We start from the raw sequence: 54,793 nt of genomic DNA, 5'->3' as shown, positions 1-54,793 counted from the left end.
CGAGGTGGTGGAACCGCACCCGGGCCGGGCGTCGCTGATCGCCCGCATCCGGGGCACCGACCCCACCGCGCCGTCGCTGGCCCTCGTCGGGCACACCGACGTGGTTCCGGTTGACCCGGATGGCTGGAGCCGCGACCCGTTCGCCGCCGAGCTCATCGACGGGGAGATCTGGGGCCGCGGCGCCCTCGACATGCTCTACCTCACGGCGAGCTACGCCGTCGTGATCCGCGACCTCGCGATGGGCCCGTTCCGGCCGCGCGGCGACCTGATCTTCGCGGCCGTCGCCGACGAGGAGAGCGGCAGCCTGTACGGGGTGGGCTGGCTCACCGAGCACAGGCTCGACCTGATCGACGCCGACTTCGTGCTCACCGAATCCGGCGGCGCCCCGGTGGGGGTGCGGCCGTCGATCACCACCACGGTGGGGGAGAAGGGCATCGCCGGCCGCCGCCTGGTCGTGCACGGCACCCCCGGCCACGGCTCGGCGCCCTGGGGCACCCGGAACGCCGCCGTGATCGCCGCCGAGGCGGTGAGCCGGCTGGCCCGGTTCGACCCTCCGGTGCAGATCACCGCCGACTGGCGGCACTACGTGGAGGTGTTGGGGCTGCCCGCGGAGCTGGCCGAGCGGCTCACCGACCCGGCCCGCATCGACGGTGCCGTGCACGAGCTGGGCACCCTGGCCGGCTTCGCGCACGCCTCCACGCACACCACCATCTCGCCCAACATCGTGCGCGCCGGCAACAAGGAGAACGTCATCCCGTCTCTGGCCACGGTGGACCTGGACATCCGGGTGCTGCCCGGCACCGACGCCGGTCACGTGGACGGTTACCTGCGGCACGCGCTCGGCGAGCTGATGGTGGACATCGACATCGTGGGTGACAGGTTCGAGGCCGCCACCCGCTCGCCCGTGGACACCCCGCTGTTCGCCGCGCTCAGCTCGGCCGTGGCCCGTGCCTACCCGAACGCCGACCTGCTGCCGGTGCTCAGCGTCGGCGGGTCGGACGCCAGGTTCTACCGGCGCCGCGGCGTTCCCGCCTACGGGTTCGGCCTGCTCAGCCCGCGCTGGGACTACGGCACCTTCCGCATGCTGTTCCACGGCAACGACGAACGCATCGATGTCGCGTCGATCGCCCTCACCGTGGCCGCGCTCGACTTCACGGTGCGTGAGGTGCTCGGATGACCACCCGCGTCGACACCCTGGTGATCGGCGGCGGCGCCATGGGCTCCGCCGCCGCGTGGGAGCTCGCCCGCCGGGGCCGGGAGGTGACCCTGCTCGAGCGGTTCGCGCCGGGCCACACCAACGGCGCCTCGCACGGGGCCTCCCGCAACTTCAACCTCAGCTACTCCGACCCCACCTACGTGGCCATGCTGGTGGAGGCGCTGCGGCTCTGGCGGGAACTCGAGGACGACACCGACACCCGGTTGCTCGAGCAGGTGGGCCTGGTCAACCACGGCCAGGGTCAGCCGTTCGCGGCGGTTTATGCGGCCCTGGCCGGGGTGGGTTTCGACCCCGAGATGCTCACCGTCGACGCCGCGCAGGAACGCTGGCCGGGCATCCGTTTTGATACCGAGGTGCTCTACACACCCGAGGCCGGCCGACTGAACGCGAACGCGTCGGTGACCGCGCTGCAGCAGGCCGCGGCCGCCCACGGTGCGCGCATCGAGCACGGCATGCCGGCCACCGCCCTCACGGTGCTGGGCGACGACAGCGTGCTGGTGGCCACCGACACAGAGGAGTTCAGGGCGAAACGCGTGATCGTCACCCTCGGCGCCTGGACCAACGGCCTGCTCGGCGGCCTGCTGCCGTTGCCGCGCCTGGTGGTCACCCAGGAGCAGCCGGCGCACTTCGCCGTGCTCGACACCAGCTTCACCTGGCCGGGCTTCAACCACGGCTACCGGCCGGGTGCCCCCGGCTACGAGTACTGGCGCTCCCCGGTCTACGGCATGCACACTCCCGGCGAGGGCATCAAGGCCGGCTGGCACGGGGTGGGCCCTGTCGTCGACCCCGACCACCGCGACTTCACCGCCGAGCCCGACCAGTTGCTGGCCCTGCGCCGGTACGCCCGCGAGTGGCTGCCCGGCGCCGACCCCGACAGCTTCGCCGCGATCAGCTGCACCTACACGACCACGCCAGACACCAACTTCGTGCTCGACCGGCGCGGCCCCGTGATCGTGGGCGCCGGCTTCTCCGGCCACGGCTTCAAGTTCACCCCCACCGTCGGCCGCATCCTCGCCGACCTCACCGTCGACATCCCCGCCCCGCCCCTGTTCGCGCTCGATCGCTAGTCGAGCTCTCGCGGAAGGCGGGCTCGCGAGATGCCACTTCGGGCCAGTTGAGGCGCGCCCCACTGGCCTCAACTGTCCTCTCGCGGGAGGCGGGGCTCGCGAGAAGTCACTTCGGGCCAGTTGAGGCGCGCCCCACTGGACCCAATTGTCCTCTCGCGGGAAGTGGGTCTTGCGAGATGTCGCGGGCGGGGCGCCGAGGCGACCTAGAACCGGCCGCCGCCGCCGCGTCGGCCGCGGGTGCCGCTGCCGCCGAAGCTGCCGGGCCGGAAGCCACCGCCGCCGAACCCGCCACCGCTGCTGCGCCGGCCGCCGCCGCCGCCCATCCCGCCGAAGCCGCCGCCACCGCCCCCGCCGCCGAACAGGCCGCCACCGCCCCCGCCGAGAACCTGGCCGATCAGGATGCCGCCGAGCACCGCGCCCATCGACCCGTTGCTGCCGCCCCGGCGGCTGCCACCACCACCGCCGAAGAAGTCGCCGAAGTCGTCGTCGTTCGAGAAGCTGTCCACATCGCGCCGGGCCATCGCCGTCGCCTCGGCGGCCAGCGAACCGGCCCGCTGCGACACGGCCAAGGCGGCGGCCGGGTCGGCCGCCACGAGTGACTCGGCCTGCGCGGTGAGCCGGCCCGCCTCGGCCAGCCGGGTGCGCGCCTCGGCGCCGACCGCCCCGCGCCGGGCGGTGATGAAGTCCTCCGCCGCCGACACCTGGCTGCGCGCGGCCTGCAGGCTCTGCGCCAGGGCCGCCTGCAGACGCTGCGCCTGCACCTGCGCGTTCCGCACCCCCTGCAGCGCGGCATCCATGGTGGCGTTCGTGGCTTCGAGGGTCTGCAGCAGTTCGAGAGGGTTGACCGGTGGCGCCGCCAGGCGTGCGCGCACCTCGGCCAGCGTCTGTTCGGTGCGACCGATCACCCCGGGCACCGCGGCCGATGCCTCGCCCGCCGCGGGGAGCGCGCGGGCGGTGACCAGGTCGGTGTCGAGGTCGGCGAGCATCGCGGGGATGCCGGCCTCCGCCCGCTGCAGGTCGGCGGCCAGTCTGTCGACGGCGTCCACCAGCAGCTTCGCCTGGTCGATGGCCTCCTCCGCCGCCCGGATGCCCATGGCCGCGGCGCTCGGTTCGCCGGCAGCGAGCTTGCTGCGCGCTTCGGCCAGCGCATTGGTGGCGAAGGTGAGCCGCTCGGCGGCCTGGTCGGGGTTGTCGGCCACGGTGTCGATCGCGGCGGCGGTGAACCGCCCGCTCAGCTCGGCCACCCGGGCCTCGGCCTGGTCGAGGCGGGCGTCGATCGCGGCCAGCTCGGTGTCCAGTTCGGCGGCGGCGGCCGGCGCGTTGGCCTCCAGCTGGCGCAACTCGTCGAAGCTCGCGGCCTGCTCGTCGAGCGCGTGGTTGGCCTCGCCACACAGCGCGATGATCTGCCGGTACCAGGCCCGCACCTGCTCCTCGGTATCGGGTTCGGCATCGTCCAGGCGCTGCTGCAGCGCGAACGCCTGGCTCAGCTTGCCCGCCGCGCTGCTCACGGCCGCCTGGAACGGTTCGGCGGCCGCAGCGCCATATTGGGCGAGTGCGAAGCCCACCTCCTGGCCGCTGGTCTTGATGGCGTCGTCGGTCTCGATCAGGGCGCTCGACGCCTCCCGTTTCAGCTCGGCCGTCGGCACCTCGGCGCCGGGTTGACCTGGCCCGGCTTGACCCGGGCCGGCCAGGGGCGCCGTGCCCCGCCGGCGCACCACCAGCACCACCACGACGATCACCCCCACGACCACGGCGAGCACCAGCAGCACCGCGATCCAAAGCGGGAATCCGCCACCGGAGCTCGGGCTGGCGTCTCCCGGCGTGATGACCGGATCCGACAACGGCTCGCCGGCCACGCTCTGTTGCATAGCGGTGGCCCCGTTGATCGCGGCCCCGGCCCAGTCGTTCTCCCGCAGCGACGGTTCGATGGCGGTGCTCTGCACCGCGGCGAGCTGGGCCTCGTCGAGCACGAAGTCGGTGGCGACCGACAACTGATACTGCCGGTCATCCGTGGCCACCGCCAACAGCACGTCGTTGTCACCGAAGCCGTTGTTGATCGCGGTCTGGTCGGCCCAAGTCGACACGTCGTCCACCCCGTCGAAGCTCGACACGTAGGCCGCGAACAGGTCGATCTGGGTGCCGGCGAACAGCGCGTCGAGCGCGGCGACGACCTCGGGTTCCCTGTCGCCGAGGGCTCCCACGGTGTCGACGATGTGGCTTTCTTCGAAGGTCACCGGGTCATCCGCCCTGGCCGGCAGGGCCGTGCCCAGCCCGGTCCCGATCAGCACCAGGGCGACCATCGCGACCAGCGCTGCCGCGCGGGCGGCAAGCCCGCAGATCGTCGGTCGGATGTGCGGGCGGCCTGGCTGCATGGGGTCCATTTCCTCGAAAGCTGTCTGGTGCGGCAGATTTCCATCGAGCATAGAACCCCTCGCTCTGTTGCGCTCTGTTACCGCCGCCCGGGAGCCGACCGGCGGCCTCGGGCACACTGGAACCCGCAGCATCCGCAGCCCAGCCACCGATCCCGTCACGAGAGGCGAGTCATGACCACACCCACGCTCGCCACCATGACCCCCCTGCCGGTGCGCCCCACCCTCGCCGTGATCGAGGTCACCCGCAAGCGGCCTGACCGCCCCGCGTATCACGCCAAGGTGCAGACCCTCAATGCCACCGTCGTGGATGCCGGCACCGACGGCGGCTGGACCGTCGTGCGCCTGGCCGCTGCCGACCTCGACCCCGCGGCGCTGCTTGACCTCACCGACTCGGCCGACGCCGTCGTGATCGTCGGCGGCGAAGACATCGACCCCCGCTTCTACGGCGCCGAGGCCGGCTATGAGGGCGAGACCGTGCACTTCGCCGACGCCGACGAGGGCCAGATCGCCCTCGTGCAGCGCGCCGCCGACCGCGGCACCCCGGTGCTCGGCATCTGCCGCGGCCTGCAGATCATCAACGTCGCCCTCGGCGGTGACCTCGTGCAGCACATCGACGACGGCATCCACCGCAACATCGGCGTGCCCATCGACGACATCCTCTCCACCCACGCCGTGGTCCTGCGCTCCACGAGCACGCTCGCTGCCGCGCTCGGCGACACCCGGGTCTCGGTGCAGAGCGCGCATCACCAGAGCGTCGGCCGGCTCGGCGCCGGCCTCACCCCGGTGGCCACCGCCCCCGACGGCCTGGTCGAGGCCGTGGAGCACCAGGCGCTGCCGATCACCGGCGTGCAGTGGCACCCCGAGGCTCCGGATGCGCCCGCCACCCAGCTGCCGCTCCTGCTGGCGTCGCTCTACCGTGCGGTGGCCGCTCAGACTGAGGTCGCCGAGGTCGCCCAGGCCGCCTAGCCCTTCGGGGGCCGCGGGCTCACCCGGGCCAGGAACGCCGGCACGTCGAGCTCGTGCTCGAAGGGCTCGCCGATCGTGGTGGCGTCGTAGTAGAGGCCGTCGGCCAGCAGCATCGTCGCACGGGCGAGATCGGGGTCGTGCAGATCGTCGTTCAGGATGCCGAAGTACCGTCGGCGCATCTCGATGATCACGGCGCGGGCCCGCGGGTTGCGCCGGGCCAGTGAGCCGCCGGACAGGGTGGCCCGGTCCAGCGGGCTGTTCACGTATTCCGCCAGGCTCACGTAGTACGCGGCGGCACCGTGCGGCGCGGCGCGCATCCGCTCGTATTCGGCGTCGGCCAGGGTTTCGAGCCGGTCGATGAGCGCCGTCTCCAGGCCGTCGCGCGAGCCGAAATGGTAGAGCAGCCCGCCCTTGGTGACGCCGGCCGCCCGGGCGACGGCGTCCAGTGAGACGCCGGTTCCGCTGGTGTCGATGAGCAGTTCCTGGAACGCGGTGAGGATGCTCTCGCGGGCGCTGTCGCGGTGTTGGGCCATGACCGCCACTTTACTGTACTTGGTGGTATAGTCTATTTCTGCTGTACCCGATGGTGCAGTAAAACTTGCCGTTCTCGCAGAACCCCAATCCCAGCCAGGTAGACATGAGCACCACAGACAGCATCCGCACCCACTCCGCGGCCACCACCACCAGCGCGCCCCGCGCCGGCCGCCGAGAATGGCTGGGCCTGGTGCTGCTGATGCTGCCCGTGCTGCTGATCTCGGTAGACAACACCGTGCTCAGCTTCGCGCTGCCGGCGATCAGCCTCGACCTGCGGCCGAGCAGCACCACCCTGCTCTGGATCGTGGACATCTACCCGCTGGTGCTGGCCGGCCTGCTGGTGGCCATGGGCACCCTCGGCGACCGGGTGGGCCGCCGCCGCCTGCTGCTGATCGGCGCCACCGGTTTCGGCGTGGTCTCGGCCGCCGCCGCGTTCGCGCCCACAGCCGAGCTGCTCATCGCGGCCCGCGCCGTGATGGGCTTCTTCGGCGCCATGATCATGCCGTCCACCCTGTCGTTGCTGCGCAGCCTGTTCCTGGATGCCCGCCAGCGCACCCTGGCCATCGCGGTGTGGGCAGGCGCCTTCGCGGCCGGCTCGAGCCTGGGCCCCATCGTGGGCGGCGTCGTGCTCCAGCACTTCCACTGGGGCGCGGTGTTCCTCATCGCGGTGCCGTTCCTGCTGCCGCTCGTGGCCCTCGCGCGTGTGCTCATTCCCGAGTCGAAGGACCCGGCGCCGCTGCGCATCGACGTGCTCAGCGTGGCGCTGTCACTGCTCACCCTCGCCCCGCTGGTGTTCGCGATCAAGACCCTCACCCACGACGGCGTCGGTGTGCTCGGTGTCGGCGCACTGGTGCTGGGGCTGGTGGCTGGGGCGCTCTTCCTGCGCCGCCAGCTGCGGATCGACAACCCGCTGCTCGACCTGGCCCTGTTCCGCAACGCCCCCTTCGCCGGGTCGGTGCTGGCCAACTTCCTCGCCGTGTTCAGCCTGGTCGGCTTCCTGTTCTTCGTCTCGCAGCACCTGCAGCTGGTGCTCGGCCTCGACCCGCTGGCGGCCGGCCTGCTGCTCTTGCCCGGCGCCGTGCTGTCGGTGCTGGCCGGGCTCGCCGCGGCCTATGTGGTGCGGCGGGTGCCGCCGCGCCTGGTGATCGTCAGCGGCATCCTGCTCTCGAGCGCGGGCTTCGGCCTGATCGTGCTGTTGCGGGAGAACCTCACCGCGGGTGTCGTGATGTTGGCCTTCGGCATCCTCTCGGTGGGCGTCGGTGCGGCGGAGACCATCTCCAACGACACCATTCTCAGCTCGGTACCGCCGGACAAGGCCGGCGCCGCGGCGGGGGTGTCCGAGACCGCCTACGAGCTCGGTGCGGTGCTGGGCACCGCCGTGCTCGGCGCCATCCTCGCGGCCTCCTATCGGGCCAGTGTGGTGCTGCCGCTCGGCCTCGGCCCTGGCGCTTCCGCCCAGGCCGGCGAGACCCTCGGCGGCGCGCTCGGCGTGGCCGGCGAGCTGCCCGCGGCCCAGGCGGCCGCGCTCACCGAGTCCGCCAGGGCGGCCTTCGACAGCGGGGTGGGGGTCACCTCGATCATCGCCGTGGTGCTGATGCTGGTTGCCGCGGTGGCCGTGCAACTGAGCATGCGTCCCCGCCGCTAGGGGCGCCGCACCCCCGCACGCGAGCCACCCCGCACCGAATTGCCGCAAAAGTACCTCTTCGGTGCCCGCCAAGGGGCACTATGCCGCGATTCGCCGCCAGTCGGGTTCGCGAGATGCGCCAAAAGGCCCCATGGAGCGGGCGGTTTCTAGCGGTCGTTGCAACACCTGATGGTTTAGGTGCTTTGAAGTAGATCACGTAAGCGCTCGGCTGGGGTATCCCAGTCGAGCGTTTTGCGTGGGCGGGCGTTGAGTTCTTGGGCGACGTGTTCGAGGTCTTCGGGGCCGTAGGCGGTGAGGTCGGTGCCTTTGGGGAAGTACTGGCGTAAGAGCCCGTTGGTGTTCTCGTTCGTTCCGCGCTGCCAGGGGCTGGCCGGGTCGCAGAAATAGACGTCGATGTCGGTGGCGATCTTGAACGATTTGTGGGCGGCCATTTCGGCGCCTTGGTCCCAGGTCAGTGACCCGCGCAGGTGTTCGGGTAGGGCGCCCATCGTGGTCACCAGTGCGTCTCGGACGGACTCGGCGGTGTGGTCGTGGGGCAGGTGCAGCAGCATCACGTAGCGGGTGGTGCGTTCGACCAGGGTCCCGATCGCGCTCTGGTTGAGCGTGCCGGTGATCAGGTCGCCTTCCCAGTGGCCTGGCACCGCCCGGTCGTCGACTTCAGCAGGACGGTCGGAGATCATGACCATCTCGTCGGCGAAGCGAGGCCGGCGGGCTTCGCCAGTGTTCTGGGGTTTTCGGCGGGCCCGGCCGGTGCGCAGCGTCGCGGCCACTTCTCGGCGCAGCCCGCCACGGCCCTGGAGATACAGGGCCTGGTAGATCGTCTCGTGGGTCACGCGCATCTCCTGATCGTCAGGATAAGTCTTGACCAGAGTGTGACTGATTTGTTCCGGTGACCAGCGAATCCGCAACTTGCTCGTCACGTAAGCGCGCAATCGCGGGGTGGTTTGCAGCTTGCGGTCCTTGGGCCGGGGCCGCCGGGCCGCCGCGGCGCGATGCGCCGCATACGGCAGATAACCATGGACCGGGACGGTGTTGCGGGCGACCTCCCGACTGATTGTCGACGGTGCCCGGCGCAACGCGGAGCTGATGGCCCGCAGCGACGAGCCGGCGGCAATCATTTCCGGATCGTTTCCCGGTCTGCCAAAGACAGGTAGCGGTCGCTGATCGGTTGCTCCAGTGCCGCCGGCACCGCAGGAAGAAGGGTGGTCATTCCACTTGTGTAGTCGATCACGCGCCCATCAGGGCGGATGCGCTTATTACTAACGTGTCGGATTCCGAGGTCCCAGTCCTGGGCGGTGCGAACATTCACGCCGATCCGCCGCGCGGCCTCGAGCCGGTGAACGCCGGCGGATCGCAGCCGTGAGTATTCGTCCCGGCCCGGGTGGGGCGACCGCCCACCCACACCTTTCACGCGGCCCCACCGGGCCGCCGTGCGCGGATTGAACCCCAGCTCGGCAGCCGCAGCCGCCTTCGATCCCAACCGCTCGACTGCCAAGAAGAACGCATCAACATCCTGCTGCGTATACGTTCTCTTGACCCTTTCCCTACCCGAAGACGGGTTTCCACTCGCTAACGAAGACACGGTCGTTGCAACTCCCAGAAAGACGGGGTGTTGCAACGACCGCTAGAACCCAAGGCGCATCCATGGGGCCGTATGGCGCACGTCGCGCAGGCGCGGCTAACCCGCGCTGGAGGCGAACTGCCGCAGGCGCAGGCTGTTGCTCACCACGAACACCGACGACAGCGCCATCGCCGCCCCCGCGATCAACGGGTTGAGCAGGCCGAGCGCGGCGAGCGGAATCGCGGCCACGTTGTAGGCGAACGCCCAGAACAGGTTGGCCTTGATGGTGCCGAGGGTGCGCCGCGACAGCCGGATGGCGTCGACGACGGCGAGCAGGTCGGCCCGCACCAGGGTGATGTCGCTGGCCTCGATGGCCACGTCGGTGCCGGTGCCCATCGCGATGCCGAGGTCCGCGGCAGCCAGCGCCGCCGCGTCGTTCACGCCGTCACCCACCATCGCCACCACATGGCCGGCGGCCTGCAGGGCACGCACCCGCTCCACCTTGTCGGCGGGCAGCACGCCGGCGAAGACCTCGCCGATGCCCACCTGGTCGGCCACCGACCGCGCCGCGGTGGGGTTGTCGCCGGTGAGCAGCACCGGGGTGAGCCCCAGGGCCACCAGCTGGGCCACGGCCGCCGCGCTGGACGGCTTGACCTCGTCGGCCACGGCCACAATGCCCCTGGCCACGCCGTCCCAGGCCACGGCCACGGCGGTCTGGCCGGCGCCCTCGACCTCGTCGAGCACCGCGCGCAGGTCAGCGGGCAGGGTCACCTGCCACTCGTCGGCGAGCCAGCCCGGCCGCCCCACCAGCACGAGGTGGCCGTCGACGACGGCCTGCACGCCGAAGCCCTGCGCCGACGCGAAACCGGTGGCGGCCGGCAGCGCACCCACCCTGTCGGCGGCCCCGTTCGCCACGGCGACGCCGATCGGATGCTCGGAGCCGGCCTCGGCCGCGCCGGCCAGCCGGAGCAGCTCACCCTCGGCAGCACCCGAGCTGTGCACCCGCAGCAGCGTCATGCGCCCGGTCGTCACGGTGCCGGTCTTGTCGAGCACGATGGTGTCCACCCGGCGGGTGGACTCCAGGATCTGCGGTCCACGGATGAGGATACCCAGCTGGGCGCCGCGACCGGTGCCCACCAGCAGGGCGGTGGGGGTGGCCAGGCCCAGCGCGCACGGGCAGGCGATGATGAGGGTGGCCACCGCGGCGGTGAAGGCCTGCTCCGCGCCGGCGCCGAGCACCAGCCAGGTGGCGAGCGTGCCGAACGCGATGATGAAGACGATGGGAACGAACACCGCGGAGACTCGGTCGGCCAGCCGCTGCACCGGGGCCTTGCCGGTCTGGGCCTGCTCCACCAGGCGGCCGATGCGCGCCAGCTCGGTGTCGGCGCCCACCCGGGTGGCCCGCACGGTGAGCCGGCCGCCGGCGTTGACGGTGGCGCCCACCACGGCGTCGCCGGCGCCGACCTCCACGGGCACGGTCTCGCCGGTGAGCAGGCTGGTGTCGACGGCCGAGGCGCCATCGACGACGACCCCGTCCGTGGCCACCTTCTCGCCGGGGCGCACCACGAAGACGTCGCCCACGGCCAGCTCGGCGATCGGGATGCGCCGCTCCACCTGCGGCTGCCCCGCGGCGCCGCGGAGCACCGCGACGTCTTTGGCGCCCAGGTTCACCAGCGCCGTGAGCGCCGCGCCGGAGCGGGTCTTGGCACGCGCCTCGAAGTAGCGCCCGGCGAGGATGAACACCGTCACGGCGGCGGCGACCTCGAGGTAGATCTCGGTGGACCCGCCGCCGGTCATGCTGAAGCTGAGCTGCATGGTCATGCCCGCCATGCCGGCGTCGCCGAGGAACAACGCGTAGAGCGACCAGCCGAACGCGGCGAGCACGCCGACACTGATCAGGGTGTCCATGCTGGCGGCGCCGTGGCGGGCGTTCAGCCAGGCGGCGCGGTGGAACGGCCAGGCGCCCCAGACGGCCACCGGAGCGGCCAGGGTGAGGGCCAGCCACTGCCAGTTGGTGAACTGCAGGGCCGGCACCATCGACAGCAGGGTGACCGGAATCGCCAACAGGGTCGAGACCAGCAGCCGCTGGCGGAGGGCGAGGGTGTCGGCATCCAGCTCGACGGCCTCGGCGACCTCGGTGACCACGGCGACCGGCGGGGCGGGTAGCCGCGCGGTATAGCCGGTGGCCACGATGGTGGCGATGGCGTCGTCGATGCTGGTGCCCTCCGGCAGGCGCACCGTGGCCTTGTCGGTGGCGTAGTTCACGGTGGCCTCGACCCCGGGCAGCCGGTTGAGCTTCTTCTCGATGCGGGCGGCGCAGGAGGCGCAGGTCATGCCGCCGACCACGAGGTCGACGGGCTCGCTCACGCGGCGGCGTCCTCGAGCACGTAGCCGGCTTCGTCGATGGCGGCGCGGATGTCGCTCCGGTCCGGCTCCGTCTCGCTAGCCACGTGCACGGTGCTGGTGGCGCCGGCGACGAGGTCGACGGTCACGGCGCTGACCCCTGGCACCAGGGACACCTCTTCGATCACGCTCGCGACGCAGTGGCCGCAGGTCATGCCGGTGACGAGGTAGTCGGTGCTGGTGCTGGTGGAAGCCATGGTGCGAACCTTCTCTGCGGGAGCGACGTGGGACAGGGGATACCCCCTCCGGGTACTCTAGCGCACATTCGTGGTACCGTGAGGGGGTATACGGTCAGCCGATAGCCAGGAGCACCCCATGACGACTGCAGACCACACCCACGACGGCCCGCACGGCTACATTTCCAACAAAGACGACTACCTCAAGCGTCTGCGCCGCATCGAGGGCCAGGCTCGGGGCCTTCAGGGCATGGTCACCGACGACAAGTACTGCATCGACATCCTCACGCAGGTCTCCGCCATGACCAGCGCCCTGCAATCGGTGGCGCTCGGACTGCTCAACGACCACCTCAGCCACTGCGTCGTCGACGCCGTCGCCACGGGCGGCGACGAGGCCCAGCAGAAGCTCAAGGAAGCCGGCGACGCGATCGCCAGATTGGTGCGGTCCTAGCCGCCGCAGTTGCCTAGGCTGTGCGCATGAGCAACGCGGACGGCTTGAGAATGCACCGGCGGATGACCGCCCGCGACACCGGCGAGGCGCACCGGGTGGCGAGCCCGCTCGAGCTGCTCTTCGACCTCACCTTCGTGGTGGCCGTGGCGCAGCTCGTGGTGCAACTCGCCCACGGCATCGAGGGCGGTCACGCCGCCGAGAAGATCGGCCCGTTCCTGATGGTGTTCTTCGCCATCTGGTGGGCCTGGATGAACTTCACCTGGTTCGCGTCGTCCTACGACACCGACGACGTGCCGTACCGCCTGCTCACCATGGTGCAGATGGGCGGGGTGCTCGTGCTCGCCGCCGGGGTGCCGGCCGCGTTCGGCGACCAGGACTACCGCGCGGTCACGGTGGGCTATCTGATCATGCGGGTGGGCCTGGTGGCCCAATGGCTGCGGGCCGGCTTCGAACATCCGCACGGCCGCGCGACGGCCTGGCGGTATGCGGCCGGCGTGAGCGTCGTGCAGATCGGCTGGCTGATCCGGCTGGCCCTGCCCGAGCAACTGGGTGTGGCCTCGTTCCTGGTGCTCGTGGTGCTCGAACTCGCCGTGCCGCCGTGGGCCGAGCGCACGGGCAGCACCTTCTGGCATCCGCACCACATCAGCGAACGTTATGGGCTGTTCACCATCATCCTGCTCGGCGAGGGCGTGTTGGCCGCCACCTATGGCGTGCAGGATGCCCTCGACGCCCGGGGGGTCAGCGGCGACCTGGTGCTCGTGTCCGCGGCGGCGTTCGTCACCGCGTTCGCGCTCTGGTGGCTGTACTTCCTCGAGCCGGCGGGGGAGGGCCTCTCCGTCAACCGCAGCCGCTCCTACCTGTGGGGCTACGGCCATTACGGCGTGTTCGTCGCGCTGGCCGCCCTCGGTGCGGGGCTCGAAGTGGCGGTGGCCGACGCCGGCCATCACGTGGAGGCCGACGCGATGATCCTCGCCTACGCCGTCGCGCTGCCGGTGGGAGCCTTCCTCGTACTGCTGTGGGCCGTGCACGCCGTGCTGGCCTCCAGGTCGCAGATCCGGCCCGTCGTGATCCTGCCGGCGGCGGCGCTGGTGCTGCTCGTGCCGCTGCTCGCCGAGACGGTGGGCGTGACCGTTGCCGTGGTGCTGATCGCCTTCCTCTGCGTGCTCGTCGTGGCCGTGACTCTGGCCGACCAGGCCCGCCGCGCCCGGCTCGCAGCCGAGGTTCAGCCCTCGGGCACCCAGTAACCCACCCGGCCCAGCAGCCGGGTCTCGCGGTCGGCGTCGTCGGGCACCGCCACCTCCGGCGGGAACACGCCCATCTCTCGGAACCCATCGATCTGCGGGCCGACGATCTCCTCGAGAAGATCCAGCAGCGGTGCCGGCAACGCGTAATCCCAGCCGAGCAGCCGGGCGATGGACCAGGCCTGGAAGGCCCGGTAGATGCTGACGTGCTCGAGGTACTCGCGAATCGTGAAGTCGCCGTAGCTGAGGTGCACGACCTTGTCGGGGTTCAGGTTCTCGTTCACGGCACCGGTGGCCAGGTCGTTCAGGCGGTCGTAGGCGGCGATCGGGTCGTCGCCGAGCAGGTCGCCGTCGTACGTGCCGCCGGCGTCCTCGATGGTGCGGCCGAGCAGCACGTCCGGAACCCAGGCCTCGTCGCGGGCGTGCGCGGCCAGAACGTCGCGCACTGTGGGGTTCGGCGTCACCGCCCACTCGGCCGGAGCGGGCAGGCCCAGCTGATCGGGGGTGATCCGGTCGATGACGGAGCGCAACGCGGCATCCGCCTGGAGGAAGAGCTCTTTCTGCTTCATGCGGGCACGCTAACACCTGCCCCGGTGGTGAGCACAGCCCCACTCGAATTGTCGCTGGGGCCGCACTGAAATAGGGTCTGGTTGTGCCCGTCCCGTTTATACCCACCGAAGTCACCGATGCGATCGTGCCCTTTCTCGATCCGGTTGCCCGCAAGAACCTCGGCATCGCCGTCGCGCTGGCCGGCACGGTCTTCCTGGCGCTCGGCGCACAACTGCAGCACCGCGGCGTGGGTAAGGCCTCGCAGATGCGCCCGGGCGATCAGCAGAAGATGAGCCTCGGCCAGCTGTTGGCGCTGCTGCGGCGGCCATCCTGGCTGCTCGGCACCCTGCTGCTCGGCTTCGCCATCGTGCTGCAGCTCACCAGTCTGGGCCTCGCTCCGCTGCTCGTGGTGCAGCCGCTCGGGGTTGCCGCCCTGGTGCTCTCCACGGTGGTGGACTCCCGCCTGGCGCACACCAGGCTGGACGGCACCGTGCTGCGCTCGGTGGCCCTGTCGGTGGGCGGCATCGTCGTCTTCGTCTCGATCGCCGCGGTCTACGCCACCGACCGGCCCATCCAGCCGCCCCAGGTGGTGATCATCCTGATCCTGCTCGGCGTGGTGCTGATCGCCTGCGGCCTGATCTTCACGCTCCTGCACGCCCGCCTCACGGCGGTGGCCTACGTGCTCGGTGCCGGGGTGCTGTACGCCTTCGTCGCCACCCTGGCCAAGCTCACCATCACCCAGCTGGTGGCCGGTGACCTGTCGCTGCTCACCCTGCTCTGTGTGGCGGGCATTCTCACCGCGGCGATCGTGGGCGGCGTGTTCGTTCAGATCGCCTATTCAACGGGGCCGCCCAATCTCGTGATCGCCGGTCTCACGGTGGTGGACCCGCTCGTGGCCGTCGGCATCGGCATTGTCGTGCTCGGTGAGGCGTCCGAGGCTCCGCTCTACGCGCTGATCGCGTTCGTCGTCGCCGGCGCGATCGCGGCCTGGGGTGTCGTGGGGCTGTCCAGGCACCAGCCGCAGTCCACGCTGGCAATCGCCTCCGAAAGCGCGCCCTAAACACGGAGGGCCCCCAGGCAACGTCGGTAGCATCGTGCTGATGTCATCCGTTCACTCCAAAACCAAGGTCGCCGGCCGGTGCGTCGTCGTCGCCGGATTCCTGGCGCTCGTCCTCACCGGATGCGGAGCCTCCGGCGTGGCGCAGACCAGTGCCGTGACGCCGTCAGAGGGCGACTCCGCCGAGGCCGTACCCGACTCCGCCGCCGATTCCAGCGCCGAACCCGCCGTCACCGAACCGGCCGGGTGCCCGGCCACGCCCGAGACGATGCCGGCCGGCGCGGTCAGCGCCGAGATCGCCGACGTGGACGGCGATGGCGAGAACGACACCGAGTGGTACGACGAGGCCACCGCACCCTTCACCTTCGGCATCACCACGGCGTCTGGGGCCACCGTCAGCATGGCCGACGACCTGGCCGGCCCCGGCGGGCACAGCGGCTGGACGGCGGCGCTGCACAACGGTGTCGTGGTGAGCGTGCTCGACGACGGCCGCCGGGCCACTCTGCACGCCCTGGTGGATTGCGGCTTCGTCACACCCATCGGCGTGGATGCCCGGCCGTACACCTTCGACATGCAGAACACGCACGACAACGGCACCGGGGTGGGCTGCCTCGAGGTGGATGGCGGCCTCGAATTGAACGGACTGCAAGTCACCCAGAACCGCGACGACAGCTTCTCCCTCATGGCCACCGGCATCACCGTCGCGGCGGATGGCCTCAGCGCCATCAACGGCTACACTGCCGTGTCTGCGTCCCTGCCCGAGGACGACCCCCGGGTGCACGAGGCGCAGACCTCCTCGTGCGCCGACGCGCCAGTGGTCAGCACCAGCGGACGCTGACCGCCTCGTCGTACTGTAGATACCGGGGGACCGGACAATCGCTGGCCGGTGCACGAGCGGGGGAGAGCGCGATCATGCATCGCTACGAGAGTGCCGGCCGGTCCATCGATGACCGCGTCGACGCGTCCGCGTCGGGGGCGGCCGTGCTGGTTCAGCTCCTGCCCGACTACGCCGGCACCGTGCTCTGGTGCCCGCAGCCCATCCCCTACGCCGCAAGCCATCTTGACCCGGCCCTGGTCACCGACCTGATCCGCTGGGAGATCGACTACTACGACGCGCTCACCGACGACTTCGGCTGGCGCAGTCCCGAGTTGGCCGCCGCGTTCACGGCCACGGGCATCGGCCTGGCCCTGCGGCTCGCCGTGCAGCTGGGCTGCGGGTTCGACATCGAGTTCGCGTCCTACGAGGCCGGGGTCGCCACCCGCCGGTTCCGCAGCGAATGCCCGGCAGACAACCCCCGCGCCACGGCCGCGTTCTCACCGCTGCTGCGCTGACGCGTCCCCCTCCGTGAGCCGGCCGCCGGCGTCCAGGCTGAGCCAGTGGGTGATGCCGAGCCGGCCGAGGAAAGCGTGGTCGTGGCTGACCACCAGCAGGCCGCCCCGGTAGGAGGCGAGCGCACCGACCAGCTGGTCGACGCTGGCGCGGTCGAGATTGTTGGTCGGTTCGTCGAGCACGATCAACTGCGCGGGCGGATCGGCCAGCAGCAGCCGGGCCAGCGACACCCGGAACCGTTCGCCGCCGGAGAGGCTGTGCACGGGCCGGCTCACGGCGTCCCCGCGCAGCAGGAACCGGGCCAATCGGTTGCGCAGTTCTCCCGGCGGCACCGCCGGGGCCGCCGCCGCCAGGTTCTCGAGGGCGCTGGCGTCGTCGTCGAGACCATCCAGGCGCTGGCTGAGGTAGCCGATCCGCCGGGTGTGGGCGATCGCCGTGGCGTGCCAGGGCCGGGCGGTCTCCGGGTGCACCAACGCCTCGAGCAGGCTGGTCTTGCCCACCCCGTTCGGGCCGGTCAACGCCACCCGTGCCGCACCGTGCAGCAGAAACCCGCGGTCGCTGCCGTGCAGCTCGGCCAGCCGTTTGCCGCTGGGCACCTGCGGGTCGGGCAGGTCGACGTGAATCGTGTCGTGTGAGCGCACCAGGGCGGATGCGTCGGCGGCCGCCGCGCGCGCATCCTGCACCTTGCCGTCGAACTCGCTGCGCAGCTTGCCCGCAGACACCTGCGCCGCCGACTTCCGCAGCCCCATCACGATCTTCGGCACTCGTTTGTTCTCGAACTCGCTGCGCGCGAACCGGCTGCGGTGCGCGAGCTTGGTTTCGGCCTCGATGCGCTGCTGCTTCTCTTTCTTCAGTGCCTGATCGGCAGAGCGCTGGGCCTGTTGCGCGGCGGCCTGCTGCCTGTCGAGGTGCTCGAGGAACGCGCTGTACGGCCCGCCGAACACGGTGAGGGCGCCGGCGTGCAATTCGGCGGTGTCGTCCATGAGTTCGAGCAGGGTGCTGTCGTGGCTCACCACGATGAGGGCGCCAGGCCACGACCGCACCAGGTCGGCCAGCCGGTGGCGGGCGGCGCCGTCGAGATTGTTGGTGGGTTCGTCGAGCACGGTGATCGGCGCGGCGCCGAGCCGGAGCCCCGCGATGGCGACCAGGATCGCTTCGCCGCCGGACATCTGCCCGACCGGCCTCTCGAGGTCGGCCTCGTCGAGCCCGGCCGACCGCAGCGCCGCACCGGCCGTGGTGGTGATGTCCCAGTCGTCGCCGAGCACGTCGAAGTGCCGTTCGGCCACGTCGCCGGCCTCGATGGCTCGCAACGCGTCGAGCTTGGCGCGCACCCCGAGCAGGTCGGCCGCGGTGGCGGAGACGCCCAGCGTGAGGGTCTGTGGCAGGTAGCCGACCTCGCCCGAGCGCACGACGCTGCCCGAGGAGGGCCGCAGCTCACCGGTGATGAGCCGCAGCAGGGTGGACTTGCCCGAGCCGTTGGCGCCGACCAGACCGGTGCGGCCGCGGCCGAAGGCGGCGCTGATGCCGGTCAGGGCGGTGGATCCGTCGGGCCAGACAAGGCCGACATCCGTCAGAAGAATAGTTGAACTGTGGGCCGTAGCCATGGAACTCCCTGTGTCAGTGCGGGCACTGACTCCGGAAGCCGCGGGCGCGGCCGATCGACGGATGTCAGCGCGTGAGCGCGAAACCGACGAGGATCTTCACTGGCTGAACCTGACTCTGAGGGGATGGGACGGGATGGGACCCGTCCAGTGTTGCACGTTCAATCGACGACAAACAAGCGGGCCCCGGTCGCGGTGCTCGAGCGGTGCGCCTCCATGTCGGTGGAGACGGCATAGCTCTCGCCGGTGGCGAGCAGGATGACCCGGCCGTCGTCGAGCTCGGTGCGCAGCGACCCCTCGAGCACAAGCAGCACGTGGCCGCGCGAGCACCAGTGGTCGGCGAGATATCCGGCGCTGTACTGGACCATGCGGGTGCGGGTGTCGCCGATCATGACGGTGCGCCAGGTGGCCTCGCCGGTGATGCCGGGGTGCACGGTGGCCTCCACCTCGCTCCAGGTGGTGACCGTGAACGGGAGCGCGGGGTTCAGGGGCATGGGTCCGATCCTAACCAGCCCGCGACTCTCCCGGCACAGCGCGGTAACCTGAGCGCCAAAGGGAGAGATTGCGGGGCACGGGTTGTTGGAATCGTTCTGGGCGTGGGTCGTCATCATCGCGATCGCTCTCGTTTTTTCCGTCGCCATCGGATTCGCCACCCGCTCGCTGCTCGGTACCACCGTGGGCTGGTTGCGCACCTTCCTGGTGGGATTCCTGGTCTTCGTGGGGTGCTGGCCGTTCGCCTATTTCGTCTCGACGCAGGCCCGCGTGATCGACGCCGACGGTTCGCCCACGGTGCCCCTGCTGGTCGTGCTGCTCTTCGTGGCGCTCGCGTTCGGCTGGGTCTTCGCGTTCGGCATGGCCGTGCTGGTGGGCACCGAGGCGCTCTGGCCCACCACCGCGGCCAACCCGATAGACGCGTTCCGGGCGGCGCTGCACCGGCGCCGGCGCACCAAGCGCTACCTGCAGATTCTCACCCTGCTCTCCAAACACGGCATCGGCTGGATCCTCAGCGAGAGGCCGGGCGCCCCCCGCGAGGTGAAACGGGGTCGCCGCACCCCGGATGCCCTGGTCTCGGCGATCAACGAGGCCGGCGTCACCTTCGTCAAGCTGGGCCAGCTGCTCTCCACCCGGCGGGACCTCCTGCCGGCCAGTTACACGCAGGCCCTCGCCTCGTTGCAGTCCGGTGCGACGACGCTGCCGTGGCCCGCTATCCGCACCGTGATCGAGACCGAGATCGGCGGCCCTCTGCACACAGTGTTCGCCCACGTCGACGAGCAGCCGCTCGCGGCGGCATCCGTCGCCCAGGTGCACGCCGGCACACTGCTGGACGGCACCAGGGTGGTGCTCAAGGTGCAACGGCCGGCCGCCGCGGCCCAGGTCGCCGCCGACATCGACATCATCGTGCGCCTCGCCCAGCGCATCGAGAACCAGACCAGCTGGGGACGGGACTTCGGCGTGGTGTCGCTGGCCGAGGGGTTCGGTCGGTCGCTGCGAGATGAGCTGGACTACCGCATCGAGTTCAGCAGCACCCAGCAGATCGGCAGCGTGGTGGAGGCATCGGCCGAGAAGGAGGTGCTCGTGGTGCCGCGGGTGTACGCCGAGGCCAGCTCCCGCCGGCTGCTCACCATGGACCTCATCGACGGTCTCCCGCTGAACGCGTCGGGGGAGCGGCTGGGCCGGATGGACCCCGAAGACCGGGCGGCGCTGGCCTCCGCCCTGCTGGACGCGGTGCTCGAACAGGTGGTCGTGACGGGCATCTTCCACGCCGACCTGCACCCGGGCAACCTCATGCTGCAGCCGGACGGCCGGCTGGGCATGATCGACTTCGGCAACGTCGGTGTGCTGGAGCGCAGCATGCGGGAGGGCCTGGTGACGCTGCTGCTCGCGGCGGCGAACGACGACGACATCGCCACGACGGATGCGCTGCTCCTGCTGGTCGAGGCGCCGCCGGATGCCGACATCCTCTCGTTGCAACGCGACCTGGGCCGCGTGCTCACCCTGAACCGGCACAGCGCGGACGGTTCGATCTTCGCCGCCATGCTCGACACGATCCGCGATCACCACCTGGCCGTGCCGACCTCGCTGGGACTGGCGCTGCGCTCGCTGATCACCCTGGAACGCTGCCTGGACATCCTCGACCCGGACTTCGACATGGTGGAGACGGCACTGGAGAGGGTGCCGCATTTCCTGCGGCGGCTGATCACCCCCAGGTCGTTCCTCGGGTCGGTTCAGGCGCAGGCCGCGGTGCTGCAGGCCACGGCCCGCCGGCTGCCCCGTCGGTTGGAGGCGATCAGCTCGTCCCTGGCCAAGGGCACCTTCAACCTGCGGATCCGCGCCTTCGCCGAGCCTGACGACAGATGGTGGATCGGCTCCGTGGTCACTGAGGCCGTTGGCACCCTGATCGGCATCACCGCCGTCTCCCTGGGCATCGTGCTGGTGGTCTCCGACACCGGCCCCGACCTGGTCTCCGGCGTGCGGCTGTTCTCCTTCCTCGGCGCCGCCATCGGGCTGGTCGGTTTCATCCTGCTCATCCGTGCCCTGCGCCAGCTGTTCCTGCGCGGCCCGAACTGACGCTCTCGCCGGCGGCCCGCTGACGGAAGGCGATGGTGTTCATCCGGTTGCCGCAGCGCACGCTGCAGAACCGCTTCGACCCGTTGCGGGAGAGATCCATCAGGATGCCGGCGCAGTCCGGTGCCGCACAGGTGCGCAACCGGCCGGTCTCGTCGGTGCGGATCACGTCGACCAGGGCCAGGGCCACCTCCACCCGGATGCGCTCGGCGAGCGGCGCTTCCGGGTCGGTGGCGTGCAGGTGCCAGTCGAGGTTGTCGTGGCGCATCAGCCGGGGCCGGGCCAGCGCCGAGAGCAGCATGGTGTTCACCTCGAGCGCCGCCTCGTCGCGGGGCAGGGTCCAGATGCGGCGCAGCAGGTCTCGGGTATCACGCACCTCGACCAGTTCGGCCTCGGTCCGATCCAGGCGGCCGGAGAAGCTGTGGGTCACAAAAAGCGCCGTCAGCTCGGCGGGCGTGCCGAGCTCGTCGAGCCCGCTCTTCGTCGCGCCGGCGACGGTGTTCGCGAGATCGACCGTGAAGGCCAGACTCGCCTCGGTGTCAGGGGCAAAATGCAAATTGACTCCTTACTCAAGACCACACTATCTTCGTGATCAGATCACCCACAAGCCCGCCGAACAGCCCGTCCGCCTGGAGTCTCATGACCCGCTCATCCACCTCGCTCGGCCTGGTCATCGCGGTCATCGCCGCGGCCACATTCGGTCTGTCCGGAGCGCTCGCCAAGCCCGTGCTCGAAAGCGGCTGGAGCCCCGCCGCTGCCGTGACGGTGCGGGTGCTGATCGGCGGCGTGGCGCTGGCCCCGGTGGCCGTCATGTCGCTCCGCGGCCGGTGGGCCGCGCTCTGGCGGGCCCGCTGGCGGGTGCTCGCGATGGCGCTGATCGGCGTGGCCGGCACCCAGCTGGCCTACTTCGCGGCGATCGAGCGCATCCCGGTGGGCACAGCGGTGCTCATCGAATACATGGCGCCGCTGCTGCTCGTCGGCCTGGCCTGGGCGCGCACCAGGAGAAGCCCCAAGGTCGTGGTGCTGATCGGCTCGGTAGTGGCCCTGGGCGGACTGGTGCTCGTCGTGTCACCGGGCGGCTCCGCCGGCTTCGACCTCTTCGGTTACGCGTTGGCCCTGACGGCCATGGTGGGCTGCGCGATCTACTATCTGGTCGCGGCGCAGCCCGGCGACGGACTCCCGGCCGTGGCGCTGGCCGGGTTCGGCCTGCTGCTCGGCGGGCTGGCGCTCGGCCTGGTCGGGCTGAGCGGCCTGGTGCCCTTCGAAACCTCCACCGCCGACGTGGCGATGTTCGGCACCGAGCTGCCCTGGGGGCTGCCGCTGCTGCTGATCGGCATCGTCGCCACCGCCATCGCCTACTCCACCAGCATCGCCGCCAGCGAGATGCTCGGCTCCCGGCTGGCCTCGTTCGTGGGCCTGCTCGAAGTGGTGGCGGCCACCTTCTACGCCTGGCTGCTGCTCGGTGAGCAGCTCACCGTTCCGCAACTTCTCGGTGGCCTGCTCATTCTCATCGGCATCGCTTTCGTGCGCTCCGAGAAGACCGACGCCGCCATCGAACCGGCCTCCGTGCCGCCCCTCGACCTCGACCGGCGGGCTCAGGGCTAGTGGGCAACCACCGGCTCGGCGTCGGCGGCGAGGTGCGCGTTCGCCAGCGACAGCCCGTGGCCCATCCGGCGGAACAGCAACGCGGCGATGACGGCGCCGACGGCGAAGAACCCGGCGCCCCACCAGTAGGCGGTGGCGTAACTGGTGACCGCGGCCTGCGCGGCTACCTCGGCGGTGGCGGGCAGGTGCGCGGCCACGTAGTCGGCGGCCGCGGTGGCGGCCAGGGTGTTCAGCAGGGCCGTGCCGATCGAGCCGCCGACCTGCTGGCTGGTGTTCACCATGGCCGACGCCACCCCGGCGAATTGCCGGTCCACGCCCAAGGTGGCGGTCTGCATCGACGCTGGCATGATCGAGCCCATGGCGAAGCCGAGGATCATCAGCGGCGGCAGCACATTGGCGGCGTAGCTGCTGTCGAGGTTGAGGTTGGTGAGCAGCACCATGCCGATCGCGCCGAGCGTCATGCCGAAGGGAACCATGATCTTCGGGCCGAACCGCGGCACGAAGATGTTGGTGGAGAGCTGCGCCGCGAGCACCAGCATCGCGATCATCGGCAGGAATGAGAAGCCGGTCTGCATCGGCGTGAAGCCGAGCGAAGCCTGCAGGTAGTAGGTGACGAACAGGAAGATGCCGAACATGCCCGCTCCGGCGATCATCACCGAGATGTAGGCGGCGCCGCGGTTGCGGTCGAGCACGATCGCCAGCGGCAGCAGCGGATGCGCCGCCCGGCGCTGCCAGAGCACAAACGCCACGAGCAGCACCACGGCGCCCGCGAGCATGCCCCAGGTCAGCGGCGAGTCCCAGCCATCCGTCTCGGCGTTGGAGAAGCCGTAGACCAGACCGAACAGGGCTGCGGAGACCAGGAGCGTGCCGGGGATGTCGAGCTTGGGCCGCGGGCCGGTGCGCTTGAGGGTGTCGACGAAGATGGTGGCGCCGATGACCGCGACGATGGCGATGACGACGTTGATGTAGAGGTTCCAGCGCCAGTCGAAGTACTCGGTGAGGAAGCCGCCGAGCAACAGGCCCACGGCGCCGCCGGCACCGGCGATCGCACCGAAGACGCCGAAGGCACGGGCCCGCTCCTTGGGGATCGTGAACGTGGTGGTGAGCACGGCCAGGGCGGTGGGGGCCAGCAGGGCACCGAACGCGCCCTGCAGGGCCCGGGCGGCGACGAGCCAGCCGAACGTGCCGGCCGCGCCGCCGAGGGCGGAGGCGATGGCGAAGCCGATCAGGCCGATGATGAAGGTGCGCTTGCGGCCGATCAGGTCGGAGAGCCGGCCGCCGAGGAGCAGGAGGCTGGCGAAGGCGAGGGAGTACGCGGTCACGATCCACTGGCGGTCGCCGTTGGAGAAGCCGAGGTCGGCCTGGGCGGAGGGGAGGGCGATGTTCACGACCGTGGAGTCGAGCACGACCATGAGCTGGGCGAGGGCGACCACGCTGAGGGTCCACCACCGGCGGGAGTGTGGCACGGGGATCGGTTTAGACATAAACGCGACTATATACGATACTCTGGAGTTCCGGATCTTAACGGTTCCTGAATTTACGCCCCGGTAACATGTGGGGGCACACAGAATTGATCCGCAACGCAGAAATGGAGATCGACGCAATGACGCAGCTCGAACCCAGCGCGGTCGAACCTGCCGTGGAAACCAAGCTGGGCCGCAAGCGTGACCTCACCCGCGACCCGGAGATCCTGGCCGCCGCGCTCGAGGTGCTCGCCGAGACCGGCTTCGACGGCATGACCATCGACATGGTCGCCGCCAGGGCCAAGGCCGGCAAGGCCACGCTGTACCGTCGCTGGCCCTCGAAGAACGAGCTCGTGATCGACGCCGTCGCCTGCATGAAGCAGGGCGACCTGGAGCAGTCCCGGCTGCCGGACACCGGCACGCTGCGAGGCGACCTCGTGGCGATGATCAAGCCGCGCTCCATCGAGGAGGGCGAGAAGAAGATGCAGATCATGGCCGGGCTGATGTCGATGCTCTCGGCCGCGCCGGAGCTCGCCGAGGCCGCCAACGCGGCCCTCGTCAAGCCGCGTGCAGAGGCGAACCGGTTCCTCATTCAACGCGCCGTCGACCGCGGTGAGATCTCGCCGGCCTGCGACATCGAAACGCTCTGCCTGGTCACTCCTTCCATGGCGGCCTTCCGCACGTTGATCGAGCGAAAGCCCGTGGACCGGGACTTTCTCATCTCGCTCATCGACGGTGTGCTGCTGCCCGCGGTGGGCCTGGCGCCCGGGGACCCCGGCCCGGCGCGGTAAGGTTGCGGCACCGGCCTCGTAGCCGGCGGAGTTCCATCTCGACGAAGAGAGCGTGTCATGTCCGGCAAGTATGAATTGACTGCAGACCGATCCGGTGGGTACGTCTTCAAGCTCAAGGCCCACAACGGCGAGGTCCTGATGACCTCGGAGAGCTACCAGACCAAGGCGGCCGCGCTGAAGGGCATCGAGGTCGTCAAGGCCGATGCCAAGGGCAGGGTCGTCGACCTCACCGAGCCGAAGTAGCGGCCCGACCTACAGCTCGGCGTCGGCGGCGGCGAACGTGTCGCAGGCCCCGGCCCCGTTCGTGTACCCGGTCTGGAACCACTTCTGCCGCTGCTCGCTCGACCCGTGCGTCCAGGTCTCCGGGCTCACCTGGCCCTGGGTCTTCTCCTGGATGCGGTCGTCGCCGATGGCGGACGCCGCGTTGAGCGCGTCCGCGATCTGGGCGTCGGTGATCGGTTCGAGCAGGCGCGTGCCGTCGGCATCCGTGGTCTCGGTCGCTGAGGCGAGCCACGCGCCGGCGTAGCAGTCCGCCTGCACCTCGACGCGCACGGCGTCGGAGGTGGGGCCGGTCTGCGAGGTGTCGGCGGTGCCGAACGTGCCCGCCAGGTTCTGGATGTGGTGGCCCCACTCGTGACCCACCACGTAGAGCTGCGAGAGCGGCCCTGCGGTGGCGTCGAACTGGGTGCGCAGCGTGTCGTAGAACGCGGTGTCCAGGTAGATCTGCTGGTCGGCCGGGCAGTAGAACGGCCCCACGGCGCTCGTGGCCGATCCGCAACCGGTGTCGACCCCGTCGACGAACAGGTGGATGTTGGGGGAGACGTAGGAGATGCCCAGGGCCGGCGCCTGCTCGGCCCAGTAGTCCTCGAGCGAGTCGCGAGTGAGGCCCACCCGGCACTCCACATCAGCGTTGGCCTCTACGCCTGTTTCGCAACCGGTGAGCGCGGTGGTTTCGCTCTGGCTGCCGCCGCCGCTCGTGCCGCCGCCGAGCAGGCCGGATAGGTCGACCCCGAGCAGCTGGGAGAGCAGCACGATGGCAACGAGGCCCAGGCCTCCACCGCCCACGGCGAGGCCGGTGCGGCGGCCGGATTTGCGCACGCCCTTGCCGGAGTACTTGGCGTCGTCGTTGAAAGTCATTCCTAGACAATAAATGATTGCCGCCGGTGGCGCCCGCCTGCCACACTTCGGTCATGAGAATCTCGGGGCTCCTTGTGCTCGCCGGCGTCTCCGTCGGCCTGCTCGCCCTGGGCGGATGTGCCGGCAGTTATGCGCCGGGAGCCGGCTCTGCGGCCAACCCGGGCTCGTTTCCCCGCCCCGCCGCCGCCGGTGAGGTCCTCGCGCAGGCCACGGTGCTGCAAAAAGACGGCGAGCAGCCCCAGCTCTGCCTGGGCGGAGTCGCAGAGTCATACCCGCCGCAGTGCGGCGGACCGCCCATCCTCGGCTGGGACTGGGCGACGGTAGACCAGTCCGAGACGGCATCCGGCGTCACCTGGGGCAGCTACGCCATCACCGGAACCTGGGACGCCGCCGCGTTCACGGTGACCCAACCGCCCGTCCCGCTGTCGCTCTACGACCCGCTCGCGCAGGTGGATCCCCGGCTCGACGAGGCCACCCCTGGCCCGAGTGAGGAGAGCACCCTGCTGCGCCTTCAGGATGAGCTGCACGCCGCCGAGTACAGCCCGACCACATTCTCGGACTGGTCCGAGGCGCCGATCCTGTCCGATTGGACTCAGAACGGCTACCTCTGGGTCTCGGTCATCTACGACGACGGATCGATCCAACGCTTCTTCGACCAGCAATGGGGCGAGGGCGTCATCATCGTGCAATCTGCCCTCTTGACTGCTAAGTAGGCCAAGAACGACTCTCAGCCGTCCATGTGCTCCCCTAACTGGGGCAAGTGATTCGGACCCCGCGCTGACACTGTTGCTAAGTGGGGCCGGCCGAAATTCATCGGCGGTGGGGGTGCGGCATGAGAGTGCTCGCCAGAATCGAAGACGACAAATGACAGTAGCAATAACAGGCTTGAATAGCTCGCCGGTGAACGAGTTGGCGATGTGTACTTTCGACGACCTTCGTAAGGCAATTCTTGCCAAGCAAGAGGCTGCGAGAACGGACGGGGCTAGCTGGACTCAGCTGCTGGAGGTCGTCAATGAGTTGTCGGCTCTTCCTGCTTCCGCGGAACTCGAGCTAGTGACAGGGCAGAAATGGTCACTAGTGCAAGTGACAATCGCCAATTTTCGCGGAATCACCGGACAGCTCGATCTTGAGTTTGACCCGCGGCCGGGGATTACTGTACTCCACGGTCCGAACGGCGCGGGCAAGTCGAGCATCAGCGATGCAATTGACTTTGCTCTGAGCGGCCTTCTTCCAGTGGCAGCAGGTGGCACGGCAGGCAATGCTGCGCTTTGGGAACCCATACCCCTTTCTCGAAATGCGACCAGTTCCAAAGTCTCGCTCACTCTCGCATCCGGTGGCCGGAGGCTCCGTCTTCAATGCTCTATAAGTTCTGCTGGACAAGCGGAAGCCCACTCAGCGGAGCTAGATGAGGGCGCAGGCTGGATACCGATTGTGCTTGACCCATCTTGGCGGGCCGCGATAGCCAGTCATCAGCCGGTGTTTGCGTACGCGTCATTGGAGCGCCGCGTGCAACTGAATAAGCACCTAAGAGACTATTTTGAGCAGCTGCTTGCGCTGGGTGGCTGTTTCACCGCGCTCAAGGAGACCATCGAGGATCGCAATCGGGTGTCGTCGTATTCGCTTGCTCAGTGGAAAGCCGCTAGAGACTCCGCGATGAAAGACGTTGTGCTCGTCGAAGCGCAGTGGACCGAAGCGGATGCACCAGCTGTACGATCAGCTACTTCACCGTCGATAAATGAAAACATCGACGAGTGGCTTGCGAAAAACTGTCTCGACGAGAGTGGTGCGCGAGCCGAGTCCATTCCCCCAGAGGCGCGTTCTAGTCTCTCGCATGTCGCGGACAGGTTATCAAAGGCGATTGCCATGCTTCAGGACGCGAGCGAGACCACTCATCAGGGACTTGCGCAGTCTCTGGCTTCGTTGGAAGCGGACGCCGTCCGTCTTCACTTGGATGAGCCGCAGTGCCCGGTCTGCGGTTCACATGACGCTGCGTGGCTCGCATCATTGCAGGCCACAGTCGCAGAGCTCAAGAGCCATAGCGTGCTGCGAGGCGAAGTTCAGACTGCGTGCGGGCTGTTGATGGATTCCGTACAGGAGTATCTGCGCCCGTCGCTCGCCGTCCGACTATTCGATCTACCGACCAACAAATACCACGCGACTCGAAAGGAAGGCCAGGCTGCGCTGTCTAGCTTCGAGGTGAGCACGAGATCGCAGGGGATTAGCGCGCATTATTCAGTCCTAGCCTCGGCGAAGATCCTATGTGACTGGATTCTCTCGACCTCAGGATTGAGCATGATTGACGAGGCCGTCGCGCAAACCGACCGCTTGAAGCAGTTGGCGCTGGAGCGGACCCGCGCCGTGAACGACTTCGTTCGAGTCTGGCGGACAGAACAAGATTCGGGCTCAAGCGCGTTGTTGTGGGCAGCCACTGCCAAGCGAGTCGAGGAGCTTCGGGGGCAGCTGAGGAAGGAGCGTACAGCGGCTTTGGCGAGCAAGGCCAGTGCTCGCGTGCAATCTCTGTTGGGCGACGTTGGTATGCGTATCGACGGACTCACGGTGCAGTCGCAAAAGGCCAGCCTCAATTTGGTGGATTCTGCCGGCAACGTTCTCGAGCTTGGCATGCTCAGTGCAGGGCAGCGAAATGCCGTGCTCCTTGCTCCACTCCTCGCCTCCGTCGACGCTGGACCGTTCAATTTCCTTGTATTGGACGATCCCGTGCACGCATTCGATGAGTTGCGGATCGATCGTTTAGCCGAAGCTCTCGCGGTCATGGCGCAATCCCGACGGGTGATTGTGTTGACACACGACGAGCGGCTTCGAGAGCACGTTATGGCGCGGCCGATTCAATGTGATGCGCGACTTGTCAGTCGGTCGATCGGCGGCGGCACTGTGACTGTTGAGGACAGCAGTCATTTCTGGGAGCAGCTGCTGAAGGATGCTGCCGTGGTGCTACAGATGAGTACAAATACCGTTGTCGATGGCTTGACTACCACTGACACGGTGAGGGGACTCTGCCGCCAGAGCGTCGACAACGCGCTCCGCTCATTTGTCGTTCTTAATGCGGTCACCAATTCGCGCGACACTGAAGCAGATGTCATCCAGCTGGACGAAGTGGACAAGACCAGCGACCGTCTGGCAGTCGCTGAGCAACTTTGGGTTGCCGCCGCCGGGCAGAGCAATCCCGTGACGCGAGCTCGCCAAGCCTGCAAGGACTATCTCCTGGATTGGAATAAGGCCGTCCATGGAAATGTCCCCGTCACGGTGGTCTCCCGGGTGGAGATCGATGCCGCACGTTCTGCATGCCAAAGCCTGAGCGCCCGTATGGAGAAAGACTCGATCAAATGAGCGGCCTTTCTGTCAGCACTGTGAGTCGAGTTCGCGTACTGGACATTAGACAACGCCTGGAAAGCGTTGCAGTCAACGCCTTCGATGACGCTTGTAGACCAGGAAAGGCTGGGAAACAGAACCAAATTTCAAACCGGCTCGCCTTTATCCTCGTCACCCGCCAGGAAACCACGCCGTTAGAGGAGCTCTACGGTCTGCTGGGGCTCGCGCGGCACGCCTACGCAAAGACGTCCGATGTTCTACATGGCCGTGGCGGAATGGTCAACGTTCCACCAGTGATGATTGACGAATGGGAAGCGACTGTGAGGCGGCTTGAAGCGATAGAGGAACAGTCCTCGAGATCAGTGTCGGTTGGGGACGCGGCTTGATCGATATGTCCGTAGCGCCCTTCAAGTTGATGCAATTCAAGCCCCCGGAGCGGAGTCCATCTCGCCTCCGAATTGCCCATTCGGAGACCGTGGCATTGGCCCAGCTCTAGGATCGGTGGCATGGCCCTCCTTCACAAAGCAGACATCACTCCGACGAAGATCGAACTGCTCACCACCTGGGTGCCCACCCAGCCGTGGTTCGCCGGCGAGGCAGGAGTGAGCGTCACGAACGTCGCTGCCTACCGCTTCGACGACCCCGACGGCGAGGTCGGTATCGAGACGATTCTCGTGCGGGCGGGCGACGGCCCCCTGCTGCAGGTGCCCGTCACCTACCGGGATGGCCCGCTCGCCGGCGCTGAGGCCGCACTGATCACCACCATGCAGCACACCGTGCTCGGCAAGCGTTGGGTCTATGACGCCACCGGCGACCCGGTCTACCTCGCCGCCGTCGCGACGGCCGCACTCACCGGCGGGCACCAGGCCGAGTTGACCATCGAGCTAGACGGCCAGATGGTCGTGCGCGAACCCACCGCGGTCGTGGCCGGCAGCGGCGCGCCAGGCGGCCCGGCGGTGACCGCGCCCGCGGTGGCCGACATCACCATCCGTCACGAGGCTGGCGTGACCACCGTGGCTGCCGGTTCACTGCGGCTGGTCGTGGCGCGGGTGCTCGGCGACGACGACGTGCTGGCACACCGGGCCGACGGCTCAACCAGCCACGAACTGCTGGCCGGAACCTGGCCGGAGCAGCCCGCCCTGCGCGCGCTCGTGCTGGTCGAGCAGCTCGCGGACGCTCGCGACTGACTCCACTCGGCCCTAGATTGTCCCTGGGGGAGAAACACATGACGAGATACCTGACGCGAACACTGCACGCAGCTCTGCTGACCGGCGTGGCAGCGCTGCTGCTCAGCGGATGCTCACCCGCGGCCGGCAACACGCCCGCCGCGTCGGCATCCGCGACGCCGACGCCCACGGCAACCGCGACGCCCACGGCAACGGCGACACCCACGGCAACGGCGACACCCACCGCGACGCCGGACGCGCCGGTCCTGGAGGACCTGCATCAGGCCTACGTGGCCGCGGGGCTGCCCTGCGAGTGGAGCGTGACCGAGAACCTGATGACCGGGTCGACCCAGTCCGGCGGGTGCCGAGACAGCGAGAACAACATCAGCATTTTCGCCACTCAGGCGGACGTCGACGCTCTGCTCCAGTTGAACACCGACAGCATCGAACCCGGTCTCTTCCTCGTCGGTGACCGGTGGGTCGTGGGCAGCGAGCACCCCGAAGACCTGATCACCGCGCAAACCGTCATGGGCGGCGCCCTCTGGCCGGGCGACTCACCGTTCTATGGTTGACCTCGACGAGCCGGGCCCGCCGTGTCCGGCCTGCGGCACCGAGATGGCCCCGGATGGTGTGGACACCGCGGAGGGCCTCGAGTCCTGCCACCGGTGTCCGCGGTGCAAGCTCGTCATCGTCTGAGGGAGGCCCCGTGACCGACAGCACCGAGTATCCGCCCGAGCCCTGGTATCTCGGCGGGTCGCTGAACGTGTCGGTGTTCCTGGTGCCGGCAGCCAGCCTGCCCGCCGGCTTCGAGTTGCCGAATGGACGGCGTGCGCTGCGGCTGGGCTCCAAGGTCGTCGTGGGGGTCGCCTCGGTGCGCTACCTGCCCGGCGGGGTACTCGACTACGACGAGTTGCTGGTGGCGGTGCCGAGCCTCGGGCGCGGTGGCCTGCGGGTGACGATCCCACAGATCTGGGTCGACAGCCCCACCTCCGTGCGCGGCGGCCGCGAGCTCTGGGGCATCCCCAAACACCTCGCTGTCTTTCGCCAGCGTGACCGCAGGGGGGTCACGAGCATGACCATGTCGGTCGACGGTGCCGCTGTCGCAGCCCTCCGCGCGCGCCGCGGGCTGCCCCTGCTGCCCGGGATGCGTCAGCTCGCGCTGCCGATTCTGCAGAACCTCGACGGCAGGGTGACGCTCTCGCACAACCGGGTCGTCGGCCGGATCGCGGGCCTCCGCGCGGCCTGGCATTTCGCCGCAAACGGCCCGCTGGGCTACCTGAGCGGGCGGCGGCCGGTGCTGAACATCGCCGTGCACAACGCGGCAATCATCTTCGGCATGGATGTGACCCGGTCATGACCGCAGGCCCGATCGCGGTCATCACGGGCGCGGCCGGGGGGATCGGCCGCCAGGTTGCCGCCGACCTGCTTGCCCGCGGCTACCAGGTGGTGATCGGCGACCTCGACCTGGAGGCCACCCGGCGCACCGCTGGCGAACTCGGCGGGGCGGTGACCGCTGTGCGCCTGGACATCACCGATCGTGCCCTCGTGGCCGAGACCATCGAGGTCGTGGAGAGCAGCATCGGTCCGATCGCCGTGTGGGTGAACAACGCCGGCATCATGCCCACCGGCGCGTTCGCCGGCCAGGAGGTCTCCCTGGCGCGCGCCGTGATCGACGTCGACTACGCCGCCCTCGTGGAGGTGACCGCGGCCATCCTGCCCCGGTTTCTGGCCCGCAATGCCGGCACCCTGATCAACCTGGGCAGCGCCACCGGGCTGAAGCCGCTGGCCGGCCTTGCCGTGTACTCCGGGGCGAAGGCCGCCGTGATCGGCTTCAGCGACGCCCTGCGCCGGGAGCTGCGCGGCACGGGGGTGCGGGTGCGGGTCATTCTGCCCAACCTGGTGACCACCCCGATGGGCGCGGGCATCACCCCGCCGCGGTTGTCACCGGCGGTCAGCCCGGAGCAGGTGAGCCGGGCGGTTGTGCGGGCGATCGACCGCGGACCGTTCGCCGTAACCGTGCCGAGGGTGCTCGGCCCGGTTCTTCGGGTGTCCCGCCTGCTGCCCACACCGGTGCAGGACTGGCTGGACGACCGGATCGGAACGGACCGCATCGGTCTGGGCGGTGATCCGGCCGCTCGCGCCGCCTACCAGTCGGGCCTGTAGGTCACGCCTGTGCCGCGGCCTGCGCTGCCTTCTGCTCCGCCACCTGGCGGTGCACATCGGTCATGTCCAGCGCCTTGACCGCGGTGACGACCTGCTCGAGGGCCGCGGGCGGCAGGGCTCCGGGCTGGGAGAACACGAGCACGCCCTCACGGAAGGCCATCAGCGTGGGGATGGACTGGATGCCGGCGGCCGCGGAGAGCTGCTGCTCGGCCTCGGTGTCGACCTTGGCGAACACCACGTCCTGGTGCTGCTCGGACGACGCCGCATAGGTGGGCGCGAACTGCTTGCACGGGCCGCACCAGTCGGCCCAGAAGTCCACCAGAACAATGTCGTTGGCGGACAGGGTCTCGCCGAAGGTGGTCTCGGTCACGTCAATGGTGCTCATAGGGCTCTCCTTGCTGAAGCTGTCGGGGACGAACTCGTAACAACGGTAGCCGCCGCCCGGGTATTCCACGAGGCATGGCGGGCAACACAAAAGGTGGGCAGAGAATGTCTCTGCCCACCTTCTGGCGTGCGGGGTGGTGCGGTGGCGTGTTACTTGGCGGTGACCGTGAGCAGTGCGTCTCCGACAGACACGTGGCCGGTTGCGGCCTGGTCGATGGAGCCGAACTTCTTCGGGTTCGTCACGAGCACCGGGGTGACCAGCGAGTAGCCGGCTTCCTCGATGATCGCGCGGTCGAAGGTCACCAGCGGGGTACCCGCCTCGACCCTGTCGCCGGCCTTGACCTTGACGTCAAAGCCCTTGCCGGCCAGGTTCACGGTGTCGATACCCACGTGAATGAGCATCTCGATGCCACCGTCGAGCATCAGACCGAAGGCGTGGCCGGTCGGCTGAGCGACCAGGACCTTGCCGGCAGCGGGAGCGTAGACGGTGTCTTCGGTGGGGTCCACGCCGACGCCGAGTCCGACGATGCCCTTGCTGAACACGGGGTCAGGCACATCGACGAGCGGCACGACGATTCCGGCGACCGGCGAACCGATCGTGGCCAGAACGGTGGCGACCATGGTGGCCGTGCCGCCGGCGGCGGGTGCCGTAGCGGCATCCGTGCTGGTGGCAGCGGCAACGGGAGCCGCGACGGGAGCGTGCTTGGCTTCTTCCATGGCGGTGTCCTCGGCGAGCTGAGCGGCCGCTTCGGCCTTCTGCTCGGGCGAGAGGTAGCCGGAGAGGATCACGAGGATCATCGCGGTGAAGAACGACGCGGCAACGGCGATCGCGTACAACGGGATGTTGTTGAACGCGGGGATGGTCAGCAGCGAGGTGAACACGAACGCGTTGGTCGTGACGCCACCGCCGAGGCCGATGATGACACCACCGACGAGGCAACCGACGAGCATGCGCGGGTAGATGCGCTTGAACCGCAGGTGGATGCCGTACAGCGACGGTTCGGAGATACCACCGAGCAGGCCGGCGGCAAGTGCACCGGTTGCGGTCTGCTTCATCTGGCTGTTCTTGGCGCGAATGGCGAGGAAGAGAACGCCGGCGGTGGCACCGAAGCAGGCGAAGTTCCAGGCGCCCATCGGGCCCTGGATGAAGTCATAGCCGAGGGACTGGATGTTCAGCAGCATGACGGCGTTCAGCGGCCAGTGCAGGCCCAGCGGAACCATGAACGGGTAGGCCAGCGGGATGACGATCGCGAAGATGAGCGGAGAGAAGTCGTTGATGGACTTGAGGAACTCGCCGATGGCCGCTCCGCCGAAGACGCCGATCGGGCCGATGAGGAAGGCCGTGACGGGGATCATGACGAGCATGGAGAGGAACGGCACGAAGATCAGCTGCACGCTGGCCGGGATGACCTTCTTCAGGCCCTTGGTGAGGAGACCCAGAACTGCCGCCATCAACAGCGGCGGGAAGACCTGCGAGCTGTAGTCGGTGACCGTCAGCGGCAGGCCGAAGATCGACACGATCGCGGCCTTGCCGTCGAAGACGGTCTGGGCGTTGTCGGAGGCGGCCAGGGCGGAGAAGCCCGGCAGCATGACGACGGCCATGATGCCGAAGCCCACCCACGGGTCGGCGCCGAGGCGCTTGGAGGCGTTGTACGCGACCATGAGCGGCAGGAAGACGAACACGCCCTGCCACATCAGGTTGATGAAGGCCCAGCCGGGTTCGAGCTCGACGCCCGGGGCGTTCCAGGCGGGGATGACGCCGAGGGTGGCCATCAGCGCCATGAAGGTGATGAAGAGCGAGGCGCCCAGCAGTGCGCCCAGGATCGGGCGGAAGGAGTCGGACAGCACCTCGAAGAAGGTGTCGAGCCCGGCGAACTTGCCGCGGGGGCCCTTGGCCCGCTCGGCGGCCTTGATGTCGTCGGCGCTTTCGCCGGTGCCGATCTTCTTCATCTCCGGCAGAGCCAGGATTTCGTTGTAGACGGTCTCGACGGCTCCGCCGATGACGACCTGGAAGCGGTCGCCGGACTGCGGGACAGCGCCCAGGACCGCGGGAATGGCTTCCACGGTTCCCTGGTCGATGACCGATGCGTCCTTGAGCGTGAAGCGCAGCCGGGTCGCACAGTGAGTGAGCGCGACGACGTTACCGGCTCCTCCGATGCTTTGAATGATGTCTTTAGCGGGCGAGGACGCCACGTGGATCTCCTTACGGGTGCGGGTGCCAAGCGCGTGGTTCCCGCTTGGCACAGCTCAGCGCATACCGGGTTGGTCGGCTGAGAATGTGCTGTCAAATTTCGCACACCAGACGAATTTACACGGTTGGTGCCGAGCCCGCTGGGCCGTAGGTCCCACTACGGGGAGATAGCTTCGCGCGCGGGCAACGCGATTCGGCTCAGTGCCGGGCGTTTGCCTCGGGGCGCAGCCGGATGAGTCGCTGCGAGCCGTCCTCGGCCAATTCGGCCAGATCGCTGCGCGAGGAGAGGAAGTCCGTGAAGGAACGGAAGCCGAGCGGCTTCTCGTTGAAGGACGGATCCATCCGCCGCATCTGGTTCTTCACAGTGCCCGTGTTCAACCATTCGTCGTCGTCGCCCTTGGCATGGCCGATCTGCAGGGCGCGCACCAGGAGCTCGGTTGCGAGCGACTGCGGGTCGATGTCCTCGGCCTGCTCCGGCTCGTCGTAGGGGGAGTCGTCGGTGTGCGAGAACATCGGGATCGTGGTGAGCTTGCGGGCCGTGGCGGCCGGCGGTGCGGGTTCCACCTCCACCGGTTCGACAGCCCGGCGGCCGCCCTTGGACTTGTCGGCCCGGGGCGTCTCGGCGTCCGCGGTCGCGGCGACCTTCACGATGCCCGGCAGCGAGTCGTAGTCCTCGAATTCGTCGCACGCGGCGGCCAACGAGGTGCTGGTGGATCCGGCGACGCCGATGCCGACGACGAAGCGGCCCAGCCGCTTGGACTTCTGGGCGAGGGCGATGTAGTCGGAGTCGCCGGCGATGATGATCACGTGGGTGAGGTCGGGCAGTCGAAAGAGGTCTTCGACCACGTCGACGGCCAGCCGGATGTCGGCGCCGTTCTTCGTGCCCCGGGTGGTGGTGGTGAACAGCTGGGTGAGGTCTACCGCGCGGCTCATCAGCTGGCGCTGGTAGCTCGCGTTCACAGGCACAGACCAGTCGGCGTAGGCACGGTTGACGACCAGGGTGCCGAACGAGGCGGCGAAGTCGATGATGGCGTTGAAGTCGACCGTCGCCGCGGCCAGCCGTGCCGCGATCTCGGGGTCGGCATCCCGGCTCGTCTTGTCGAAGTTTCGGATGCCGTCACGCTGGAAAGCGTTGCGGCCGTGCAGCTGCTGGTAACGCGAGATGACGATGTTGTCGAAGTCGATGTAGAGGCCGACGCGTGCGTCGTTAGGTTCGGTCATGGTGAGCTCCTTAGTCGCCAACGGAAAACTCAGTCGCGATCCGGTACTTCCAGTCTGGTGCGCGGGGTGCGGCGAGAGCAACTTTGCGCCCTCGTTTTGCTCCCCGGTCGGTCAACTGAGCTGCACCGTGGTGACACAGGTGGGGTCGTCCGTGCCGGTGCCGATGGGCACCTCGGCGGTGTTCTCGCCGTCGTCGATACGCATGGTGAGGTCGCGTCCGGCCGGAAGCCACACGTCGAAGAAGCCGTTCTCGAAGGTGGTGACGGTGTCGTCGAGAAACACCTCACCGTTTGTGTCGTCGGTGATCGTCACCTGGAGCTCTTCGCCGCCGAGCTCGCCGACACACGTCGTGAGGGAGTGGAAGAAGCAGTCGTGAGTGTCGACCAGGTACGGTGCCACAGAGAGATGGAAGTCGTCGGTCGGAAGCGGAAGGCTCACCTCGTCGTCTCCGGCGGAGAGCAGGAGCTCGTCAACACGGACTGAGGCCATCAACCCGTCCGGGCGCTCCGCGAGCGGCAGTGCCTGGAGCTGCTCGATGAGGCCGTGCACGTCAGCGGGCGCCGGGACGTCGAACTCGGCGAGCATCGCCTCGGCATCCGCCCCGATGCCGGGTGAAGCGCTCGCAGCGGTTGGCGCGGAGTCGGTCGCACCCACTCCGGCACAGGCGGTGAGGGAGACAAGCAGGACCAGCGCGCCGAGGCTCGCCGCACATCGTGAACGGAGCATGTCTCCAGCGTGCAGTCGTGTCGCCGACGGCTCCAGTGACCAAGGTCCCGGGAGTTGGGATGCTCAGCCTTCTCACAACTCAGCCTTCACCGCTCAGGTCTTGTCGAACCACTCGTGGAGAACCGATGGTTCGGCGGATCCCAGCAACGAGAGCCTGATTCCTTCGAGCCGGAACCCGTTCTCACCCGAGGGTGCGTCGGATCCGAACAATACGACAGTGCCGGTGAGTTCCCCGTGGACAATGGCGTTCTCGGGGCCGTCGACTCGGTCGAAGTGCGCTCAGCTTACAAAACACGGCCGGTCAGAGGGTACGCAGCACTCGCGCCGGTGAGCCTGCGACGACCGTGTCGGCCGGCACATCTTTGGTGACAACGGAGGCTGCGGCAATCACGGCGTTGTCCCCAACGGTGACACCCGGCAGCACTATCGCGTTCGACCCGATCCACACGTTCCGACCGATGACGATGGGCGCCGGGTGCATGTCGGCTCGTCGGCTCGGGCGAAGATCGTGGTTGAGCGTTGCCAGGACCACGTTGTGCCCGACCAGGGTTCCGTCGCCGATGCTGACGCCGCCCTGGTCTTGGAACTTGCAGCCCGAATTGATGAATATCCCGGTGCCCAGGGTGATGTTCTTTCCGAAGTCGGAGGAGAACGGCGGGAACAGCGTCACCGACTCGTCGACCGTGGTGCCGGTGAGCTCCGACAACAGTTGCCGCAGCCGCTGCGGGGTCTGATATCCGCTGTTCATCTCGGCCGAGATCCTCAGCGCCTCTTGGCTGGTGTCGTGCATCACGCTGTGGAGGGGCGAGCCGCCTTCGATGGTGGTGCCGGCGTTCAGGGCTGCGAGCAAATCGTTGAGGTCCATGGGGAGTTCCTTCCAATCGGTGAGGCGGGCGTCTCTAGAAGGTGAGGAGCACCTTGGTGGCGCGGCGTTCGTGCATGGCCTTGTAGCCTTCGGCGGCGTCTTCGACCGGGAGGGTGAGGTCGAAGACCTTACCGGGGTTGATCGTGCGCGCCCAGATGAGATCGATGAGCTCAGGGAGGTATTGGCGAACCGGGGCGGGTCCACCGTGCAGGTGCACGCTGGTGAAGAACAGGTCCAGGCCGTCGAGGTTCACACCGTGCGAGACACCGACATAGCCCACGTATCCGCCCGGGCGGGTGGCGTTGATGGCTTGCCACATCGACTCCTGGGTCCCGACGGCCTCCACGGTGCCGTGTGCCCCATATCCGCCGGTGAGCTCCTTCAGCTTCGCCGCGCCTTCATCACCGCGTTCTTCGATGATGTCCGTCGCACCGAACTCGCGCGCCAACGCCTGGCGGTCGGGGTGGCGGCTGAACATGATGATCCGTTCCGCGCCGAGCTGCTTGGCGGCGAGCACCGCCGACAGGCCAACGGCACCGTCACCGACGACCGCGATGGTCTTGCCCGGCGCGGCTTCGGCGGCGACGGCGCCGTACCAGCCGGTGCCGAGCACGTCGGAGGCGGCCATCAGCGACGGGAGCAGATCAGCATCGGGCTGCCCGGGGGTGGCCACGAGGGTACCGTCGGCGAGCGGGATGCGCGCGAGTTCTGCCTGGGTGCCGATGGCGCCCATCATCACGTTGTGGATGCAGCGGGACTGGTATCCGGCCTGGCAGATCTCACAGGTGTTGTCGGAGGCCACGAAGGACCCGACGACAAAATCACCGACCACCACGTTCTTCACATCCGCGCCGATCTGCTCGACGATGCCCACGTATTCGTGACCCATCGGCTGGGGCGTCGTGAAGAGGGGCTCGGCGCCACGGTACGGCCACAGGTCGGAGCCGCAAATGCACGTTGCGGACAGGCGGATGATCGCATCCGTCGGTTCGATGATCACCGGTGCGTCTCGCTCCTCGACCCGCACATCGCCGGGTCCGTACATCATTACTCCACGCATCTGGCGCTCCTTCGTCTACTTGGTGTTGATCCAGTAAAGGCCTCCGATCGCGCACGGGGGAGTCCCTGCCGAGAGGTGTACCAGCAGGGAACCCCAGAGCGGAGCCGCGGGACGTATTCTCGTCGGCATGGACAATCAATCCGAGGTGCGCGAGTTTCTGATGTCGAGGCGGTCGAGGCTCACCCCAGAGCAGGCCGGACTCTCGGCTGGCCCCAACCGGCGGGTGGCGGGGCTCCGGCGCACCGAGGTCGCGACCCTTGCCGGCGTCAGCGTCGAGTACTACGCCAAGCTCGAGCGCGGCAATATCGGGGGAGCATCCTCGTCAGTGCTCGAGGCCGTCGCCCGTGCATTGCAGCTCGACGACACCGAGCGGTCGCACCTGTTCGACCTGGCTCGTGCGGCGGATGGCATTCCGCACTCAGGTCGGCCCCGGGGCCGCGCCAGCAAATCCGCGGCGAGCCGGCCGAGCCTGCAGTGGATGTTGTCGACGATCACCGGCGGCATCGCCATAGTCTGCAACCAGCATCAGGATGTCGTGGCCACGAACGAACTGGGCCGCGCCTTCTACTCCCCGATCATCGGTGACGGCGGACGCACCCCGAACCTTGCTCGATTCCAGTTTCTCGATCCCGCCTCCCGCGACTTCTATCCCGACTGGGATCTGTTCGCGCAAATGTGTGTGGCGATCATGCGCACCAGAGCCGGCCGTGATCCCGGCAACAAGCAGTTGCAGGATCTCGTCGGTGAGCTGTCGACCCGCAGCGACACCTTCCGCACCCTGTGGGGAGCCCACAACGTGCGCACGCACGGCGCAGGCACGAAGCGATTCAACCACCCAGTTGTCGGCGAACTGACCCTCGCGTTCGAGGAGCTGACCATCACCGCAGACCCCGGCCTGGTTCTCATGGTCTACTCGGCCGAGCCTGGATCTGCCAGCGCCGAACGCCTGCAACTGCTCGCGAGCTGGGCTCAGACGGCGTCCGCACTGGTCATGTCGCCCGTCGCCGGAACCGACCCGGTGAAACCGTAGCGCAGCAGAACAGCGCCCTTCTCTGACGCCGGCTCCGCGCCGAGCGGCTCGAGGGCGGCGGGCGGCCCGTCGTCGGGGAAGAGCCGTTTGCCGGCTCCGAGCACGATCGGGTACACCCACAGATTGAGTTGATCGAACAATCCCTCGGCCACGAGAGTGCGAGCGAAGTCGATGCTGCCGATCACATGGATCTCCCGGTGCCGGTCGCGGAGCGCGGCGATCTCCGCGGCCAGGTCGCTGCCGAGCAGGTGCGAGTCCCGCCAGGTCAACTCCGGCGTACCCCGGGAGGCGACGTACTTGGGGATGGCATCGAACTTGCGGGCGATGCCCTCCTCTGGTCCGTCGAGCTGATGCGGCCAATAGCCGGCGAAGATGTCGTAGGTGCGCCGTCCCAGGAGCAGGGCGTCCATGGCCTGGATGCCCGCGTCCACCTGGGCGCCGACGGTCGCGTCGAGCAGCGGCGCCTGCCAGCCGCCGAACGCGAAGCCGCTATCGGTGTCTTCGTCGGGGCCGCCGGGGGCCTGGGCGACGCCGTCGAGGGTCGTGAAATGGTCGATGTGGATGCGACCGGTCATGGTGCTCTCCTCTCGGTGATGTGCAGCCCACTCTAGGCCTGTGCTGCAGGCCCGTGCTGACCGCTGCCGCCGTCAGGACCGTTCGACGTCAACCCACTCGTGGCCGCCGGCTTCCAGTTGTGCGCCACCCGCCGTGACGTGGGCGACGATCGCGGTGAGCCGCTCGGCGTCGTCGTCGGCGAGGTGCAGCAGCGCGTTCTGGGCGTAGTCGGTGCCGATGACGAGCACACCGCGCTGGCGCAACTCGGCCTCGATCCGGCCGGCATCCGCATGGGCGAGCGTGAGGGTGAACAGTTCACGGCGTTCGCGTTCCACGAGCATCCCCAGGGAGCTGGCCTGGTCGATGGTGCTGAGCACGGACTCCGAGTAGGCGCGCACGAGTCCGCCTGCCCCGAGGAGTGTGCCACCGAAGTAGCGGGTGACGACGGCCAGACAATCGACGAAACCGCGCCCGGTCAGGGCCTCCAGCATCGGACGCCCGGCGGTTCCCGACGGCTCGCCGTCGTCGTTCGAGCGCCGCACCTGGTCGGGGGTGCCGGTGGGCCCGATCACGAATGCCGAGCAGTGATGGCGGGCCGCCCAGTGCTCCTTGCGGGCGTCATCGATCGCCGCTCGCGCGGCATCCTCGGATTCGATGCGCACCAGGCGGCAGAGGAATCTGGATCGTTTGACCTCGGTCTCGGCCTCAACGCGGCTGCCGACGCCGCCGCGCAGTGTGAGGTCAGCAGCCATGTGCCCAGTCTTGCGTAGTTCGCGAGTGGGCGAGCCGATGCGGGTCGAGGGCGTTTAGTGCAGACTGTCGGCGTGAGCGGAATCCGATGGGTGCTGCACGTCGATCTTGACCAGTTCATCGCGGCGGTCGAGGTGCTTCGGCGACCGGAGTTGGCCGGCCGTCCGGTGATAGTGGGCGGTCGGGGAGACCCCGCGGAACGCGCTGTGGTGTCGACAGCATCCTACGAAGCCAGGGTGTTCGGCGTGGGTTCCGGGATGCCCCTGCGGATTGCCGCCCGGAAGGTGCCCGACGCCGTGATCCTGCCGGTGGATCACGAGGCCTACCTCGCGGCATCCGACACTGTGATGGCGACCCTGCGGGCGCAGCCCGGCGCCACCGTGCAGGTTCTGGGGTGGGATGAAGCCTTTATCGGCACTGAGACGGAGGACCCGGAACGGTACGCCCGGCAGGTGCAGGCCGCTGTTCTGGAGCGGACCGAGCTGCATTGCAGTGTGGGCATCGGCGACACCCTGGTGCGAGCCAAGGTCGCCACCGGTTTTGGCAAGCCGGCCGGCGTCTTCCGCCTCACGGCCGGCAACTGGCTCGAGGTCATGGGCGGTCGCCCCACCAGGGAGCTGTGGGGCGTGGGTGCCAAGGTGTCGGGCCGGCTGGCCAAACTCGGCGTCAAGACGGTTGCCGAACTCGCCGCGACCGACCCGCAAGATCTGGTGCCGGAGTTCGGGCCCAAGATGGGGCCGTGGTACGCGGAGCTCGGCCGAGGGGACGGTGCCAGTGTTGTGGACGACACCCCCTGGGTTGCCCGCGGGCATAGCCGAGAGACCACCTTCCAGAGCGACCTGACCGACCCGGCCCAGGTGGAGGACGCCGTGCGGGAGCTGACCGAGCGCGTTCTCGAGAATGTTCAGGCCGAAGGGCGCCCCGTCATTGGCCTGACCCTCAAGATTCGCTATGCGCCGTTCGTCACCACGACCCGCGCCAGGAGGATTGCCGGCACATCCGACCGGAACGAAATCCTGGCACGCGCGCTCGAGATCGCGTCTGAAATCGAACCGGGCCGCCCGATCCGGCTCCTGGGACTGCGGGCGGAGATGGCGATGCCCGACGACGCCCGGCAGGGCCACACGCCGACCCGCGGCGGGTGGTGATGTGTTCGGTGGACTTAGGTCTCGCCCACTGAGGAAGGCCCGCTCATGCACATAGTGCACGGCCGCGTTAGGGTCGAGCTGTAGTAGCTTTCTTCGGCGACTGGGGGGAACGAAGCACTTACGGAACGCGATGATCGACGCCGACGGCAACGTCTACGGCGAGGGTCGGATCACCTTTCCACCGAGCCCCTCCAGGTTATTCCGCAGGCCGTCATTCAGGCCCCCGGAGGCAGACCTGGTCCAGGTGAAGATAGTCTCCAGCCGATCGCTCTCGTTCACATCGTCTCGAGCGATTCGCGACCCAGGCACCGGATATCTCACCCCCGACATAACAGGGCCTCGAGTATTCATCCCGCAGGGCCTCGGGTCTCTTCTGATCATGGCGTTGGCAAAGAGCTATCCGGCCAATCCGATCACCTTCGCACTCGATGCCGCCGGGCAACTGTCAACAGTGTCAGAGGCCAATCCAATCCGCCAAGGCCTTTCGGACTGGCGAGGATCGGTGACCTACGCCGAAGGCGCTTTGAGGGTTCACATATCCGCCGCGCTGCGGTCCCTGCCTCCGATCTACAGCTTCGACGAACTCGAAGACCCGTGGCCAGTGGATGACAAGGTGCCCGGTCGTGTCGACGTTGAACTCGAACTGGATCCCATCACATCCTTTGCCCGGTTCGGCGGCTACTGGAAAGCACTCTCACAAGAACGCGAGCGAGAACCGTCCTCTGTCGTGCGGACGTCCGTCGATGATATGAGACTGGAGTCGGCGCCCCTCGGTTTCCACCAAAGGATTTACGGCCTGACCAAGGACGAGCTGTATGTGGGCATTCATGAAGTCGTCGAGCAGTGGAACTCGCTGTCCCTCAGCGCCCCCAGCGCTGAGTCCCGGTTCACCAGCGGATTGATAGCTGGATACAGCCACCCCTTCCCCCGAATTACTTTCGAAGGAGTCAATCTCGACGTCGTTGTGGGCGGCATGTGGGCCACGCGAAACTTCGGCATGGCTCTGACTAGCGGGAGGATCGGCTACATCGAGTGGTCCGGCGGCAGCCCAGACGGGCCGGGGAGCACAAGCAAGCTACTCGAAGCCAGCTTGAATTTCGAGCTCACGAAGGACGGCCTCGAGTTGAGCTACTCTGCGTTACCGGAATCGTCTGGCCGCGGAGCACTGCTTGGCGAAATCACGATTCCCTGGGAAGTGCTGATTATTCGCTCACCCTTGTTTTTAAGGCACCGAGAAAAGCTGTTGGCAGGTAAGCCACAGTCGATCTGTAATAAGGGAACGGAGTGGGATTCGTAACGTCCTCATCCCGCCGGACACTTTAGGGCGGGGCTTGCATGGGGTCGATTCTTGCATGACCGTTCACGCCCGTTAGATGAGCGCTCATTTCTGCAGCGGATGTGTCTCATATCCCAGGGGTTTCGAAACCCCTACGTGACGCGACACAGCGCGTTACCGCAGGGACCGTTCAGCCTTTCATGCCTGAGGCGTAGCCTCGGCAAATTCTGACGCGAAGGGTGGCAGCAGCCCGAGCACAAAGGGATTCTGTACGTAGTAGAGCACCCCGTCTCGCCAGGCGAAACCACTGCCAATTGTCGGATCATCACCGGGCTTAGACACGTACACCCATCCTTCGACGATTTCATCGACCACCTCGTGACCGTCGGCAGCAAACTCAGACTTAGTCACCGCCCATTGATCCTCGTCCATGGCAAGTTGGCCAATGAACACGGCGCCATCGAGGATCAGGACATCGTCGATAATGCCACCGCAGGCTATTCCATCGCTGACCATTCTGTCGACCAGGGGGTCGACTGCGTCAGGCTCGCTTTCGTGGAGTTGCACTACCTCGGCGGACCTCCCGAACACGTCCTGAGCTAACTTCCCCGGCATGATTTCGTCACAGCTCGCCAATGCGGTGTTTGTGCCGGTCTCTGGTTGAGATGGAGTCACGCATGAGGAAAGACCGGTGCCTAGGACCAACACAAGAACGGCGGTGACGTAGGTCTTGGCGGGAGATCTCATAATGTTGATGGTATTGCCGCTTCGTCTTCCAGGATGAGTACCGCACACAGGAGGTGGTCGTTGGTCCGTGCGTTTCTTGTGTAGCCAACGGGCGGTGCTCCCATTAGGGCTTCGGCAGGTATGCCCCCAATACGGGAGTGATCTTGGACGGAAGCGGTCTGTCACCGGTCGGTTTCGGCATTCGTTCGATTCGTAAGGCGTAACGTGTGTGCTCGGTGCTCGGTGCTCGCGGGGTGGGGGTCCTGGGGGCGGTTCCTATCGGATTGTTCCGACAAGACCGTGACACGCCGGGGCGCCAACATCGGCCAGGTGAGATGCAAGTGAGAAGGGGACACGTGTTCTCAATTGGGGCGTCCAGCCCGATCCGCCACCCGGACTCCAGCTCTCGCCCACTCATGACGCGTCGAGCGTGGTGGCTCGTGGTCTTGAACATCCTGTTGCCGGGATCTGCTCAGGTGCTCGCTGGCAGCCGGGGCCTCGGTCGGTTCGGCCTGCGCGCTTCTCTGAGCTTCCTCGCGCTGATGGTGATGGCCGGCGTGGTGTACAGGGTCAATCCCGAGCTCGTGCTCACCGTGGCCACCAATACCATCGGCTTGTGGGCCATCGCCGTTGTGATGCTGTTCTACAGCATGCTGTGGGTAGTCCTGACCTTCGATACCCTCCGACTGGCGCGTTTGGTGAGAGTCCGCCCGAAGGCTCGGGCCTACGTTGCCGGGCTGGCGACGATCGTCATGATCGTCGTGGCCGGCTCGTCCGGGTACGGCGCCTACGTGGCCACGACGGCCAGCGGGGTCCTCTCGACGATGTTCATCACCGCGCCGTCTGAGCCGCCCGCCGACGGGCGCTACAACATCCTGGTCATGGGCGGGGACTCCGGTTCCGATCGAGCGGGTATGCGCCCGGACAGCATGTCGGTGGTCAGCATCGACGCCGACACCGGACAAGCCGTCATTATCGGACTGCCTCGAGACCTCAACCTGATCCCCTTCCCTGAGGACTCGCCCCTGCACGAGGCATACCCGGACGGCTACGGGTACGAGGACTACTGTGACGTGGACGCCTGCATGCTCAACTCGATTTACACCGAGGTGGATCAGAAGAGCCCGGAAATGTATCCCGACGCTGAGGCTTTGGGAAGCGAACCCGGCATCGAGGGCATGCGCGACGCCGCCCGCGGTATCACCGGTCTCACGATTCAGTACTACGCGCTGATCGACATGCAAGGATTCTCTGACCTCATCGACGCGCTCGGCGGTGTGGACATCAACGTCGCCGAGCGGCTGCCGATCGGTGGCCGAAATGAAGATCTCAGCGATGTCGAAGGCTGGGTCGAGGCGGGCCAGCAGCACATGAATGGGTGGACAGCACTTTGGTACGGCAGGTCACGCCACACCACCAGCGACTACGACCGGATGGCCCGCCAGCGCGTCTTGCAGCAGGCGATCCTCACGCAGTTCACGCCGGCGAACGTGCTCACCAAATTCCAGGGGATCGCCGCGGCCGGCCAGCAAGTGGTCAAGACCGACATCCCGCAAGGTGCGTTGGGCTATTTCACCAACCTGGCCGGCAAGACGAAGGCGCTCCCGATGGCCACCGTTGAGCTCGTGCCGGACAACGGTGTCGACCCGACTGACCCGGACTACGACTACATTCGTGGCCTGATCGCTGCTGCACTGGCGCCGCCGCCGGCAGCGGGGTAAGCCCGCAGTTCGAGGGTCGTCAAACGCTGCAGAGCGCGCCGGCCATGCTCAGGCCTGGTCCGTCCTTGACAGTATTTCCAGGACGTAGTCGGGGTCCGTCTCTCTCGAGCCAACGCCGAAGCCGAGCCAGTCGGGCTCACCCATGGTCCCGCCGACCCTGCAGAAAAGGGCGATGTCCCGCCCGTCGCTTCCTTCGGCCCGGTTCTCGTTGGTGGCTTCGATGTAGATGCCGATTGCGCCGTCCTCGCGCAGCAACGAGACGGCACTGTCAAACGGGGCCCACGAGATTCCAGAGAGCGAAGCCGGGGAGGCTTGTGACAGGGTCTGAGCCTTGCACAGAGCGTATGCATCGATTGGTTCGAGGGGGGTGTCTGCGCCGCGCGCTGCCGCCGATGGAGACGTGGTGGCCTCGGTTACGGGGGGAGTCTCGCCGCTTTCCGTCTGCTGATCCATTGGCGCCGAGGGGGTGCACCCCGTCAGGGCGAGGGACGCGAGGACTGCCAGTGTGGGCAGGATGACTGTGCATTTCATGGCTCAAGTATGTGGCGTTGAGCGCGACTGGGCACTCCCGTCCAGACGGCTTTGCCCGGGTAAGTTGTCGGGGTGAGCCCAGTTTTGGGGGTGCTAAATTCTCCATGCGGCCCTTGGCTGTGTCCCAGCCAGTGAGACACCCGCTGTCGACACCGTTTCAGCGGACGGTGCCTCATTCCTCGTGCTCACGTCCACTCAGCGCGCCGTTAGTGTCGGGTTATGCGAACTCTGCGCTTTGCTGCCTCCGCCGTCCTCGTTGTGCTGACCGCCCCGCTGGCTTCGTGTGCGGCCGGGTCGCCGGCAAGTGCCCCTGCCTCCCCGACGGTCACGGCCGAATCTATTGACACAACAACGCCGCTCACGTGCGCGGATCTGTTGTCACCAGACGCCGTGGCCCTGGCGCTCACGGGCACCGATGGTGTGGCGCCCGAGCTAGTGGAGGCTGTACAGCCGTCCTACGCCGTCGAGCACGCCTTGCTCACCGGAGCTGGCGGACTCGCCTGCTCCTGGCGTGCGGGAACGGGACAGGTGGGCATCGGTGATGAACAGGGCGATTGGGCGTATTTGAGCGTTGAGGTGCTGCCCGACGCTGCGGCCGACTGGGTGCCACCGTATGCGGGCGATGTCCCCTCCGAGGAGCACCGAACAGTCGGCCAGGTCGACGCGACAACCAGCGCCGGTGAGTCCGGATGGCGGATATCCGCACCCGTGGGGACCGCCTGGGTCGATATGCGGGTTACCTCGTCGGGTCTCATCAGTGGTGGGAGCCGGTTCGAGGGAGCGTCGTTCGATGGCGTCCTCGATGCAATGATGCCTGCCGCAGAATCGACTTTCGCGACGATCACCGCGGCGACGGCTGACCAGGTGGGCTGGCCAGAGGGTCAGTTCCGCGAGGGCGAGGCCCGCTGCGACGGTGGCCTCGACCAAGTGGGAATTGAGAACGCGCTGCAGCTTGACGGGGCGCCGGTGGAGTACACCCTTGTCGATTCGCGTGCCAAAACCATCGACGGACTCGCCGACGCTGTGGAGGCGCGAATCGGTGTGTTCAGGTGTGAGCTGTTCGCAGAAGGATTCGGGAACACTGAAATCACCGTCATACGCGGCTTCGACCCGGTCATCGAGGAGCTGGCGACGACGCCCGACATCTCGTCAGCGTTCGAACCAATCGCTCTCGACGGAGCAGTGGAAGGCGAGACGGCGCTGCAGGCGCGTCGTGAGGACGGGCCTCGCTCGCCTGTCTATTTCACTCTCGGCCAGACCCTCTATGGTGTGGCATCCGATGGAGCGGCCACAGTTGCTGAGGCGATCATCGCCCAGACCAGATGAGAGTTGATTTCCGGAACGGGAAAGTAATCAAGACCCCGGTGCACCTGCGTCCACGAGCACACGGTCGCTGTGGCTGACAAGGGCAAACGAAGCACGCGAATTGTGGGAATCGCGCGTCACGGGCGTCTCAAGAGATCGAATCCCTACACGACCGTTCTGCGGTGGATGGCGATGGTGATGGCTGTCGCCGTCGTCAGCACGGCCTCGATGGCCGCCATTGCCGTGTCGAGCTTCAGCCAGAAGGTCGATGACAATGCCATCGACATCAGCGTCGGGCAGACCAACGCTCCCGCGCCCCAGCTCGGAAGCTACAAAAACGGATTCAGCATCCTCATAACCGGCGTCGACAACGACGCGGCCCAAGGTGCCGCCTATGGCGAGCGGGACGCCACTCTCAACGATGTGAACATTCTTGTGCACGTGTCTGCAGACCACCGTAACGCTGTCGTCGTGAGCATCCCGCGCGACCTCATCGTGCCGCACCCCGAGTGCACCGATGCCGAAACTGGGGAAACGTATTCGGCGATGTCCGCGAGCCCTATCAATGAGGCCATGGCGCGCGGCGGGCTGCCCTGCGTGGTCAAGACGGTGTCCGAGTTGACCGGACTCGACATCCCCTACGCCGGCCTCATTACGTTCAGCGGCGTTGTGCAAATGAGTGACGCCGTTGGTGGCGTTCCAATCTGTCTCAGTGCGGCCATTAACGACCCAGAGGCCGGCCTCAACCTACCCGAAGGCCCGAATACTGTTTCCGGGGAGAACGCCCTAGCCTTCCTACGCAGCCGGAAAGGCGTCGGCGACCGCAGCGACCTGGCGCGGATCTCCTCGCAACAGATGTACATGGCCTCCCTCATACGCACCGTCAAGAGCAACGGCACGCTCACCAACATCCCCACTCTGATCAACCTGGCCAACGCTGCCGCGACCAACATCCGGCTCTCGACCAACCTGGCCGACATCAACACCATGGTCTCCATGGCCCTGGCACTCAAAGACATCAACCTGGATCGCCTGCTGTTTGTGCAATACCCGGGCACGACCAGTGACCCCGACTTCCCGAACAAAGTGGTGCCGATTCAGGATGTGGCGGATGAGCTGTTCGCCAAGCTCGCAGCCGATGAGCCCTTCGTGCTCCCTTCCATCACGCCCGAAACGCCCGCTGACGAACCTGCCCCCGAAGATACGGCGGCGCCCGCGCCGGAGCCACCCAGCGAACCGGCCGCACCCGCTCCGGCCGCAACCGTTCAGGCTGTGGACGGTCTGGCCGGACAAACTGCGCAGGATGAATCCTGTGCCCAAGCTCTCACAGAGTGACGCTGCTTGCTCCGCGGCCCTGATCGCTGCTGTCCAGACCTGGGTGCATTCGACCCTGCAGCCGAGGCAAAATCCGAGCGATCCTGGCGCAACGGAGCAGGTAGGTTGAGGACATGAGCGCGCGTGGAGGCATCGTCGTGAGGAGCAGGCGCGGGTGAACGACACTGAATCTTCCCGATGTAGTGGTTCGGTCCGCGTCTTTCAGGCGCTCTGGATTGTTGGCTACCTGATTGGCACCAGCACGCACACCGTCGATCTCCTGCTGGGCGGCACAAACACGTATTCGTCCTTCCCCGATCCTCTTCGCCTGTTCTGGGTCTTGCTGACGGTTTTGGATCCGCTTGTCGTCGTCCTCATATTGCTCCGGAGACGGGTTGGCGTCGTTCTCGGTGTTGTCGTCATCGTCGTCGACGTTGGCGTGAATGCCACCGTTTACGCCACGATCGGAGGCCTTTCACTCTTTGGCGTGCTTTGTCAGACGCTGTTCGGCATCCTGATACTCGTCACGGCTCGACCACTATCCGCCTGGTTTGCCGCCGTCAATCGATCAAAATGACTCACGGAAATAGCGGGTGTCTCAAAACCGACAGATGCGAGACAGGTCTGGATACGAGACAAGTCACCCGCTGCTCATACCTCGAGGCGGCCGCCGGGCGTCGAGATGATGCCTACTTCTGCTTTCGCGTGACATAGCTGTTCGCTGCGGCCCAAGACCCGAACAGGACGACGAACTGCACGAGCGCGATGTATTCCGCGCCAAGGGCATCTGTGAATAGCGTGACGAGAGCCGTGACGACCGTCAGCACGAGGGCGACAATCCCGACGATCCCGAATGCCTGCAGGGCAAGCGATCGATCTCGCTCATCGAGGTACTTCATCGAGTTAAGCCGGTCCACGTCCGACGCTTCGTCTGGCCGGCGAAATATGCGAACGATGTTCCAGGTTGCACTGCCTGCCACCGCCAGTATGACGATCAGAAAGACCAAGTTTCCCGTCACCCAGATGAGTGCGGCGGCAGCAACTACTGCGGCAACCACGACGCCGATATTGAGAGCTAGCGCTCGGTCAGTCCTCGACATAGAAAATCTCCTCTACGGGCCGATTGAAATGGCGGGCAATGCGCACAGCAAGAGTCAGAGATGGGTCATACCGACTGGTCTCGATCGCGTTGATGGTTTGACGCGAAACCTTCAGGATGCTTGCGAGTGCAGCCTGCGAAAGCCCCGATTCGATTCGCAGTTCTTTGAGCGCACTTCTCACATGTCAAGCATACTTGTCATGCACGGAAGATGACAAGTGGGCTTGTCACATAGATGCGCTTCGCTTCCAAGCGACAGCTGGCCGCCCAGAAGTGGGACCCTCACGGCACAGAGTCAAGGTCTGTGGTGGCGTGGATGAGCTGCTCCGCAGCTCCTGTCGACCGGGCCGTCCCGGTTGCGCTTCCCGGCCAAGATTCGCGCTCAGGTGTGTTTTTCGCGAGAATCGCTCGCTACTCGACAGCCTCGAAACACTACTGTGGATTTCTAGACGGATCGGTTTGCTTCTTCACGGCGAGAGCTAGATGTCGTCTTTGTGACTCTGCGTGTGGACGGTGAGTCCGACTCCCGCAATGGCAAACATGATGCCAGCGGTCAGGATAATCCACTGGTTGCCGGCGGCTTGGAAGAGGATCACGATTCCCAGAACGATCAACGCGGAGCCCTGTACATAGGGAATATCAAAGTGTCGACGCCAGTCAGATTTTCCAGTTTTTGAGGCTTCCACCATGGTGAATTTCCTTCCTCGGTATCTGGCCAATCTACCGAACCTTGGGTCTCGAACTGAGGTACCTAAGTTAGGGGACACCCCGCCGAAGCTCACGCGCAACGAGACGCCTTGCAAACTCGCCTGCACACCTGTTGAACCGTCCGGGTCTGATGCGGGCGCGCTACCTATTTTTTGCAGCCACCGATGGCCACCCGATCAATCGTGTTCACGCGACTAGTCTCAGTAGCGAGCCAAAACGTCCTGCATAGAGCTGCAAAAAAGGTTACGAAAGCCGAGCCGTGGCGATGTCAGATGCAATCCGATTCACGGTCGCGCTTTCGGACCACGATGAATCGACCCGCACTTCGGGCACGAAAGCCAACGGCTGCCATCCGTGGTACCACTCCACCATCTGGTCGTAGCCGAAGGTTTTCGACTTCGGACGGGTCACATGCCGCCTCATGGTTTCGGCAAACGTGAGGTCATAGGCGTAGAAGAGCGTGCTCGCTGTGGTTGCACGGCTCAGCCGTTCGAGCATCGATTCGTAGCGCGCGGTGTGGAAGATTCCCTCGACGATGACAACGAGACCGTGTTCGAGGCACGTTGATGCTGCTTGCTCGATCAGCTTGATATTGAGTGCGCCGGCAAAGTCGCCCTCGCGCAATATCGTTCGGCGAAAGTTGTCTTGCTCTATCAACGCGCATTCGCCGGAAGCGAACCGCTCCTGCACTCCCCGAGCCACCGTGGACTTTCCTGACCCGGAATTTCCACGAACGACCACGAGGACAGGGTTCAGCACTGAAGAGGTCACAAATCCAACCATATCGGCCCAGCAACGCAGCTCTAGCCTCGATATGAGCGGTCAGGTGTGGCACTGCAATTGTGGCCGATCTGGTGGACTATCCACGGGTCGCAGCAGTCGTGATGGCTCCAATCCTGCCTGGAATCGCTTTGGACACGGGGTCGTATCGCCTCCGGGTAGGTCGAGAGCGCACCTTCCTGATGCCTGTCGGTATCCTCGAGTTCGTCGCTCACAATCCAGGCAACCATGGCGACGTCGGCTGGCAAGACAGCTCGGAGGACACGCATCCACGAAGCCTCGGCGCCCTTGGCCTCAACTGGTCGTCGCCGCTCCGATGTGCGTACCCGGTAGCCGGTCGTACCGGGCTCACAACCACAGCAACTCTTAGCGGGACGCGGCGTTCCCGGATTTGGTGCGAAACGGACATGGATGCCTACGCCGGTGCCATTAACTCCGTTTGGCAGTCGGCGGGGATGGCCGTCGACGAGTGCGAGACCGCTGATTATTCTGGCCTGACCAAGGGTGAGGCTGTCGCGGCTGTGGGTGGGTACTCCGGGGGCCTCGCGCTCCTCGTCCTATCCTTCGCCGTGTCCTATGCCGGCTTCCTGAGCAGCAACACCACCAGTGGCGCGGCCGTCATCATCCTCCTGATTGGTGCTGGGGTTGCATTCGTCTCTTCGTTCTTCGTCTGGGCCACCGCCCGCGGCCGGAACGCACGTTTTATGTGGGGAGCAGTATCTGCAGGCGGCGGAGCGCTCTCCTTGGCTGTCTGGCCCTTCGTCCTTCCACCTGTGGTTTCTCCCGGTCGGGGATGAGCTCCGTTCGGCCTGCTGGGGTCCCCTGATCGACGCGGGCGCCGATGGGGGCCTCGGAAAGACCCTCAACATCAGCACGACGTTGCTTCCTACGCAGATTCACTGCGACTTGGGGCCTGGACATCCGCTGTGGTCCTGACCGGATTGGAGGCAACCACATTGAGCGCTTTGTCTCGTATCGCATGGCTTATGAGGCGCGTGAGTTGCGAGACACAGGCGCAAGCTGCGGTGATCGACGCTCCCTCTCGGGGGAATCCTTCAGTCAGTAGAAACGGTGGGATCTGGTTGAACATCGGCGGCTCCTTGGCCGCGAGTTGTTGGGGCAATAGGCTCAAATCACATGACTACTCGTCGGATCGTCATCGTTCTTGCGGGCGGCGCTTTTCTGTTCGCAATTGCCACCGCCGCGGTGGCCGTACCGGTGTTTTTCGCTTCAGGCGGGGTGGACGCCTCACGAACAAACCTGGTGGTGGTGTTCGCTCTGTTCACAGTGCTACTGAGCATCGCCGCGCTCATCGTCGATCGCAGAGAGAAATCACACTTGTAGCCGAAACTCAGAGGTGACTGGACCGCTGAGGGTCAGTCGCCCCACCGGGCCACGACCGAGGGAACCTTCTCGTCAGCGTCCCATAACCCATGGGTTTTGAGCACTTAGGTTTCGAGACACGGGAGGGCCCGTCGGCATCAGCGAACAATGGTTGATCGTGGGTCACCCGAGGTGTTACGTCAGCGCGAGCTCAATTAGCGCTGGGTACTCCGCATCAGCCAAATCGAGGGATTCTGCTTCTTCCGGCGTGAACCAGCCGAACGTGTCATGTTCGTCCGGGGCGGCGTTAGTGACGGCACCGTCCCAGTCGACGACTTTCCAAATGTCTATGCGGGCCTCCAGCGTTTGGATCGTAAGGAGAGCCGGTCCGACCGGTGGAGCGATCTCAATGTCCAATTCTTCCCGCAGCTCCCGTACTAACGCTTCGCTACTGCTCTCGCCCGGCTCAAGATGTCCGCCGGGGAAGTCCCAAACGTTGGGGTACCAACGCTTTGAGGACGATCTGTGCACCAGCAGCACGCGGCCCGCCCGCGCCAGCAATCCGCAGGCCACGTGGTGCTTCAGAAGAACATCCATAATCGCGAGCCTAGAGGTGACGCAGGGATCTGGGTTCTCCTAAATCTGGACGCCCCTCGGATGCGCCTCATCCATTGGGATCCGAGACGTCTCGCCCGGTGCTCGTCGTGCCGCCAGAACAGATCGCTGCGTCTCGTATCGCATGGGATATGAGGCACATGGGTTTCGAGACATCCCAAGGACGGACACAAACAAAATCTCACCGTTGGCTTTGGTCGATAGCTCTCACGGCTATTGAAAGCGGAGGTTGCACCTCAACTCCAGTTCCATCGACGTCGTCTGCTAGTTTTCTCGCACGAGGCAACGGGGTGGGAGAGCGCTGATGATGAGGCAGCAAGGCAGAACTGGACGAATTTGGACCTCAACATGGCTCGTCCTTTTATCCCTTTTGGCAATGTCGGGTTGTACGACAGATGATGCCACCTCTCAAGTCCGATCGTTCCTTGCTACAGACGCTGGTCCTGAGGACGCCCTGCCACCGGACGCTGTAGCGGACGGGCTAGATGCGGAATCAAGCCGGCAGGTTGGAACAAAAGGGGACGTGACGTATTACGTCGCCGATTTCAAGGACCCGCGAACCGGTGCCGCTGGCGTGTGCGTTGTCCTCATCAATGAGATCGCTCAGTTCTCCAATTCCGCGTGTGGATCGGCCGTCGGCATGCGGACTACCGGCAGCGAAACCGGGGGTGCAGAGATCGTTCTGAAGGGTGATGAAACACCGGACGGGTGGGTTCGTCTAAGTGATTTCCTCATTGTGAACCCTGACGCCAAGAACTAGCCTTTTCGGGCTTCCAATGCCCCCTTCCTAAACGCCACCGTTCTCGTTAAAGGAACGGAGTGGCGTGGGAATGTGCCCCCCAGGGCGATTTCCGTGCCTCATATCCCATGGCATATGAGGCACCCACCTTAAGAGACGCTTCGTATGTATCGACTTGAGGATCGTCCCACCCCGATCAAGGGTGTTTGGATGACCTCATATGAGCCAGTGGGAACGGAGTGGGATTCGTACCGTCCTCATCCCTGTTAGCGGCCATGACAAACTGCCCATAGGCGGCCACGGAACTGCCCACTGACGGCCAATAGAACTGCCCGCTGGT

55 protein-coding genes and 1 pseudogene (1 of these 56 cut by a window edge) are annotated in these 54,793 nt (G+C 66.9%); 30 read left to right on the top strand and 26 right to left on the bottom strand.

The window, feature by feature from the left end:
- A protein-coding gene (locus tag ACEN2M_RS15830) for a M20/M25/M40 family metallo-hydrolase (RefSeq protein ID WP_441649106.1) crosses the window boundary here: on the top strand, window positions 1-1,177 show its 3' portion. 155 nt of this gene lie to the left of the window's left edge; the window shows 1,177 of its 1,332 coding nt (coding positions 156-1,332); its start codon lies beyond the left edge, outside the window; the stop codon is at window positions 1,175-1,177.
- A complete protein-coding gene (locus tag ACEN2M_RS15825; protein ID WP_441649105.1) occupies window positions 1,174-2,283 on the top strand; it encodes an FAD-dependent oxidoreductase in 1,110 nt (369 codons plus the stop codon). The genes ACEN2M_RS15830 and ACEN2M_RS15825 overlap by 4 nt, the downstream gene beginning before the upstream one ends.
- Window positions 2,284-2,486: 203 nt before the next feature.
- Here the strand turns inward: ACEN2M_RS15825 and ACEN2M_RS15820 are convergent, their stop codons facing one another.
- Window positions 2,487-4,706, bottom strand: a complete 2,220-nt coding sequence (locus ACEN2M_RS15820; protein WP_441649104.1) for a TPM domain-containing protein — start codon at window positions 4,704-4,706, stop codon at window positions 2,487-2,489.
- Window positions 4,707-4,826: 120 nt separating this feature from the next.
- On the opposite strand from ACEN2M_RS15820, the gene ACEN2M_RS15815 reads away from it, so the two are divergent.
- The gene (locus ACEN2M_RS15815; RefSeq protein ID WP_441649103.1) at window positions 4,827-5,621 is read left to right on the top strand and encodes a gamma-glutamyl-gamma-aminobutyrate hydrolase family protein; all 795 of its coding nucleotides are present in this window, start codon (window positions 4,827-4,829) and stop codon (window positions 5,619-5,621) included.
- On the opposite strand, the gene ACEN2M_RS15810 is transcribed toward ACEN2M_RS15815, so the two are convergent.
- On the bottom strand, window positions 5,618-6,154 hold the full coding sequence (locus ACEN2M_RS15810) for a TetR/AcrR family transcriptional regulator (RefSeq protein ID WP_441649102.1): 537 nt from the start codon (window positions 6,152-6,154) through the stop codon (window positions 5,618-5,620). The genes ACEN2M_RS15815 and ACEN2M_RS15810 overlap by 4 nt on opposite strands.
- Window positions 6,155-6,258: 104 nt before the next feature.
- Between ACEN2M_RS15810 and ACEN2M_RS15805 the strand changes: the two genes are divergently transcribed.
- On the top strand, window positions 6,259-7,800 hold the full coding sequence (locus ACEN2M_RS15805; protein WP_441649101.1) for an MFS transporter: 1,542 nt from the start codon (window positions 6,259-6,261) through the stop codon (window positions 7,798-7,800).
- A 173-nt stretch (window positions 7,801-7,973) separates the two neighbouring features.
- Here ACEN2M_RS15805 and ACEN2M_RS15800 read toward each other — a convergent pair.
- The 3 genes and pseudogenes from ACEN2M_RS15800 to ACEN2M_RS15790 all read right to left on the bottom strand — a co-directional run bounded on the left by ACEN2M_RS15800 (window position 7,974) and on the right by ACEN2M_RS15790 (window position 11,961).
- Window positions 7,974-9,157: pseudogene (locus tag ACEN2M_RS15800) on the bottom strand (IS30 family transposase).
- 321 nt (window positions 9,158-9,478) lie between these two features.
- Complete coding sequence (locus tag ACEN2M_RS15795) at window positions 9,479-11,695, bottom strand: heavy metal translocating P-type ATPase (RefSeq protein WP_441649116.1); 2,217 nt, start codon at window positions 11,693-11,695, stop codon at window positions 9,479-9,481.
- 29 nt (window positions 11,696-11,724) lie between these two features.
- On the bottom strand, window positions 11,725-11,961 hold the full coding sequence (locus ACEN2M_RS15790; RefSeq protein ID WP_441649100.1) for a heavy-metal-associated domain-containing protein: 237 nt from the start codon (window positions 11,959-11,961) through the stop codon (window positions 11,725-11,727).
- A 118-nt stretch (window positions 11,962-12,079) separates the two neighbouring features.
- Between ACEN2M_RS15790 and ACEN2M_RS15785 the strand changes: the two genes are divergently transcribed.
- Both ACEN2M_RS15785 and ACEN2M_RS15780 read left to right on the top strand, forming a co-directional pair.
- A complete protein-coding gene (locus ACEN2M_RS15785; RefSeq protein ID WP_441649099.1) occupies window positions 12,080-12,391 on the top strand; it encodes a metal-sensitive transcriptional regulator in 312 nt (103 codons plus the stop codon).
- A 26-nt stretch (window positions 12,392-12,417) separates the two neighbouring features.
- Window positions 12,418-13,635: a low temperature requirement protein A gene (locus ACEN2M_RS15780; RefSeq protein ID WP_441649098.1), complete on the top strand. Its 1,218-nt coding sequence runs from the start codon at window positions 12,418-12,420 to the stop codon at window positions 13,633-13,635.
- On the opposite strand, the gene ACEN2M_RS15775 is transcribed toward ACEN2M_RS15780, so the two are convergent.
- Entirely contained in the window at window positions 13,614-14,201 is a 588-nt protein-coding gene (locus tag ACEN2M_RS15775) for a hypothetical protein (RefSeq protein ID WP_441649097.1), read from the bottom strand. The genes ACEN2M_RS15780 and ACEN2M_RS15775 overlap by 22 nt on opposite strands.
- A gap of 83 nt (window positions 14,202-14,284) precedes the next feature.
- On the opposite strand from ACEN2M_RS15775, the gene ACEN2M_RS15770 reads away from it, so the two are divergent.
- From ACEN2M_RS15770 to ACEN2M_RS15760, 3 genes are all read left to right on the top strand, one after another.
- On the top strand, window positions 14,285-15,241 hold the full coding sequence (locus ACEN2M_RS15770; RefSeq protein ID WP_441649096.1) for a DMT family transporter: 957 nt from the start codon (window positions 14,285-14,287) through the stop codon (window positions 15,239-15,241).
- A gap of 40 nt (window positions 15,242-15,281) precedes the next feature.
- Window positions 15,282-16,076 (top strand): hypothetical protein, encoded by a 795-nt coding sequence (locus ACEN2M_RS15765; protein WP_441649095.1) that lies wholly within the window; start codon window positions 15,282-15,284, stop codon window positions 16,074-16,076.
- 74 nt (window positions 16,077-16,150) lie between these two features.
- The gene (locus ACEN2M_RS15760) at window positions 16,151-16,570 is read left to right on the top strand and encodes a hypothetical protein (protein WP_441649094.1); all 420 of its coding nucleotides are present in this window, start codon (window positions 16,151-16,153) and stop codon (window positions 16,568-16,570) included.
- Here the strand turns inward: ACEN2M_RS15760 and ACEN2M_RS15755 are convergent.
- Both ACEN2M_RS15755 and ACEN2M_RS15750 read right to left on the bottom strand, forming a co-directional pair.
- Window positions 16,553-18,172, bottom strand: coding sequence for an ABC-F family ATP-binding cassette domain-containing protein (locus ACEN2M_RS15755; RefSeq protein WP_441649093.1), 1,620 nt, complete (start codon window positions 18,170-18,172; stop codon window positions 16,553-16,555). The two genes, ACEN2M_RS15760 and ACEN2M_RS15755, sit on opposite strands and share 18 nt — an antisense overlap.
- A 158-nt stretch (window positions 18,173-18,330) precedes the next feature.
- Window positions 18,331-18,663: a DHCW motif cupin fold protein gene (locus tag ACEN2M_RS15750; RefSeq protein ID WP_441649092.1), complete on the bottom strand. Its 333-nt coding sequence runs from the start codon at window positions 18,661-18,663 to the stop codon at window positions 18,331-18,333.
- 82 nt (window positions 18,664-18,745) lie between these two features.
- Here ACEN2M_RS15750 and ACEN2M_RS15745 point away from each other — a divergent pair, with 82 nt between their 5' ends.
- Window positions 18,746-20,737 (top strand): ABC1 kinase family protein, encoded by a 1,992-nt coding sequence (locus ACEN2M_RS15745; RefSeq protein WP_441649091.1) that lies wholly within the window; start codon window positions 18,746-18,748, stop codon window positions 20,735-20,737.
- Here ACEN2M_RS15745 and ACEN2M_RS15740 read toward each other — a convergent pair.
- Window positions 20,694-21,290 (bottom strand): CGNR zinc finger domain-containing protein, encoded by a 597-nt coding sequence (locus ACEN2M_RS15740; RefSeq protein WP_441649090.1) that lies wholly within the window; start codon window positions 21,288-21,290, stop codon window positions 20,694-20,696. The two genes, ACEN2M_RS15745 and ACEN2M_RS15740, sit on opposite strands and share 44 nt — an antisense overlap.
- A gap of 83 nt (window positions 21,291-21,373) precedes the next feature.
- Between ACEN2M_RS15740 and ACEN2M_RS15735 the strand changes: the two genes are divergently transcribed.
- Complete coding sequence (locus tag ACEN2M_RS15735; RefSeq protein ID WP_441649089.1) at window positions 21,374-22,339, top strand: EamA family transporter; 966 nt, start codon at window positions 21,374-21,376, stop codon at window positions 22,337-22,339.
- Here ACEN2M_RS15735 and ACEN2M_RS15730 read toward each other — a convergent pair.
- Window positions 22,336-23,823: an MFS transporter gene (locus tag ACEN2M_RS15730; protein ID WP_441649088.1), complete on the bottom strand. Its 1,488-nt coding sequence runs from the start codon at window positions 23,821-23,823 to the stop codon at window positions 22,336-22,338. The two genes, ACEN2M_RS15735 and ACEN2M_RS15730, sit on opposite strands and share 4 nt — an antisense overlap.
- Before the next feature lie 119 nt (window positions 23,824-23,942).
- Here ACEN2M_RS15730 and ACEN2M_RS15725 point away from each other — a divergent pair, with 119 nt between their 5' ends.
- Both ACEN2M_RS15725 and ACEN2M_RS15720 read left to right on the top strand, forming a co-directional pair.
- Entirely contained in the window at window positions 23,943-24,593 is a 651-nt protein-coding gene (locus tag ACEN2M_RS15725) for a TetR/AcrR family transcriptional regulator (RefSeq protein ID WP_441649087.1), read from the top strand.
- A 57-nt stretch (window positions 24,594-24,650) separates the two neighbouring features.
- Window positions 24,651-24,836 carry a YegP family protein gene (locus tag ACEN2M_RS15720; protein ID WP_441649086.1) on the top strand — a complete coding sequence of 62 codons (186 nt, stop codon included), beginning with the start codon at window positions 24,651-24,653 and terminating at the stop codon, window positions 24,834-24,836.
- A 9-nt stretch (window positions 24,837-24,845) separates the two neighbouring features.
- On the opposite strand, the gene ypfJ is transcribed toward ACEN2M_RS15720, so the two are convergent.
- Window positions 24,846-25,730 carry a KPN_02809 family neutral zinc metallopeptidase gene (ypfJ, locus tag ACEN2M_RS15715; protein ID WP_441649085.1) on the bottom strand — a complete coding sequence of 295 codons (885 nt, stop codon included), beginning with the start codon at window positions 25,728-25,730 and terminating at the stop codon, window positions 24,846-24,848.
- A gap of 53 nt (window positions 25,731-25,783) precedes the next feature.
- Here ypfJ and ACEN2M_RS15710 point away from each other — a divergent pair, with 53 nt between their 5' ends.
- The 7 genes from ACEN2M_RS15710 (at window position 25,784) to ACEN2M_RS15680 (ending at window position 32,386) form a co-directional block, all read left to right on the top strand.
- Complete coding sequence (locus ACEN2M_RS15710; protein ID WP_441649084.1) at window positions 25,784-26,443, top strand: hypothetical protein; 660 nt, start codon at window positions 25,784-25,786, stop codon at window positions 26,441-26,443.
- 151 nt (window positions 26,444-26,594) lie between these two features.
- A complete protein-coding gene (locus ACEN2M_RS15705) occupies window positions 26,595-29,075 on the top strand; it encodes an AAA family ATPase (RefSeq protein ID WP_441649083.1) in 2,481 nt (826 codons plus the stop codon).
- Window positions 29,072-29,443 (top strand): hypothetical protein, encoded by a 372-nt coding sequence (locus ACEN2M_RS15700; protein ID WP_441649082.1) that lies wholly within the window; start codon window positions 29,072-29,074, stop codon window positions 29,441-29,443. Before ACEN2M_RS15705 ends, ACEN2M_RS15700 begins: the two co-directional genes overlap by 4 nt.
- A gap of 120 nt (window positions 29,444-29,563) precedes the next feature.
- On the top strand, window positions 29,564-30,244 hold the full coding sequence (locus ACEN2M_RS15695; RefSeq protein WP_441649081.1) for a CG0192-related protein: 681 nt from the start codon (window positions 29,564-29,566) through the stop codon (window positions 30,242-30,244).
- 38 nt (window positions 30,245-30,282) lie between these two features.
- A complete protein-coding gene (locus tag ACEN2M_RS15690) occupies window positions 30,283-30,795 on the top strand; it encodes a hypothetical protein (RefSeq protein WP_441649080.1) in 513 nt (170 codons plus the stop codon).
- Window positions 30,796-30,929: 134 nt separating this feature from the next.
- Window positions 30,930-31,580: an acetoacetate decarboxylase family protein gene (locus tag ACEN2M_RS15685; RefSeq protein ID WP_441649079.1), complete on the top strand. Its 651-nt coding sequence runs from the start codon at window positions 30,930-30,932 to the stop codon at window positions 31,578-31,580.
- Entirely contained in the window at window positions 31,577-32,386 is an 810-nt protein-coding gene (locus ACEN2M_RS15680) for an SDR family NAD(P)-dependent oxidoreductase (protein WP_441649078.1), read from the top strand. The genes ACEN2M_RS15685 and ACEN2M_RS15680 overlap by 4 nt, the downstream gene beginning before the upstream one ends.
- 1 nt (window position 32,387) lies before the next feature.
- On the opposite strand, the gene trxA is transcribed toward ACEN2M_RS15680, so the two are convergent.
- From trxA to ACEN2M_RS15650, 6 genes are all read right to left on the bottom strand, one after another.
- Window positions 32,388-32,771 carry a thioredoxin gene (trxA, locus tag ACEN2M_RS15675; protein ID WP_441649077.1) on the bottom strand — a complete coding sequence of 128 codons (384 nt, stop codon included), beginning with the start codon at window positions 32,769-32,771 and terminating at the stop codon, window positions 32,388-32,390.
- 149 nt (window positions 32,772-32,920) lie between these two features.
- Complete coding sequence (locus ACEN2M_RS15670) at window positions 32,921-34,963, bottom strand: glucose PTS transporter subunit IIA (protein ID WP_441649076.1); 2,043 nt, start codon at window positions 34,961-34,963, stop codon at window positions 32,921-32,923.
- Between the two features lie 196 nt (window positions 34,964-35,159).
- The gene (locus tag ACEN2M_RS15665; protein WP_441649075.1) at window positions 35,160-36,182 is read right to left on the bottom strand and encodes an NYN domain-containing protein; all 1,023 of its coding nucleotides are present in this window, start codon (window positions 36,180-36,182) and stop codon (window positions 35,160-35,162) included.
- A 111-nt stretch (window positions 36,183-36,293) separates the two neighbouring features.
- On the bottom strand, window positions 36,294-36,908 hold the full coding sequence (locus tag ACEN2M_RS15660) for a CueP family metal-binding protein (RefSeq protein ID WP_441649074.1): 615 nt from the start codon (window positions 36,906-36,908) through the stop codon (window positions 36,294-36,296).
- 301 nt (window positions 36,909-37,209) lie between these two features.
- Complete coding sequence (locus ACEN2M_RS15655) at window positions 37,210-37,773, bottom strand: sugar O-acetyltransferase (protein WP_441649073.1); 564 nt, start codon at window positions 37,771-37,773, stop codon at window positions 37,210-37,212.
- 34 nt (window positions 37,774-37,807) lie between these two features.
- On the bottom strand, window positions 37,808-38,833 hold the full coding sequence (locus tag ACEN2M_RS15650; RefSeq protein WP_441649072.1) for a zinc-dependent alcohol dehydrogenase family protein: 1,026 nt from the start codon (window positions 38,831-38,833) through the stop codon (window positions 37,808-37,810).
- A gap of 127 nt (window positions 38,834-38,960) precedes the next feature.
- Here ACEN2M_RS15650 and ACEN2M_RS15645 point away from each other — a divergent pair, with 127 nt between their 5' ends.
- Window positions 38,961-39,863 carry a helix-turn-helix transcriptional regulator gene (locus ACEN2M_RS15645; RefSeq protein WP_441649071.1) on the top strand — a complete coding sequence of 301 codons (903 nt, stop codon included), beginning with the start codon at window positions 38,961-38,963 and terminating at the stop codon, window positions 39,861-39,863.
- Here ACEN2M_RS15645 and ACEN2M_RS15640 read toward each other — a convergent pair.
- Window positions 39,803-40,438, bottom strand: a complete 636-nt coding sequence (locus ACEN2M_RS15640; RefSeq protein WP_441649070.1) for a dihydrofolate reductase family protein — start codon at window positions 40,436-40,438, stop codon at window positions 39,803-39,805. The two genes, ACEN2M_RS15645 and ACEN2M_RS15640, sit on opposite strands and share 61 nt — an antisense overlap.
- 72 nt (window positions 40,439-40,510) lie before the next feature.
- The gene (locus ACEN2M_RS15635) at window positions 40,511-41,170 is read right to left on the bottom strand and encodes a YigZ family protein (RefSeq protein ID WP_441649069.1); all 660 of its coding nucleotides are present in this window, start codon (window positions 41,168-41,170) and stop codon (window positions 40,511-40,513) included.
- Between the two features lie 72 nt (window positions 41,171-41,242).
- On the opposite strand from ACEN2M_RS15635, the gene ACEN2M_RS15630 reads away from it, so the two are divergent.
- On the top strand, window positions 41,243-42,316 hold the full coding sequence (locus ACEN2M_RS15630; protein WP_441649068.1) for a DNA polymerase IV: 1,074 nt from the start codon (window positions 41,243-41,245) through the stop codon (window positions 42,314-42,316).
- 130 nt (window positions 42,317-42,446) lie between these two features.
- Window positions 42,447-43,613: a hypothetical protein gene (locus tag ACEN2M_RS15625; RefSeq protein ID WP_441649067.1), complete on the top strand. Its 1,167-nt coding sequence runs from the start codon at window positions 42,447-42,449 to the stop codon at window positions 43,611-43,613.
- Window positions 43,614-43,790: 177 nt separating this feature from the next.
- On the opposite strand, the gene ACEN2M_RS15620 is transcribed toward ACEN2M_RS15625, so the two are convergent.
- On the bottom strand, window positions 43,791-44,339 hold the full coding sequence (locus ACEN2M_RS15620) for a hypothetical protein (RefSeq protein ID WP_441649066.1): 549 nt from the start codon (window positions 44,337-44,339) through the stop codon (window positions 43,791-43,793).
- 419 nt (window positions 44,340-44,758) lie between these two features.
- Here ACEN2M_RS15620 and ACEN2M_RS15615 point away from each other — a divergent pair, with 419 nt between their 5' ends.
- Window positions 44,759-46,039 (top strand): LCP family protein, encoded by a 1,281-nt coding sequence (locus tag ACEN2M_RS15615; protein ID WP_441649065.1) that lies wholly within the window; start codon window positions 44,759-44,761, stop codon window positions 46,037-46,039.
- 48 nt (window positions 46,040-46,087) lie between these two features.
- On the opposite strand, the gene ACEN2M_RS15610 is transcribed toward ACEN2M_RS15615, so the two are convergent.
- Window positions 46,088-46,570, bottom strand: coding sequence for a hypothetical protein (locus ACEN2M_RS15610; protein WP_441649064.1), 483 nt, complete (start codon window positions 46,568-46,570; stop codon window positions 46,088-46,090).
- Between the two features lie 219 nt (window positions 46,571-46,789).
- On the opposite strand from ACEN2M_RS15610, the gene ACEN2M_RS15605 reads away from it, so the two are divergent.
- The 3 genes from ACEN2M_RS15605 (at window position 46,790) to ACEN2M_RS15595 (ending at window position 49,766) form a co-directional block, all read left to right on the top strand.
- The gene (locus tag ACEN2M_RS15605; RefSeq protein WP_441649063.1) at window positions 46,790-47,896 is read left to right on the top strand and encodes a hypothetical protein; all 1,107 of its coding nucleotides are present in this window, start codon (window positions 46,790-46,792) and stop codon (window positions 47,894-47,896) included.
- Window positions 47,897-47,965: 69 nt separating this feature from the next.
- Entirely contained in the window at window positions 47,966-49,210 is a 1,245-nt protein-coding gene (locus ACEN2M_RS15600; RefSeq protein ID WP_441649062.1) for an LCP family protein, read from the top strand.
- Between the two features lie 154 nt (window positions 49,211-49,364).
- Window positions 49,365-49,766, top strand: a complete 402-nt coding sequence (locus ACEN2M_RS15595; protein WP_441649061.1) for a hypothetical protein — start codon at window positions 49,365-49,367, stop codon at window positions 49,764-49,766.
- A gap of 112 nt (window positions 49,767-49,878) precedes the next feature.
- Here the strand turns inward: ACEN2M_RS15595 and ACEN2M_RS15590 are convergent, their stop codons facing one another.
- The 4 genes from ACEN2M_RS15590 to ACEN2M_RS15575 all read right to left on the bottom strand — a co-directional run bounded on the left by ACEN2M_RS15590 (window position 49,879) and on the right by ACEN2M_RS15575 (window position 51,767).
- Window positions 49,879-50,289, bottom strand: coding sequence for a hypothetical protein (locus ACEN2M_RS15590; protein WP_441649060.1), 411 nt, complete (start codon window positions 50,287-50,289; stop codon window positions 49,879-49,881).
- Window positions 50,276-50,470: a helix-turn-helix transcriptional regulator gene (locus tag ACEN2M_RS15585; protein WP_134432148.1), complete on the bottom strand. Its 195-nt coding sequence runs from the start codon at window positions 50,468-50,470 to the stop codon at window positions 50,276-50,278. Before ACEN2M_RS15585 ends, ACEN2M_RS15590 begins: the two co-directional genes overlap by 14 nt.
- A 297-nt stretch (window positions 50,471-50,767) precedes the next feature.
- Entirely contained in the window at window positions 50,768-50,977 is a 210-nt protein-coding gene (locus tag ACEN2M_RS15580) for a hypothetical protein (protein ID WP_441649059.1), read from the bottom strand.
- Between the two features lie 262 nt (window positions 50,978-51,239).
- The gene (locus tag ACEN2M_RS15575; RefSeq protein ID WP_441649058.1) at window positions 51,240-51,767 is read right to left on the bottom strand and encodes a zeta toxin family protein; all 528 of its coding nucleotides are present in this window, start codon (window positions 51,765-51,767) and stop codon (window positions 51,240-51,242) included.
- A 416-nt stretch (window positions 51,768-52,183) separates the two neighbouring features.
- On the opposite strand from ACEN2M_RS15575, the gene ACEN2M_RS15570 reads away from it, so the two are divergent.
- Together ACEN2M_RS15570 and ACEN2M_RS15565 are read left to right on the top strand one after the other, a co-directional pair.
- Window positions 52,184-52,573, top strand: coding sequence for a hypothetical protein (locus ACEN2M_RS15570; protein WP_441649057.1), 390 nt, complete (start codon window positions 52,184-52,186; stop codon window positions 52,571-52,573).
- A 340-nt stretch (window positions 52,574-52,913) separates the two neighbouring features.
- Window positions 52,914-53,120: a hypothetical protein gene (locus ACEN2M_RS15565; RefSeq protein ID WP_441649056.1), complete on the top strand. Its 207-nt coding sequence runs from the start codon at window positions 52,914-52,916 to the stop codon at window positions 53,118-53,120.
- Between the two features lie 174 nt (window positions 53,121-53,294).
- On the opposite strand, the gene ACEN2M_RS15560 is transcribed toward ACEN2M_RS15565, so the two are convergent.
- On the bottom strand, window positions 53,295-53,696 hold the full coding sequence (locus ACEN2M_RS15560; protein WP_441649055.1) for an NUDIX domain-containing protein: 402 nt from the start codon (window positions 53,694-53,696) through the stop codon (window positions 53,295-53,297).
- 541 nt (window positions 53,697-54,237) lie between these two features.
- Between ACEN2M_RS15560 and ACEN2M_RS15555 the strand changes: the two genes are divergently transcribed.
- A complete protein-coding gene (locus tag ACEN2M_RS15555) occupies window positions 54,238-54,474 on the top strand; it encodes a hypothetical protein (protein WP_441649054.1) in 237 nt (78 codons plus the stop codon).
- The last annotated feature ends 319 nt before the right edge of the window (window positions 54,475-54,793 follow it).

It is taken from the genome of Cryobacterium sp. W22_MBD10_FK3, assembly GCF_052113745.1.
Classification (GTDB): domain Bacteria; phylum Actinomycetota; class Actinomycetes; order Actinomycetales; family Microbacteriaceae; genus Cryobacterium.
Note: the sequence above shows the minus strand (reverse complement) of the source record. Positions and strands in the feature narration are given on the sequence as shown.

Coding starts and splice junctions, on each gene's coding strand:
- ACEN2M_RS15590 (WP_441649060.1), bottom strand. CDS start 50,289: ATGTCGAGGACTGACCGAGCGCTAGCTCTCAATATCGGCGTCGTGGTT.
- ACEN2M_RS15710 (WP_441649084.1), top strand. CDS start 25,784: ATGAGAATCTCGGGGCTCCTTGTGCTCGCCGGCGTCTCCGTCGGCCTG.
- ACEN2M_RS15825 (WP_441649105.1), top strand. CDS start 1,174: ATGACCACCCGCGTCGACACCCTGGTGATCGGCGGCGGCGCCATGGGC.
- ACEN2M_RS15780 (WP_441649098.1), top strand. CDS start 12,418: ATGAGCAACGCGGACGGCTTGAGAATGCACCGGCGGATGACCGCCCGC.
- ACEN2M_RS15690 (WP_441649080.1), top strand. CDS start 30,283: ATGACGAGATACCTGACGCGAACACTGCACGCAGCTCTGCTGACCGGC.
- ACEN2M_RS15730 (WP_441649088.1), bottom strand. CDS start 23,823: ATGTCTAAACCGATCCCCGTGCCACACTCCCGCCGGTGGTGGACCCTC.
- ypfJ (WP_441649085.1), bottom strand. CDS start 25,730: ATGACTTTCAACGACGACGCCAAGTACTCCGGCAAGGGCGTGCGCAAA.
- ACEN2M_RS15735 (WP_441649089.1), top strand. CDS start 21,374: ATGACCCGCTCATCCACCTCGCTCGGCCTGGTCATCGCGGTCATCGCC.
- ACEN2M_RS15805 (WP_441649101.1), top strand. CDS start 6,259: ATGAGCACCACAGACAGCATCCGCACCCACTCCGCGGCCACCACCACC.
- ACEN2M_RS15700 (WP_441649082.1), top strand. CDS start 29,072: ATGAGCGGCCTTTCTGTCAGCACTGTGAGTCGAGTTCGCGTACTGGAC.
- ACEN2M_RS15620 (WP_441649066.1), bottom strand. CDS start 44,339: ATGAGATCTCCCGCCAAGACCTACGTCACCGCCGTTCTTGTGTTGGTC.
- ACEN2M_RS15790 (WP_441649100.1), bottom strand. CDS start 11,961: ATGGCTTCCACCAGCACCAGCACCGACTACCTCGTCACCGGCATGACC.
- ACEN2M_RS15775 (WP_441649097.1), bottom strand. CDS start 14,201: ATGAAGCAGAAAGAGCTCTTCCTCCAGGCGGATGCCGCGTTGCGCTCC.
- ACEN2M_RS15570 (WP_441649057.1), top strand. CDS start 52,184: ATGGATGCCTACGCCGGTGCCATTAACTCCGTTTGGCAGTCGGCGGGG.
- trxA (WP_441649077.1), bottom strand. CDS start 32,771: ATGAGCACCATTGACGTGACCGAGACCACCTTCGGCGAGACCCTGTCC.
- ACEN2M_RS15750 (WP_441649092.1), bottom strand. CDS start 18,663: ATGCCCCTGAACCCCGCGCTCCCGTTCACGGTCACCACCTGGAGCGAG.
- ACEN2M_RS15810 (WP_441649102.1), bottom strand. CDS start 6,154: ATGGCCCAACACCGCGACAGCGCCCGCGAGAGCATCCTCACCGCGTTC.
- ACEN2M_RS15605 (WP_441649063.1), top strand. CDS start 46,790: ATGCGAACTCTGCGCTTTGCTGCCTCCGCCGTCCTCGTTGTGCTGACC.
- ACEN2M_RS15645 (WP_441649071.1), top strand. CDS start 38,961: ATGGACAATCAATCCGAGGTGCGCGAGTTTCTGATGTCGAGGCGGTCG.
- ACEN2M_RS15680 (WP_441649078.1), top strand. CDS start 31,577: ATGACCGCAGGCCCGATCGCGGTCATCACGGGCGCGGCCGGGGGGATC.
- ACEN2M_RS15705 (WP_441649083.1), top strand. CDS start 26,595: ATGACAGTAGCAATAACAGGCTTGAATAGCTCGCCGGTGAACGAGTTG.
- ACEN2M_RS15640 (WP_441649070.1), bottom strand. CDS start 40,438: ATGACCGGTCGCATCCACATCGACCATTTCACGACCCTCGACGGCGTC.
- ACEN2M_RS15635 (WP_441649069.1), bottom strand. CDS start 41,170: ATGGCTGCTGACCTCACACTGCGCGGCGGCGTCGGCAGCCGCGTTGAG.
- ACEN2M_RS15725 (WP_441649087.1), top strand. CDS start 23,943: ATGACGCAGCTCGAACCCAGCGCGGTCGAACCTGCCGTGGAAACCAAG.
- ACEN2M_RS15655 (WP_441649073.1), bottom strand. CDS start 37,773: ATGGACCTCAACGATTTGCTCGCAGCCCTGAACGCCGGCACCACCATC.
- ACEN2M_RS15660 (WP_441649074.1), bottom strand. CDS start 36,908: ATGCTCCGTTCACGATGTGCGGCGAGCCTCGGCGCGCTGGTCCTGCTT.
- ACEN2M_RS15650 (WP_441649072.1), bottom strand. CDS start 38,833: ATGCGTGGAGTAATGATGTACGGACCCGGCGATGTGCGGGTCGAGGAG.
- ACEN2M_RS15815 (WP_441649103.1), top strand. CDS start 4,827: ATGACCACACCCACGCTCGCCACCATGACCCCCCTGCCGGTGCGCCCC.
- ACEN2M_RS15785 (WP_441649099.1), top strand. CDS start 12,080: ATGACGACTGCAGACCACACCCACGACGGCCCGCACGGCTACATTTCC.
- ACEN2M_RS15580 (WP_441649059.1), bottom strand. CDS start 50,977: ATGGTGGAAGCCTCAAAAACTGGAAAATCTGACTGGCGTCGACACTTT.
- ACEN2M_RS15565 (WP_441649056.1), top strand. CDS start 52,914: ATGACTACTCGTCGGATCGTCATCGTTCTTGCGGGCGGCGCTTTTCTG.
- ACEN2M_RS15765 (WP_441649095.1), top strand. CDS start 15,282: ATGTCATCCGTTCACTCCAAAACCAAGGTCGCCGGCCGGTGCGTCGTC.
- ACEN2M_RS15820 (WP_441649104.1), bottom strand. CDS start 4,706: ATGCTCGATGGAAATCTGCCGCACCAGACAGCTTTCGAGGAAATGGAC.
- ACEN2M_RS15610 (WP_441649064.1), bottom strand. CDS start 46,570: ATGAAATGCACAGTCATCCTGCCCACACTGGCAGTCCTCGCGTCCCTC.
- ACEN2M_RS15665 (WP_441649075.1), bottom strand. CDS start 36,182: ATGACCGAACCTAACGACGCACGCGTCGGCCTCTACATCGACTTCGAC.
- ACEN2M_RS15760 (WP_441649094.1), top strand. CDS start 16,151: ATGCATCGCTACGAGAGTGCCGGCCGGTCCATCGATGACCGCGTCGAC.
- ACEN2M_RS15625 (WP_441649067.1), top strand. CDS start 42,447: ATGATCGACGCCGACGGCAACGTCTACGGCGAGGGTCGGATCACCTTT.
- ACEN2M_RS15755 (WP_441649093.1), bottom strand. CDS start 18,172: ATGGCTACGGCCCACAGTTCAACTATTCTTCTGACGGATGTCGGCCTT.
- ACEN2M_RS15720 (WP_441649086.1), top strand. CDS start 24,651: ATGTCCGGCAAGTATGAATTGACTGCAGACCGATCCGGTGGGTACGTC.
- ACEN2M_RS15695 (WP_441649081.1), top strand. CDS start 29,564: ATGGCCCTCCTTCACAAAGCAGACATCACTCCGACGAAGATCGAACTG.
- ACEN2M_RS15795 (WP_441649116.1), bottom strand. CDS start 11,695: ATGACCTGCGCCTCCTGCGCCGCCCGCATCGAGAAGAAGCTCAACCGG.
- ACEN2M_RS15560 (WP_441649055.1), bottom strand. CDS start 53,696: ATGGATGTTCTTCTGAAGCACCACGTGGCCTGCGGATTGCTGGCGCGG.